This window comes from Paenibacillus timonensis (assembly GCF_022427145.1).
GTDB classification, from domain to species: Bacteria; Bacillota; Bacilli; order Paenibacillales; family Paenibacillaceae; genus Fontibacillus; species Fontibacillus timonensis.
In genome coordinates this window covers 57672-115342 of the sequence record NZ_JAKSXN010000003.1, presented here as the reverse complement: position 1 = coordinate 115342, position 57671 = coordinate 57672, and the positions used below count along the sequence as shown (strand labels likewise).

The window sequence follows — 57671 nt, the reverse complement described above, 5'->3', positions numbered from 1 at the left end:
GACAAGGACATTTTGCTTCCGCACTGCGAGGGCTTTGGCAAGTTTGATGGTCGTGACGGTTTTGCCGCTGTTCGGGCTGCCCCAAACAGCGATCAAGGGTTTATTGCTCATGAGCGCCCTCCTCTTGCTTAGCCGCTTTTGAGGCAAAGTAGGCGTCCTGTTGATCGGTAAATGCCTTTGCGGTGTTGGCATCTCCGCGATAGACCAGCGCCGCATGGAGCTTGCTCTTGTTCTCCAGATCGGCCAAAAGCTGGGCTTGCTCCGGCAGAACCAGCAGCGTTAATGTCGAGGGTAGCGCCTGTTCGTCCTGTTCTTTGTCTGATTGGCCACTTTGTTGTGCATCCTGGCCGCTACTCGTCGTTGCCGCCAATACCTCCACATATTGCAGTTCTGGCATGATCGTAGTGGTGCGCAGTTCACCATAATCCGAAGCGATCAAAGTTACAATATCGCCAGGTTCGAGTTTGCCGGACAATCCAGCAGCAAGGCTTTTTATCGTGATGGAGATGGCCTGCTTGCTACCGTTCAAGCGGCTCAGGTAAGCGTCCAGCGGGGTGCTGGATAATTTGGAGGGCAGCAAATAATCGTTCTTTTTCAGGTCTACAGCCGCGTACTGACCAATGACGGCTTCGGGTGAGTTCAATACTTCTTGCGGTAAATGGTAGGCTCCTACTTGAACAGACTCGATTTGGTCGGCAGTGATGGTAGAACCTTTGACAACATCTTTAACAAGACGGATGATGGTGGTTTGTTCGCTGCTTGTCCGGTTCAAGAGGGGAGTGATACCCAAGGTCAGAAGTAGTGAAAGGACAATACAAGTGATTCCCACAATAGCACGATTTCGAAACCATGATTTCAAAAGAAAAACCTCCTTGATTTTGGAGTGTAAACGGTGGCTTTAATGCGAAAGAATAAAGGCTACGATTCCACCGACAGCCAGAAAAGGAGCCAGCGGCAATGCTGTTTGTTTAGTATCCCGAAAGCCAAAGCGGAAGCTGATTCCTATGGCAAACAGCAACACTAGAGCCAAGCCAAGAATGCTTTGTAACGTGCCATAGAGGGGACCGAGTACAAAGCCGCAAGCAGCCATTAGTTTAATGTCACCGCCGCCGATTTTGCCTCTGGTGAAGATTGCCGCCAGTAAGTAGGGCAAGCCTGTAATCAGCAAGCCGGAAAGGGCGGCTGGGGGAGAAACATGCAATAGCCCTACGACAACAATAGCCAGCGGCAAGCTGTTCGGGATCTGCCGCGTTCTCAAGTCAAAGGCGCTCGTGATCAGAAGCAGGAGAATAAACAAACTTCCTTTGATTCCGATAATGCTCATAAAGGCAAACCGTCCCATTCCGGCAAAGCGCGATAGGGATAGTGCTTCTGACTTTTCGTGAACGCCATCATAAAGCGCAGTTGATCCAGCACCGATAGATTATGACGATCTTTCGTTGTCAGCATGACCGATGCCGCCACACCGCTCAAAAAGGTGACAACAGCGAAAGGAACGCTGCCTTTTAACAGCCAAATCAACAAGGCAAGCGCAACCGAAAGCATGGAACCGATGATGCTCTGCCCCAACTGCTGTTTGCCAAAACCGGAAAACCACTCTGCTTCCGGCTTGACGCCCATCGGGATATATAAGGTTTGCGGCTCTTGATTCATACAAGTGAGACTCCTTTCAGAAGAAGGAAATGGAAATTTTAGAAGCCTTCATGACGAAGCTTCTGCGGACTTGGTATAATAGAAGGAAGGAACCGAGAAACGGAGTGAACGGTATGGCCGAATCCTGGAATAAAACTTATACGCTCATGCACAAAAATGAACCCGTGGCTGAGATTGAGCTGGATGAAGCGACAGTCACCATTTCAGCGATTGGACAGGTCTATGCGAAGCAGCATGTGCCAGTAGGGATACCTGTCAAGCGAGGAAAAATAGACCGCGCGGCACTTAATGAATGGTGGAGAGGCCGTGCTATTCCGGCCAGTCGGGACGGGATTAAAGAAGCGCTCATTGAATTGAACCTGTCCACGACACAAAAACTGCTGGATAAAAGCTATGGATTGAGCTTGTCCGATCAGTATTGGATTCGTCCGTCTGCATCGGATTTGAGGTGGAACGCCATTAACTTTTTCGACAATCCCTTTTCTGAGGATGTTGGGAATGTATTGTTCGGAAAAGGTTCGTCAGATGTCATGAGCCTGATGTCGCCGGACAACACATCCGATGGCTGGCTGAAAAAGAAATGGGCGATTATGGATGGCAAACGCTGTCTGGTGAAAGGGGGAAGCGGGGCCACCCAGCAAGAACCGTACAATGAAGTGATTGCCAGCAAGATCATGGAGCGGCAGGGCATCCCCCATGTTCCGTATACGCTGATGGAGCAGGAAGATTACCCCTACAGTGTGTGTGAAAATTTCATTACCCCGCAGACGGAACTCATTACCGCCTGGTATGTGATGCATACCCAGCAAAAGCCAAACCATGTGTCGGTGTATCAGCATTACGTGAACTGCTGTGAGGCACTAGGCATTCCTGGCATTGTAGAGGCACTTGACCGGATGATTGTAGTGGATTATCTGATTGCCAATGAAGACCGGCATCAGAACAATTTCGGCGTGATTCGTAATGTGGAGACGATGGAATGGATTGGGCCAGCGCCGATTTACGATAGCGGCTCGTCGCTCTGGTTTTCCAAACCATTAGGCTTGATTCGTGCAGACGGCAAGTTGACCTGCAAGCCGTTCAAGCAGGATCACAACGAGCAGATCAAATTGGTGACTTCCTTCGATTGGCTGGACTTGCCTGCGTTGGACGGGATTGAAGAAGAGGTACGGGACATTTTCCGCGGTTCGCTTTTTGTGGACGAAGCTCGCAGTGATGCCATTTGTCTGGCTCTGCGCGGGCGAATTGAGCGTTTGCGGGAGATGGTTCATTCCCGAAATACGTTGGGATGGGTGGATGACCACAGCACCGATGTGAAAGAGAACATTGCGTACAGCGGTCTACAGGAGGAAGAAGATGAGTGGGAACGGTAGATACACCGTTTGATATTTACCCACTGACAGAAACGTCTCTACGAAGATGAAAAACGTGGAGACGTTTTTATGTTGTGCGACAATCGAATAACATCTGTTATATTGCTATCGGTAGTAAAACAGAATCAGCTCCTTCACCTGCCAAATGCTCTCCGCCAAAATATAGAACAGAACCACATTTCGGGCTCGCTTTTTGTATTTACCGGACTCCTCGTCAGCACCGGATAGGCGAATCATGGTATAGATGAATCGGAAGGCGCAGCCTATTCGAATAAGGAGAACAACAGCTTGGGCTAATTCCTCCAGGGTAACCATACTTTTTAACCCGCCTTGCTCAGCTTACGAGCCATACCAATCAGCTTGACGCTGTGATAGACGTTGTTCACCACGCCGCCCCCACCGCCTGTTGTAATGAGGAAGTCAGACAGAAAACGTGGTGTGCGAATCGCCAGCATCATACAGGCCATCCCCCAAAACACATGGTTTTGCAGCATCAGCCCTACGCCAAGTTTAGCCAAAGCGATTTGTATAACGAGAGCCAGCATGGATTGCGTGAATTTTTGAGCATAGGCACGGAAAACGCCTTTGTCATTGTCAAGCAGTCCCGCGCAGGCCAGCGGAATGCCTACCCGCAATATAAACATCTCCAGCCCCCGCATAAGAAACTGAAAGTAGAGAATAAAAAAACAGATGATAAAGATCAAACCAAACACAGAGGTAACGAGTCCAGCCGAATATAACGTATTTACTATTTTTTTTAATGATTCCGCTATGTTTAAACTGCTTTCCCCGGGAATAGAATACGTAGGCGTGAATATGACGAATCTCGAAATTTTTTTAGAGAAAATTTTGAGTGAATATAATTTTGAATTAGTTTCTAATCATAAGAAGCCAAATAATATCTCAGAAGATGTACCAAACCATGGAAACAAAGAAGAGGAAGAAGAATCAATTAAAGAATTTAACTATAATAATTTTCCATACTCTCAGCCTTCTGAGATTCAAGAATCTTTGGAGAGGGTAGCTGAAGGAAGTAATTTAGCACGAAATGTACTGCTAGAAAACAATTTGAGGTTAGTAGGATATATAGCAAAAAAATTTGAACATACGGATGAGGATTTTGACGATTTAGTTTCTATAGGAACGGTTGGTCTTATTAAAGCTCTTGAAAATTTTAATCCTATAAAAGGGGTGAAGTTTTCCACTTTTGCTTCGCGATGCATTGAAAATGAAATATTAATGTACCTACGTTCAAGAAAGAAGCAAAGTACCCAACCTAGCTATGACTTAGATTTGATAGAAGAAAGAAGCCCAAATACTTATATTGATGAGTCAGGGCATAGCTCAGAGGATACGGTTGATATATTTTATAAAAAAGAACTTTATAAATATATTGATATCTTGGATACTCATGAGAAGGAAATCATAATAAAAAGATTTGGACTTGAACCATCAGGAATAAAGCGGACATACCAAGATATTGCTACGGAACTTAAAATTAGCTTGACAGATGTGTCACAGACGGAAAAACGAGCCTTAGTGAAACTTCAAAAGGCGGTATATAGTAAGAAAAAATAAATTTTGACACATTTATAATTGAAGATTGGCGCAAGCAAGCCTACTAAATCCGTTCCTTTGGAGCGGTTTTTCTTTTTTATCATGGGTTAGTGTTCCATTACTTTCTATCTCCCAAGTCTTCCGGTTGTTGCTCATCTTCCGATTCATCCATTACTGCTTGCTCCTGCATTGCCCTATAGTGATGGGAGGAAACGAAAAAGAGCTGCATCAATGGTGTGAATGCGGCTCTTTGGGCTGTTAACGTTCGAGATCAGGCTCATCTTGCTCTTGAATCGGGTCAAACTGAATGCCGTCAATACAAAAATCATATACAAATTGTTTTATTTCTTCCATATCATTTGTTTCATAATAATGTACCAATAAGCCAGTAAAGGTACGTTGATGTTCAATAGGAATCGAAATAATCCCGCTACCTGATGCAATCATTACCTGATTGCCGGAGAGCATCGCAGTCCGTTTGTTTCCGTCCAAGAACATTTGTTTTCTCATCAGATACAGCATTAAGGTAATGGCTCGGTCTGTAGGACTTTCGATATCCAGTATCTTGGCAAGTTCATCTTTGATTTGGTCTTCATCAGGCATGTCGGGACGCCATGTTGTACCGCCAATAGAAACGGGAACTTTTCGTAAATAACCCGCTTGAACAATCAGGTTATCTCCTCCAACCAACTGGTTGATTTTGCAGATATAGGTCAAGTCAATTGGATAATCGAGATTCCCCAAGATGAATTGCCAAGCATGTTTCAAGTTGTTTACGCCAACAATTTCATTTACCTTGATGCCAGGAACGCTTAATCCATTAAAGATGGCTTCTGTATCAGGATAGGTAACGGCGAAGCCCTCCAGTTTGGCACTCTTCCAGATATAATCAATGATGTTTCGCTTGGCTACAAAAATGTTTTGTTCTGCCGTCATATGGTACTTTGCCTTCATGATTCCATTGCTCCTTTTGCCGCGTAACGTGCGGTTTGTACTTTTTATTATATCGGGTTGAACTAATAAATTGAAGATAAAGTGGAACAGGCAAGTTTGGTTCTAAGCTTAAACCACAACCTCTATTCTTTTTCATGATCCTCATTCCAGTTTAGACTTGATTCCGTTAATAATTCTTCATCGGATTCCTCGTTCAGTATTTCTTGCCCCTGTAACTCCTTAAACTCCAGCGCCGAGTTAATCTCAGACTGCCGCACTACAAATTGACTTAGCCGATCTTCAAATTCAAAGGGCTTCCCGATTTCTTTCTTCGCGGTCTCGATCTGGTGGAGGGTATCTTGTTGCTGCTGTTTGGTTGCCTCAATCTTGGCAGGAATTTTCTCCAGTAAATTTTCCAGCCTGCTGATATTGCCTAGAGCTGAATCTCCAAGCTCAACCGTGTAGGTCGCCGTTCCTCGAAGTTGTACATGCTCAAAACCGGAGCGGGACAGCAGAATGTCGAATCCTTTGAATTGTCCTACCTTTACAGCCTGATGCTCCAGTTGAGTGACTTTGGATAAGAGAAGCAGAACTTCTCCTGCTTGAGGACGCTCATCATAAACTGTGCCATCCAAGGTGATTGAAAAGTCCTGGAGTCGGTGCTGTTCAGCGAGCTTCCAATCTGCTTGATATTGCTCTAGCTTTTCCGCACAGGAAGCCAGCACTCGCGGATAATGCTGACTGAGCTGCCGTTCCAGCATGACTTGCTCGTTATGCCAGTTTGTTTTGAGCAGCTTGAGGCGGATGACTTCATTGTCCACTTCCATCTTCTCCGCCAGCATCGGGTTGCCCACAGCAACAGCCTTCACTTCAGCCGCAGACAGTACCGTTTCATCGGCATCCTGACAGGAGCGGGAAATGCTTCTGCCAGTCATGACTTGCGAGATGTAGCGCAGCTTTTGCTCCTGGATTTGCCACAAATAAGAGTCGAAGGTTCCTTTGGTCACGTAGCGGAAAATCCGCACCGTTTCATTTTGGTTGCCTTGCCGCAGAATGCGGCCATCCCGTTGAATGATGTCGGAAGGACGCCACGGACAGTCGATATGATGGGCAGCGATGAGCTTCGTCTGTATATTCGTCCCGGTTCCCATTTTTTGCGTGGAGCCTAGCAGGATTCGGATTTCGCCGCGGCGCACCTGTTCGAACAAAGCCTCCCGTGCAGCGTCCGTATTTACATCATGAATAAAGGCGATTTCCTGCTCCGGGATACCGCGAAGAACTAATTGGGATTTCATTTCATCATACACATTAAACTGCCCTGACTTTGGAGTGCCGCTGTCGCTGAATATAACCTGAGTAAGTCGATTCGCCTGTGTTTCCTGCCAAATATCAAATACGTTATTAATGCAAAGATTCAGCTTGGACATTGGATCAACGGGAGCATCTTCATGTACCAGGCGCGGGTCAATCGACATGAGCTTGGCTTCATGAGTCAGCTTGAGCATGTTGTCTTCTTTGGCATCGACTTCATTGTTCCGAATTTTTTCGGCTCGTTCAACGAACTCATCCATCATCTGCTCTTGATAGGGGGAGCGGTCACTGACGATGACGCTGGCTTTATCTCCCTCCAGCAGTGGAACCGGGAGCTTGAGCATATCGGCGGTTTGAATATCGGCAACGAGACGGAACATGCTCATCAGCTCCGGCAAATTGTGAAACTTGGCAAAACGGGATTTCATGCGATAGCCGCTGCCTTCGGGTGTAATCTCCAGGGAAGAAACAACCTCGCCAAACGTTGCAGCCCAATTATCGAAAAAGTTTAGTCCCAGCTTTTGCAGCAAGTGAGGTTGGAGAAAACGCTGCATGACGTACATCTCGGACATGCTGTTACTAATGGGTGTGCCGGTAGCAAAAACGACCCCACGTCCTTGGTTCATCTCCTGCAAGTATTGGCATTTGAGCAGCATATCGATAGCCCGTTGGCTGCTTGATTTGCCGATCCCAGCAACATTGCGCATTTTGGTAAAGGTGAAGCAGTTTTTGTAGGCATGGGCTTCATCGACAAATAACATATCCACGCCAAGTTGTTCAAAGGTGAGCAGGTCGTCTTTTTTACTTTCATTCATCAGGTGTTCCAAGCGGGATTTCAGGTTGTTTTCAAACACAACCATTTGCTTGATGCTCCAGTTGTCGCCTTTTTCTTTTTTCATCTGGTTAATCATGCGGGAGACGTTGCGGATTTCATCTTGCAGGAGCTGTTCCTGCCGCTCACGGGAGATGGGGATTTTCTCGAATTGCGAATGACCAATAATAACGGCATCGTAATTGCCCATGGCAATTTTGGAAACGAAGCGCTGACGGTTAGCCAAGCTAAAATCCTTTTTCGTGGTCACTAACACATTGGCAGAGGGGAAGAAGCGCAAAAATTCGTTGGCCCACTGCTCGGTCAAGTGATTGGGTACGCAGTATAGTGGCTTGTGAACCGCACCAATACGCCTTAAATACATGCCTGCAGCGATCATCGCCGCCGTTTTGCCGGCTCCGACTTCATGAGCCATAAGCGCTGTACCGGAATAAATAATACGGGCTGTCACATCCCGTTGATGCTTGCGCAGGCTCATTTCCTGATTCATTCCCTGAAACACCAGATGATCGCCGTCATACGTGCGGGGACGAATCGTATTGAATCTGTCGTTGTAAATGGAGAGCAGTGCATCGGCTCGTTCCTTGTCCTGAAAGAGCCAGGAGGCAAATGCTTCTTTCATCTGCTGCTGCTTGGCACGGGCAATCATCGTTTCTTTGGCATTGACCACATACTTGATCTGCTCATTGCCGTTCGCATCCAGATAAGTGAACGGATCACGCACGGTAATGCTTTGCAGATTCAGGCTGCTTTCAAAAATCTCATAAGCGTTGGCTCGCCCTGTGCCGAAGGTTTGGTTAACTTTAATCGAGCCTCTTTCCAGGGGTTTGCCGGATACGCGCCACGTATTGGTGTATTCGAGATAGTCTACATCAATGGTCTGCGAATCCTGCATGATTTGAGCCGTGCCAAACGTTTCATACATAAATGCCCGATATACTTTAACTGGAATCCAGGGACTGCCGATACGGAAGTCGATGTCTCCCGGCAGCAGTGGAGCAGGTTGGACACGAGTAAGTGCAGCGACATTGCGCTGAAATACATCCGGGTACTCCTGTGCTTTGAGCGTAGCATAGGCGAGCTTGTCTTTGACGTTGCCGGACAAGTATTCTTCGTCCAGCTCCCAGCCTTCATCTACATCTCCTGTATAGGCTTGCGGGTTTTGGAAAATGCGTTCACCAAGCGCCTCCCGCACTTCATCCGTTGTTTTACCGCAGAGATGGGCGATATACGGCAGTTCGATGCGCAGCCGGTGGTTCAGACAAATTTGCAATGCTTCCAGCGGATCATCCGTATGCTCCGGCAAGGCGTTGACTCGAATAGTCGGACGACTGAAAATAGCGGCTTTTGTCCAGGTTTTATCTTCTGTGAAATCTTCAATGGAGCGCAACAGCGGCAGTTGGTCATCGTCGGTAAAAGCAGAAGTATTGGCCCGTTCGTTAATAGCTCCATATTGATGAGCAAAGCGGTCATAGATGTGATTCAGCCTGGACTGGGCTTGCTTCAGTTCCTCTGCTTCATAACCGTATTCACGGGATTGGATTTCAATTACATCCAAAAGCGCCGCGCGTATGGCGCATAAGCCTTTGATACGCTCTGCCTTCCTGCCTTTGATGTCTTGGGGGAGAAGAATACCATTTTCACAGTAATAGATGCGTTCCTGTTCGACAATAAACGTAAAGTTTTTTGTGCCAGGCGGCGCTTTTCGAATTGGCTCCTCTTCCTCATCCAGCAGGAGGGGGGAGCGGGTGTTGCTTTCTTGAGTAACTTGCTCTGGCAAGTCAGGAAAGCGAGCTTGCAATGTACCAAGTGCTTTCTCCAAGGAGTGAAGCAGAGGCTGTTCCTCATGTGGAATACATGCGCTGGTTTTCTCTGCACCGTACATGCCACGATCCCATTTCATTTGTCCGAGCAGCATTTCAGGATGAGACAGGTAATAGCGATTGACAGGCACGCCGTCAGCCGTTTCACCAATTTCAATCCATTCCGGCATGTCTTCTTGAGTGAGGGGGAGCGAGGACTCCCGTTTTTGTAGAAATACAATATCTGTTGTGACTGTAGCTCCGGCCAGCGATTGAAAGGTAGTATTCGGCAAGCGAACCATCCCGATTAATTCCGCTTTCTGTGCCAGGATCTGCCGTACACTGGAGTCTTGTTTGTCCATAGTACCTTTGCTGACGATAAAAGCCAAGATGCCTCCAGGCTTGAGCAAGTCCAGCGAACGGATAAAAAAGTAATCGTGAATGTAGTGGCTGCTGCTGTAGCGGCGATCATGGATGCGAATGTTATGAAAGGGAATGTTGGAGAACATGGCATCAAAACGCTGTTCGCGCCAATCAATGGTTTCAAATCCTTGGATGTGGATGTTTGCCTTGGGATAGAGTTGTCGTGAAATGCGTCCCGTCAACGAATCCAGTTCCACGCCGTGAAGTTCAGCATTTTCCCATTCCGGTGGGATAACAGAAAAGAAGTTTCCGCTGCCCATAGAAGGCTCTAACAAGCGGCGTCCAGCACCGGAGGTTAAGCCAAAACGCTGTAATGTTGCATGGATGGTCTGAATTAAGGACTGCTCTGTGTAGAAGGCGGTAATGGTGGAGTTACGGGCTGCTGCATATTCGTCTTCACCCAGGAGCTGCTTTAATTCGGTATATTCGGTTTCCCAGCCATTCGCGTTAGGGTGGAACGCATTCGCTAATCCGCCCCAGCCCACATAACCGGCTAAAATATGTTGTTCCTCTGTAGTCGCTTGCCGCTGCTCTGATTCCAATTGCTTGAGTAGACGAATAGCCTCCACGTTCCGTTTATATTTGCTCTTTGCACCGGATACATAAGGCGATTGCTCGGCTTGAAAACGATAGTTTACCGCAGTAGGGAGATTGCGTTGAGAATCTGGAGAAAGAGTAGAGTTTTCACTAATGTTTTTGGTATCCAGTAGGGAACGAGTGTCTTGAAGCTGGTTATCGGTAAGTTCGGGCAAATTGTTCTGACCTTCGAGTTCTCCAGAGTCCTCTTCAACGTCTGCTTGTTCGTTGGCGTAATCAAATAACGTCCATTCCGGTTCTACAGGCGGAAAAGGAGCAAATTGTTCATCGTAATGCCCCTGGGAGATCAGTTGCAGTAATGTATCGCTGACTTTTTTCCATTTAAATTGCTCTTCATGTGACCCGGAAACATCCTGCCAGGAAAGCTGAACGCCTTTACTATCTGTCATGTAGCCGACCAATCCACTACCTAAATCTCTTCTGGCACCGCCGATGCCATATAGCGGCTTTAGAAAAGCGATCAGATCAGGCGCTTTCACGGGATGATGATCCAATACAAACTGATAAATACGCTGTTTACCGGACATAGCGCCTCTGCCGCTGATTAGCAGATAGGCCAGCATATCTTCTCCTGTTCGTGTTCCTGAAAGAACTGAGCCTTCATTGGGCATAAAAAAAGAACCGCTTATCGGCGGCTCGGATGATGGGGAAGAAGGGAGATTTGCTTCGGTTACCGTGGTTTCAGGATGATGTCGTTCATGACCAGTTCCTCGGCTGTCGATTTGATCTGATTCAGATGCTGTGCTCTTTTCAATGTGTCGTCCGTCTGTGGCATGGGATGAAGGCGAAGCAGTTGATCGGTCAATTGCTCCATCCGTTCCAGCGCCTCTTGTTCGACCTGCTGCATTTTCTTCATCAAGTTGCCTTCCATTTGAAGAATCTGAAAGCGTTGCGGGTGATGATTCCGTAGATGATTCAGCGCCAGTCGACCGAATTTTCCTAGGGGCTGCTGTTCGGTTGTCGCTTCGTTCGAGATGTGCAGGTTCGGATACAGCAGTCCGTCGATTTCGTGGTACGTCAACTTCGGTTTGTCGGGATGATTCATGAGCCAGGCTCCTTTCCTGTTCCATAATTTTTACATAACGAGCAATGTCGGTAAGCAAGCTGCGGGCGTGAGTGTTCACCTGATAGCCCAAACGTGCGGCAAGCGGTAAAGTATCAAAATGGGTGATCGTTGAAAAGTCGGTGTGATTCGGTTCAGGCAACTGACAGCGGCGATGGATGAGATAGCGAACGCTGTCTTCAATTAAGTCGCCCATATGTTGCTCTAGTCCAAGCAAGGGGATGTTACTTAGGAAATGATCGTGAATGTCATGCTCAATATCTTGCAGCCACTCTTCCCAGGATGAAAGGACAGTTTCATGCACAAGCTGCGAAATGGCTTTAGCGAGGTTTAGCGTATCGTAGGAAGTCAGCCGCCCAGCCAGTTCATCGGTATCAAGCTGTTCCAGGCTCCAGAGGACAGGGACTTGTCTGCCTGTCGTTTGGTTGACATCGAACAAACGACTTAGTATCGGAGTGCCTTGCTGGAAATCACAGACGGCAATGCTCTTTTCGCCCCTTTTCACATAACGGCCTAACTCATTCCATAGTGGGAGGGGAGCCAGCATGGTCGCGTCCGGGTGTTGGGCGTAAATGAGCAGGCTGTTGTCAAATGAGTATTTGTAGATGGATGCAGCAAAGTGCAGATAGTGTTGCCAGTCGTCCCCGCTGGATGTGATCTCCCTAATAGCAGATGCGTACAGGTGGCGCAAAGGCAAAATGCGGCTCATGTCAGGCTCTCCTTTCCAAATAGAATAATCAGGCTGGCGTTATATGTCTCAGGCTTCGTGTTCATATGAAGCATAGGGTTCTGTCTCTGTTGTTGGAAATGCAAAGTGTGGCAGCTCCAGAGAACGGGTATATTCCGCATAACGAAGCTTGATCGCTTCAAAGAAGTACGGCATCAGCCCGGTGTCGAATAGATGATACGGACTGTAATGGCGGGGATGATCCCGGCCTATTTCAGCATCCCCGGTATAGCCGTTGTACAGATTAAAGGCGAGGCGGGTCATTTTTACAGAAGTGCTGGTCTGCCAGCCTTGTTCTAAACCCTCCAAGCGAATTGCCTGTTCTTCGTAATCGTAGAGGTCGCGGATATGCTGGCGGGTTTGCGGCGTAAGGCCAAGGACATAGAAGAAAGCCTGACGATACGGATCATGTTGGCTGTGAGTCATTCGAAGATTGCCCTCATAGAATTGCTCATGCTCAATGTCTTTAAAGACCGGATTCATGGGTGTTGTCCTCCTTTTTTTCATTGGATTCAGGATTTTGTTGGTGTTGTTGGTAAAAATACATTTCCAATGCCTTGTCGATGATCTCCTCGACTTCGGCTGCTTTATGGGTTGAGGTAAAATATTTCGCATATAACTTATGTTTGAGCTTGAAGGGTGCTGGCGTTTTGTTGCACGGCTTGCGTGTGGCTTCGCCGGACAAGATTCTGGCTGCTTGCTCGTTTGTTAATTGGCCGGAGTATTCCCGCAGGAGTTCTGCCTTTTTCATATCTACCTTGTATTCGTTCTGTGACAGCACCTCATGGACAGCCTGCTGTTCTGTTTCATTTAGATAGGAAAGACTGACCGCAGGATATAGTCCGATCCTCGCATCGTCTACCAGCTTCTTGAGTGAAGGGGATAGTTTGTCGATGCGAAGCAGGCGGGCGACTGTATTTTTGGATAGGCCGTATTCTTGAGCGACAATATCTCGACTTTTCAACTTGTGCCCTAATAGGGCCGAAGTTTCGTTTTCCTTGTCATACTGCGGGTTTTCAAGCATTTTAAGTTCATGAATAATATCGTTTCGTTTGCCTTGGGAGAACATTTCCGAATAGCGCAGTGCAAGAACCTTGGCTTTTTCGGATGGCAACATATCCGAAAAGGAACGCTGCAAAACATTGGTTTCAACCACATACATGAGCGCTTCTACATCGGTTAGGCCTTCCTTCACAATAGCGGGCAGTTGTTCAAGCCCCAGCAATTGCGCCGCGTTCATCCGGTTATGTCCGGCCAGCATTTCGTGGTCACAGCCATTCTCATCGGCTTCGATTTTCCGCAGAATGACCGGGACAAGAATACCGTTGCTTTCAATGCTGCTCACCATATCCGCCAATCGCTCACCGTCATACAAGCGGAACGGATGGTTTTTATACATTCTGATTTTGCTGATGGGTATAGTTTGGATTCCGCCAGTTTGCTCAAGGGGAGTTTGAGTCTGCTCCGATAGCAATAACAACTCGTCGATGCTGGACAGTTTGGGAACAGGGCGTTTAGTTGCCATGAAGCGTCAGCTCCTTAGCCAATTCTTGATAAGCTGTTGCTACCTTTGATTTGGGTTCAAACTCCATAATGCTTTGGCTGTAAAAATTCGCTTCGCCCACTTTGACGGACAATGGAATTTGTACATCGAAGATACGGAAGGTTTCTCGGTAATAAACTTTGACCAGACGAAAAGCTTCCTTATATAAATTGGTGCGGGTGTTGCACATGGTCATCAGGATTCCTTCAATGCTGATGCGCGGATTGATGCGTTTTTTGACCTTTACAATGATTCTGAGCAATTGGGTTAATCCTGTTGCAGACCATAGTTGCGGATTGACGGGAATCAGCACGCTATCACTGGCTGCAAGAGCATTGATCGTTAGCAGACCAAGTGAGGGATTGGTATCGATGATGATGTAGTCATAGTTCGGCTTCATCGGTTCCAACAGAGACGCCAGCGTTTTTTCGCCGCCCATTTCATCCCGCAGATTGATTTCAGCAACTGACAATTCGATATTGCTCGGAATCAGGTCGATGTTGCCATGAGAATGGATGTATTCCTCAGCAGGTGGAAGAGGTTCGTCGCTCATAATAGCATTCATGACATTGAACATGGAGTATTTGAGTTGATCCGGTTGCTCGATACCAAAGCACATGGACAGATTGCCTTGCGGGTCGAAATCGACGAGCAGCACTTTTTTTCCTTCATTAGATAAGGCGTAGGCCAGATTGTAGGCGGTGGTCGTTTTCCCGGTACCGCCTTTTTGGTTTGCAATGGTGATTACTGTTGTGTTGGACATATTAAAACCCTCCCTGGAGCATTTGCTCCATTAATTTGTCAATGGCAGGGAGCGGGCTGGTTCTGCTGTAGTTCTTTCCGAGTTCTTCCCAACGTCCAAAAATGGCTTCATTTCAGGTTGTCGCCGGGAAGCCTTACGGGTACTGAAAAAAACACAAAAACCCGCAAAAAACCTTGATTTTACAAGGCTTTTCGCGGGTTTTATATTCCTCTTCTTTGACTTAACTTCTGCTATCTTCCGAATAGCATATGCGACTCAAAATCGAGTGGGGAGACCCGTGGAGGTTCGAGTCCTCTCACCGGTACCATATACTTAAAACAAAAACCCTGATCGTTGAATAATTCAATGATCAGGGTTTTCTTCGCATTTAAAGTAAATAATAAGCAGGGAGTACAACGCTTGTTCGCATATACCTAAGGAGCCGAAACTTATTCATTAAGACCCGATTTCTTGAAGCGATACAACCTTTACAGGTTTTATGCGGCACGGTTGCTTTCTCTATTTTTGGAATAATGATCATGTTGTTTTGCTGTCGTTACGGGAGCGGAGATTGGTGTTATTTCATTGGTCTCTGAGCGGATGGGGATTGGGACAAAAGTGATCGAGTGGTTAAAAAATTATACCCAAAACAAAGGTTTTGACCGAATTTGTATCGAAAATGCCAACACGGATGCGAGTATTGGATTGGCAAGGAAATTGGGCTTCACTAATGTCCCTAATAGTCCAATTATTCAAGAGGTTCTTAAAACAGAGGAGTCGCCTGACTATCATTTACTGATAGTAAGATCATAAGTTCCTTTTAGTTAGTCCAGACTCAAAAAGTACCCCCAACTTCTCGAAGTTGGGGGCTCTAGTGCTTACTTTGATTATTTTTGTAATCTTCCGATCTTTTAAACATCCTCAGCCTAAATATTGCGATACGCAATTCTTTCTTCAGTAAACTTGTAACTGTAGGCCAACTCAGAACTTGATTCCGGTCGATCTCTCCCGTTTGAGTTGTTTTACAACATTATTCTATGGTTAGATACCTAGTCCGTATCCGGCGAATGCCTATAGTCAAACGCCCTTTTTATGATTTATTTGATACATAATTCAGATTCGCTGACGCCTACAGGTCGGCGAATCAACCCAAGATATTGGGACTATTCGAAACTTGCGTACGGATGGCCTGTTACAGAAAAAACAAAGAGCCCCAAGCCAAAAGGGCGAGGGGTTAAAAAGCAGGTGACGTTCTTTGCTTCTAATTTATGTATGAACGTTTGCACATGTTACAAAAAACTAAAAGACACTGCTGTTCGATACCTATATTTCCAATTCGAATGAATGTGACCCAAAATGAAAATAAATAAGGAAAGTTTTAGCAACTATATTCTCGCAAAAGCTGGAATCTTCTAGTATAATATGTCTATAAAGCGAGGATTAGACAGGAATTTGGACCATATTTTTCGGCTCGGTTATTAGGACAAAGGTCCGTTTTTCGGTCGAAACTGTGCTTCTAGTACTTTTCTATAGAAAGACTGAAAAAGAGGAGGGATCTGATGTCAAATCTATGTAGGTAGTACCTGGTGGCTGTTAAATGACATTATGAGGTCAGGTGAGGGATTCGAACATCGCCATGGACGAATGGGTTATGAACTATTCTCCTATTGGTTGTCCAAATAAATATGAGCTGAAGGAAAAATGGCAAACCCGCTCGAAAGACGGGGACGCAAAGCCACGGGTCTGCGGCCGTAAGGCTATGATCGCCGGGTTACCCTAAAAGGCTGGCTTCCGGAGAAAAGGCACGTTTAGGGTACGTGTCTTTTTTGTCGTCTATGTCCGATTCCGAATAAGCCGAGGAACCTCATCGAGGGAGGGAACTGAAGTGGTGCTTGTACTGTCATTATTGCTGATGACCGCCATTCTGCTATTCGCCCATCCGACAAGAGAGCCAAATCGTTGGGCCGGTTCAGTCGCTTTTTTCTCTGTACTCGGAGAGTTGACTATCGCCATAGATGAGAAGATAATTCCCGTAATTGTCCCCTTGGCAAACGGTCCAATTATAGCCGGATTAGAGTGGGTAAAAGGTTTTTTTTACTTCTTAGCCTTATACTTGCCTCCCTATTCATTATTGATGTTCAGCTTGAGCTATGCGGGGTGGTTTCAACGGCGAAAGAGTTGGAAGCGCTCCATAATCGTCGGGGCACTGATACCGGTTCTGATCATGTTTCTTCTACCTTCAGAGGCTTCACGTGATACACGACCGATACCGTTCTGGGCAATGATTTATTACGCTACCGCAGCAGTGCCATGCTTGAGGTTGGCATACCGTGAAGTTGATAAGAGGATCAGGCAGCAACACCGTGTGGTCTGTTGGATTGTTGTACCGTCGATCGGTTTTGTACTGCTTTTCGATTATATTCTGCCTTTGCTCCAATTCCACCCGCCCTTTGATACCAAACGTGCTGGTTTAGCAGCCGTGTGCATTTTCTTTTTTGTATTTGTTGTACGTTACGGTGTATTGGGCGTCCGAATCCGATTGGAGAAGTATTCCACATCCCCAGAGCCATATGGGGAGACTCCGCTTACATTTCAATTCTATCATGCTTTAAAAAGTGAACTTGGAAAAATACAGATTGCAGCCAGACGTATATTTTATCTTGCCCAACGGACCAAGCAACAGGAATTGTATCGGGATACATCTCATTTGATCGATGCTACCGAGCGGATTATGGCAATAGCTTTCCGTTTTCGTAATTCATCACAACAGTTGGTATTGTACGAGCAGTCATGCATTATAAATGAACTCGTTGAGCAACTATTGAATAGCTTGACGGGAGAATTTTGCAGCAAGAATCTTATCGTCCGAAAAAAATTGGATGAATCGATTGTTTTGTGTTGTGATTCTGTTCACGTGCAGCAAGTCATGAAGAACCTCTTCTATAATGCCATTGAAGCGATGTCCGAAGGAGGGTGTCTGACAATAACGTCGAGTCTGTCGCAAGAAACGCTGGATATCTCTGTTCGTGATTCCGGTTGCGGCATCGCTCCGGAAGCAATGCCGTATATTTTTGAACCTCACTTTACAACCAAGTCGAACGAAGCGAATGATGGATTGGGATTATTCTACAGTCATGAAGTTATGCGCCGACATCAGGGATCCATTGAGATTCATAGCCAAATCGGAATCGGTACGACATGTATGCTTCATTTTCCCATCCAATGAGTCATTCGCCATTCATCGTCATGGAACCGATGGGAGGGAGACCATGAACAAGATCAAAGTACTGTTGGTGGAAGACGATCCGGTGTGGAACGAATATATATCCGAAACGGTGAATCGGGAACCGGATTTGTTTTTGGTCGGAACGGCTCAGACGAAAGTCAATGCAATTCGCATTGTGAGTATGTTGGACATTCATGTGGTGCTATTGGATGTGGTGCTGGGTGGGAAAAAGAAAGACGGGCTTGACGCGGCGCTCGAAATTGTCTGCATGAGCAAGGCGAAGGTCATCATGCTTACGGTATTAGACCAGGCAGAGATCATTTCCGAGGCGTTTGGCAACGGTGCGTTCAATTACATTGTCAAGACAGCGTTCGAGGATATTCCGGAGGCTGTTCGAGCCGCATATTCGGGCTTATCCTCCATTCATGCTTCCACCGCAGGCATGCTTCGGTCCGAATTTGTTCGAATGAAGCAACTAGAAATGCGACAAGCTTTAACCCGAACGGAAGTTGAAATCCTTCGTTTTATCCACAATGGTCACACCCGTTCCTCAATTGGGGAGCAGTTGCATATAACGGAAAGTACGGTCAAAAAACACGTGAACCGGGTGATTCGAAAGTTAAAGGTTCATTCAGGCAGGGAAGCTGCCAGAAAAGCAAACTTGAAAGGAATATTATAAAGTGTATGTGTATTGATATAAAAAGCCGTGAATAGCACCATTAACCAATACGGTAGGTGCTATTCTTTTTTGTTTGACATCTATTTGGTGTACGCACTCCCGTAGAAAATCATCACTCATTCCTCAGATAGTTAATTTTGTTCCGGTGATTGACAGTAATTTATAAACATGAATATAATAATTATATATATGAACATTTGTTCATGCGTCGATATTTTACTCAAAAGGATGGGGATATAACATGGAGGCTGTTGCCAGTACGGTAAAACGTAAATTTGTTTTGGAAGGCCTGGATTGCGCAAACTGCGCTTTAAAAATCGAGAACGGTGTCCAGAAGATTGACGGTGTTTCGGCTTGTTCGGTGAATTTTGTGAACAAAACGTTGACCATGGAGGTGGCGATGGACCGCTCGGAAGAGATACTTGAGCAGGCGAAGAAAAAAATTCGCACGCTGGAGCCCGACGTGAAAGTATTGGAGCACGGAGCGGCGGGATTGCAGGCGGCAAGTCCAAAAGGGAAATCCGCCAAACAGCATCACGGTCACAATCACAGCCATGATCATGTGCACGCTCACGGCGCCGAAGCGGCGGATGATGGACACGGTCATTCCCATGACCATGGGGCGCAAAACATCAAAATCATGGTCGCTCGTCTGATCGCGGGTCTTGCTATTGGTGCGGCAGCGTTCGCGTTGTCCCTGAGCCAGGAGCTTGAATTGATCCTGTTTCTGGCAGCCTATCTCATCGTGGGCGGGGATATCGTTTACAAGGCGCTGAAAAATATCGTAAGAGGCCAGGTGTTCGATGAAAACTTCCTGATGTCGATCGCGACCATCGGCGCATTTGTAATCGGGGAGTACCCCGAGGGCGTAGCCGTGATGCTCTTTTATCAAGTTGGCGAACTGTTCCAGAGTATTGCCGTCAACCGGTCGCGGAAATCGATCAGCGCGCTGATGGATATCAGACCGGATTTTGCCAATTTGAAAGCGGGTGACGAAACCAGACGCGTGAGTCCCGAGGAAGTGCGAATCGGAGATTTGATCGTTGTGCGGCCCGGCGAGAAAGTACCTCTAGACGGCAAAGTCATCGAGGGGAATTCGGCCATGGATACCTCGGCGTTGACAGGCGAATCCGTGCCGCGTGAAGTAGCCGCAGGCGATGAAGTGCTGAGCGGATTCATCAACAAAAACGGGGTTTTGACGATCGAGGTCACTAAGGTGTTCGGGGAGTCGACCGTGGCCAAAATTCTCGATCTAGTGGAGAACGCAAGCAGTAAAAAGGCGCCGACGGAAAACTTCATTACGAAGTTTGCACGTTACTACACGCCGTTTGTCGTCATTGTCGCCGCTTTACTGGCCGTTTTGCCTCCGCTGCTCTTCAGCGGCGCGACCTTCTCGGAGTGGGTTTACCGGGCACTGGTGTTCCTGGTGATTTCCTGTCCTTGCGCCCTGGTAGTTTCGATCCCGCTCGGCTTCTTCGGCGGCATCGGCGCTTCCTCCAAGAACGGTGTGCTGGTCAAGGGCAGTAATTACCTGGAAGCGCTGAATGACGTCAAATACGTCGTATTCGACAAAACGGGAACACTTACCAAAGGTGCGTTCAAAGTAAACGGCATTTATCCGCAAAACGGATGGACCGAACAGGAGCTGCTGCGCCAAGCCGCTTTTGCCGAAATGCATTCCACCCATCCGATTGCCCAATCCATCAGGGAAGCCTACGGGCAGGAGTTGAACGAAGAGCTGATTGCTGGTTACAACGAAATATCGGGCCACGGCATTCAAGTCGAGTTCGAAGGCAGGGAAGTTCTAGCAGGGAACGCGAAGCTCATGAAACGGGAAAATATCGAATTTGCCGCGCCAACCGAACTGGGCACCATCGTCCACATCGCGGTTGACAAACAATATGCCGGTTATTTGGTCATTGCCGACGAGGTTAAGGAAGACTCGGCGCGAGCGATCCGTTCCCTGAAAAATCTCGGCGTGAAGAAGATCGTCATGCTGACGGGCGACATCAAGGCGGTAGGCGAAGCAATCGGCAAAAAGCTGGGCGTGGACGAGGTGCGGACCGAACTGCTGCCGCAGCATAAGGTGGAAGAGTTGGAGAAGATCGACCGCCAAAAAGCGAGCAAAGAAAAGATCGTGTTCGTCGGCGACGGCATCAACGACACGCCGGTTCTGGCCAGAGCCGATGTCGGCGTGGCCATGGGCGGCCTCGGGTCGGACGCGGCGATTGAAGCGGCCGATATCGTCATCATGACCGACGAGCCTTCCAAACTATCCTCCGCGATTTATATTGCGAAGAACACCCGGCGGATCGTATGGCAAAACATTATTTTCGCCCTGCTCGTCAAAGCGGTCTTTCTGCTCCTGGGCGCCTTCGGGATTGCGACGATGTGGGAAGCGGTATTCTCGGATGTAGGCGTTACCCTTCTTGCCGTTTTGAACGCGATGCGTGTGCTGAAGATCAAACCCAATTTGACTTAAGGGATTTGGAAAGTAGACAGCCCGGCCATGTTTGGGGAAATGTATCGCAAAATCGTGCTTGAGCGTAAATGAAATAGCTTCCATTTTAGCCAAGATTGTGCCTTTTGAAGAGGTGCGGTCTTGGCTGTTTTTATGTCCGAATTTATCTAGTCAGCCACGTTCCACAAAGTATGAAAGCTGTGAGAATATTAGAATCTATTAAATAAATCACAATCAACAATAGTGAAGATGATTATTTTGTCTAATTCATGACGTTTGATCGACTTTTGTGTGAAAAGACTGTGACGAAACTATTTTTATACTACAATACGTAGTTTTTATTGTATACAATGAATTCGAATGAAGGCTTGGAGCCATCGTGATTCATATGCGCCATAGCATTCAAATCCCAAAGAAAGGTGTGCTTTGATGAAGCTCCGTTGGTCAATCATACTTGTTTTATTAAGTTGCGCAGCCCTCCTGGCGGGATGCCAGCCGCTCAAAGTTTTGGATCCCAAAGGGCCGCAGGCGCAAACGACAGCCGATGTGATATGGATTTCGATTGCAACCATGGCTGTAGTTGTCATTTCCGTGATCGTGTTGTACGCGTACATCGTAAGAAAATACCGCGCATCCAATCAGAGCGAGGATTATGAACCGCCGCACATCGAAGGCAGCTTGAAGCTCGAAATTGTTTGGACGGCCATTCCCGTGCTTATCGTAGCATTTTTATCGGTTGTAACGATCATATCAACCTTTAAGGTGGAGGCCGTTCCCAAAGGATACAATAAGGAGCCGCTGGTGATCTACGCATCGTCCTCCAACTGGAAGTGGCATTTCAGTTACCTGGAGGAAGGGATTGAAACGGTGAATTACTTGTATATTCCGACGGACCGGCCGATTCAATTTAAACTGTATTCCTACGGGCCGATCTCAAGCTTCTGGATTCCGCAATTGGGCGGGCAAAAATACGCGATGGCCGACATGGTCAACACGTTGAATTTGGCGGCCGACATTCCCGGGGAATACATGGGTCGGAACGCGAATTTCAGCGGAGAAGGCTTCGCCGAGCAAACCTTTAGCGTGAAGGCGGTAACGCCAAAAGAATACGACGAATGGGTGGAAGAGGTGAAGGCGACGGCCGAGCCGTTAACCGAAGCGAAATTTGCGGAGCTGCTGAAGCCCGGCCATCTCGGGCAATCCACCTATGCCGGAACGCATCTGGCATTTTCGCCGCCTCCGCAAACTCACCATACGAGCGGCAAAAAACCCGGCGAGAACGGGAACACAAGCGAGGACGAGCGCATGCCTGGCGACGATCCGGATCCGATGGACATGGATATGAACATGGAGGGAATGGATCATAGCGTTTTAGAGAGGAGCGGAAAAGATGGATTTTCTAAGTAAATTCGCCGTGCCCAACCCCACGGTGACCATTTATGCGTCAATGGTTGCCATCGGCCTCACTGTCATCGCCATCATTGCCGGATTGACATATTTCAAAAAATGGGGATACCTGTGGCGAGAATGGCTTACGACGGTCGATCATAAACGGATCGGCATTATGTACCTGATCTCTGCCTTGCTCATGCTGTTTCGCGGCGGCGTGGATGCGATCATGATGCGGACGCAGACGGCTATACCCGAGAATACATTGCTCGGCGCCAAAGAATATAATGAAGTTTTCACGACGCACGGCGTAGTCATGATCATCTTTATGGCGATGGCCTTTATCATGGCTTTGATGAACTTCGCCGTGCCGCTGCAAATCGGGGCCCGCGACGTGGCCTTTCCGCGGCTTAACGCCTTGAGCTATTGGCTGTATTTTGCCGGGGCCATGTTGTTTAACATCTCCTTCGTCATGGGAGGATCGCCGGATTCGGGTTGGACGAACTACTTCCCGCTCGCGGGCAATGAGTTCAGCCCTTCCGTAGGCACGAACTATTATTTGATGTCGCTGCAAATTTCCGGCCTGGGCACCTTGGTCACGGGGATCAACTTTATTACTACGATTCTGAAAATGAGAGCGCCCGGCATGACCTTGATGAAAATGCCGATGTTCACCTGGTCCGCCCTGATTACGAACCTGATCATCGTTTTTGCTTTTCCGGTCCTGACCGTGGTGCTGGCCATGGGGACCATGGACCGGCTGTTCGGGACCAACTTCTTCACGACGGAAAACGGCGGTATGGATATGCTGTGGGCCAACCTGTTTTGGGTTTGGGGCCACCCTGAGGTTTATATTCTCATTCTGCCCGCATTCGGGATTTACAGCGAAATCATTTCCACGTTTTCGCGGCGAAACCTGTACGGCTACAAATCGATGGTCATCTCGATCGTCGCCATCTCGCTGCTTTCGTTTTTGGTCTGGGTGCACCACTTCTTTACGATGGGCCAAGGGGCGCTGGTCAACAGCATATTCTCGGTGACGACGATGGCGATCGCGGTTCCGACCGGGATCAAAATTTTCAACTGGCTCTTTACGATGCGTAAAGGCAAAATCGTGTTTACCGTCCCGATGCTGTATGCGTTAGGCTTTATTCCGATCTTCACGATCGGCGGAGTCACGGGGGTTATGCTGGGTATGGCGAGCGCCGACTACCAGTACCATAACACCATGTTTTTGGTGGCCCACTTCCATCTGGTGATTATCCCCGGAGTCGTCTTCGCGATGATCGCCGGATTGACCTATTGGTGGCCGAAAATGTTCGGCTTCATGCTGAATGAACGAATCGGAAAATGGGCGTTTTGGTTTCTCGCCGTCAGCGTTTGCGCCACCTTCTTCCCGATGTTCATTTCCGGCTTAAACGGCCAAGCGCGCCGGATGTATACGTATTCCGAATCCACGGGCTTCGGCCTATGGAACATGATTTCCTTTATCGGAGCCATCGGGATGGCGATCGGTTTTATCCTCATCGTGTACAACATCTATTACAGCACGCGTTATGCTTCGCGGAACATTTCCGGTGATCCGTGGAATGCTCGTTCGCTGGAATGGGCGACGCACAATCCTGTGCCGGAATACAATTTTGCGGTTGTTCCCGCCGTGAATTCGCCGGAAGCGTTTTGGGACTACAAAAAAAGAGGGCATCGACTGTTCGACGGGGAGTTGAAAAAAATTCATATGCCCAACAACAGCGGCTGGCCGATCATTCTCGGCGGGATATTCTTTATCTGGGGTTTTGCTTTCGTCTTCAGCCTGTGGACGCTGGCGGTGGTTTCCACGGTCCTCATCCTGCTTGGCCTGGCTTACCGGTCTTTGGAGCAGGACCACGGGCGGTATATCCCTGTCGACCAAATTAAAGCGCTCGAAAGCAAACTGGGGGGAAGCAAGATATGAAAATAGATCAGACGGCCCCGCTTGAATACAGTACGGAGCAAAACCGCTTGAACATTACGGGGTTCTGGATTTTTCTGGGGGCGGAGATCGCCCTGTTCGGAACGCTGTTCGCCTCGTATTTTACTTTGGTTAACAGGACGGGAGGAGGGCCCTCCGGCGCCGATATTTTTGAAGTTGTGCCGGTGATGCTGGAAACCGCCCTGCTCTTGATCAGCAGTTTTACGATCGGCTTGGGGATTAACGCCATGCGTTTGGGCAGACAGAGGCCCATGATCGCCTTTTTTGCCGTTACTTTATTGCTTGGCTTGGTGTTTCTCGGCGTGGAAATCTACGATTTCATCGTGTATATCCATGAAGGGGCGACGCTGCAAACGAGCGGATTCACGGCGATTCTGTTTACCCTGCTGGGAACCCATGGCCTGCATGTGGCGTTTGGCCTGCTTTGGGGCGCATTAATCATTTATCAAATCGTGAAGCGCGGGTTAACGCCGGAAACAACCAATAAGGCCTTTATTTTTTCTCTCTATTGGCATTTTCTGGACGTGGTCTGGATTTTCATATTCAGCTTCGTCTTCTTGAAAGGAATGATGTAAGATGAGAGAGCTTTTTCCGCGGAAACAAATCATAGGTCTCGTATTTTCGCTCACGCTTACGGCGGCGGCCTTGACCGTTTATTTCTTCGAGCTTTCTTTTGAGGTCGGTTCGACGGTGCTGCTCGTTACGGCATTCCTGCAGGCGATCATTCAATTGAGCGTTTTTATGCATGCCGGAGAAGGAGAGGACAAAAAAACCGTTTATACCACCGTGTACTATGGCATATTCGTGGCGCTGGTCACGATCTTCGGCACACTGCTGACTTTAATTTGGGGATATTATTAAAGAAACCCGAGCGACCGCAGCCAAACAAGGACTGTCCCGCAGGCCATCGAAGATGGCGAGGGACAGTCCTTGTCATTTGCGGCTCGGCCCGCATCATCCGTGGTTGGTGTGCTGGAGCGTTTGCAGAAAAATCTGCTCGATGTGAGCATCGTCGAGCGAATAATAGACCGTTTTTCCGACTTTGCGCCGTTTAACGATGCGCAGGTTGCGCAAATATCGCAACTGGTGGGAAACGGCCGATTGCCCCATTTCCAGGAGCACCGTCAAGTCATGTACGCACAATTCCCTTCTTAGCAGGGCGCCGATGATTTTGACGCGCGTCGGATCGCTGAAGGCCTTAAACCAGTCGGCAAATTGAACCGCTGCCTGGTCATCGATTAACTCCGCTTTGATCGCATCCAAATCCACCGGTGCTCCCGAACAGTTCGAATCGCATTCTTCTGCTGCATTTATAGAACGTGTCATTGACTTATCACCTTTCTGTTAGGCGTTTAAATTATTATAACAAAAAGGAGGGCTTAAACGAAATCATTACTATTAGACGACTACTGACATCACAGCAATATATAAGACCATCACGAGCAGGATGCCGAGTGATACGGTAAGATAGGGGCTTTTGTTTTTCCGGAACAAATAAATCATGGCGGCGATGCATCCCAAGGCCATGGCGAAATTAAGCAGGACCAGCGGATCCCAGCGAAGCTGGAGGTCCGTATTTTCATAACCCGGATGAAACCACACAAACAGCTTCGACGCCGGGGTTTCACGCAAGGTTTCGGACACATCGTGCGGAGCGGATTGCTGGTTCATGAATCCCGTTACGGTGTAGATCATGAGTATCAACAATGATTCGGCCTTTGCCCATGGCTTCGGGTTAAAGGAGGGATTCTTTTGCAGCTTTCTTTTCACCAAAAAACCGTTCAGCAAAGCGAATACGAATAACGGGATCAGGAGCAAATGTTTAAGCAATAAGGCTTGCCCATACGGGAGCGCTAAACCGTTCAGGTATTCGGGCACCACCGCGTTCGTCAGGTACAGACCGGATAGAACGATGACCAGCATCGCGAGCATCGCCGCGGGATGGAACCACGACAGGAAGCGGGACCAGGAGTGTGTCGGCTTAAACCAGCCTGCCGCCAGCAATGCGCCGGACCAGACCGCAACCGCCAGAAAATGAAGCACGTACGAAATAAGCCCGGCATTGCCGTACAAGGCGGTAAGGTGGCTGGACCATCCAAGGCTCATCATTAATCCGAGCAGGAGAACACAGCACAGGATCCAGGACTTTTGGTTCCGTACCGGGTCGCCAAAGCCGATGGCCACAAACAGCAGACCGATGAATAAAAGCGTCCACCAATACGCTTTGCCTTCCGTAAACGTAAACAAAACGCTTTCGAAAGTGAGTCTAAAGCCCACATCATCTGCAAAAAACATTATGATTCTGAGAACCGGCAGAAAGGAAAATACGGCAACGCCCAACAAGGCCGCCATGACCAAGGGCATGGGAATTCGGGCCAGCGCCTCCGATTCTTTCGCGCCGATCATCACCAGCCAGCCGGCGACAAACGCAAAGCTTAAATATAGAAAAGGTTCTCCCAGCCAGTACATCATGACCGTCTTCTCCTCATTACGATGAGGGTGAGAATAACTGCGATTCCGGCTATGGCCGCGTAGATGAGCCCGGTTTTAGGCGCAGAAGCGGCTGCCTGCTCTTGTACAGGGAGATTTCCTTGGTCGTTTGCCCCCTTGTCTTCGATGGCTTCCCGAGTGGTTTGGGAAGAGGGATTTTCCTGCGGCTGCAGTTCCTGATTATCGGTTGAATCTTCCGCCGGAACGCTTACCGAAAAAGAATAAGCGCCTTTAATAGGATGTCCGTCTTTCCCTACGATCTTCCATTGAACTTCATAAGTTCCATTCTTGAGCCCGTCGCTCAATGAGCCCGTCATGGTTTGTCCATCGATCCGCAAATCCTTGATGTCGATCGTTCCGGCGTCTCCGGTGAGCTTGAAGGAGCTTAACGGTTCGATCATGGTATTGAATTCCAATTGGATTTGGTCAATCGGGGTGTTCACCGCTTCATCCTGTTTGGGCGAAGAAGAAGTCAGCTTGGTATGTGCCGAGGCGATGGTTGGAAAAATAAGGGCAATCATAGTGAGAAGGAAAACAAAAGAAATTGCTTTTTTCATAAAAGTACCACTCCGATCAGGTGTTATAAGAATCAAATGTCATTGACATATACCAAGGAATGTGGCGTATGCACTCCATATGATTATATATGAATAAACGTTCATGTGTAAAATAAGAGAAGTAAATGATACAATAAATAGGATTGGAGGCTGGTTTGCAGTGAAAGTAAAGAAAATGAATTTGAATGGGGAGGGCCTGCATCGTTTTTTTGGCACGCTGGAGGCCAAGATTATGGAGATCCTCTGGAGCCGTGGGAAGCTTACCATCAAACAGGTTCATGAAATAATCGATCGTGATAACCCGATATCGTTAAATGCGGTCATGACCGTGATGGTCCGTCTGGCGGACAAAGGCCATTTGCTTAAGGAGTCCAGCGGACAAGGAAGAACGAAGATCACCTATTTTTCGCCTACCCAGGATAAAGAACAATTTATTATCGAGCAGACGAAAATCGTCACGGACGGTCTGGTCGAAGATTTCGGTTCCCTTATGGTTAGCCACCTTGTCGATAATTTGGACAAAGCGGATCCGGAGCTGATTGCCAAGCTGTCCCGGAAATTGGAAGAGATGAAAAATAACCGATGAACAATCTGACATTGAGATTACCCCGACAAACCAAACTTGCGCTGCTTGCACTAGGGATCACCGGTTTGGCCGTTGCGGTTTTGCTTGGAGTAAATATATTTCATCAATTGCAGGACGTGCCCCTGGAACCAAATCCCTTCGCCATGATTTTTGCGGTAATTGCCGATACTTTTACCAACCATGTTCTTTGGGAACTTGTTTTAAATATTTTAATTTTATTTTCTTTAACGATGTTTTTGAAAAATATGCTTGAGCAGTTGAGACGATACAAATTGTGGAGACAATATATAAAGGCTAACAGCGGTACCTCGCGGCAGGATTTCTTAGATTCAAGATTCGAGAATGAGCGGGTAGCCTTCGTTATTATAAAAAAGCCGGAGATTATAGCGATGACGGCGGGTTTCTTCAAACCGAAGATTGTGCTCTCGTCCGGCGCCCTGGAACGATTCGGTGAAGAAGAGCTGGCGGCTATCGTTTATCACGAATTATTTCACTATAAGTCGAGGCACCCCTTACAGTTGTTCATCCTGAAACTGCTGGCGGACTGTCTGGCGTTCCTGCCTGTCGTCGAGGAATTGGCCCGGCATTACAAGGTTTGGATGGAACTTCTGGCGGACCGGTATTCCATGAAGCGTATGGGCAGCGAAGCTCCGATGGCTCAGGTTCTGCTCAGCCTGTTACAGAAAGAACGGTTTGTTGAAGGTTCCTTTGGGGTGGGCTTTGCCAATGAAGCCATAAACTATCGGCTGATGCAGTTGATCGAACCGGGCCGGAAGATCAAGATACCGCTGTTTAACTGGGGGAAAATGGCGTTGTCTCTGTTCGTGCTGCTTACGATCGTTATGATTTTTCTGATTGGCTGCGTCAAATTTCGACTCCATTAAACGCAGCCTATGTTGTCAATTAAACTACCTATTGTAGTGTATTTTGGGGACAGGGGAAACGAGATGAAGAAATGGATCGTTCGGGCTACGCTTGCGGCTTTGGCCGCTTTTTTGACCCAGCCGGCTCTTATCGGTAATGCCAATAGCATCAGCCAGCTTGACAAGGAGCTGCAACAGCTGCAGGAGCGGGCTAGACAAGCCGAGCAGAAGCGGGAAAGTGCGGAGCAGCAGAAGCAGGAAGCCCAGCATTATGTGAACAAAAACCAGCAATATTTGCAGCAGGTCATGAACGAGATGAAAGCGGTGAGTACGGAGCTGACCCGGATCACAGCCGATATCGATAAAACGGAGGAAGCTCTGCGACAAACCTCGGAAAATTTGAATGAAACGATGGCCCGGATTGAAGAGCGCCAAGATTGGCTTGACTCCCGGGTTCGTTTGATGTACACGGACGGAACGGTTTCTTACTTGGACGTGCTGCTGTCATCGACCAGCTTCGCGGACTTTTTGGAGCGCGCCAGCATGCTGCAGGCTCTTGTCAACCAGGACCGCGTTTTGTTGGCGGAGCACAAAAAGAATAAAGCGTCAATCGAAAAACAGCAGAAGCAATTGGGAGCGGACTATGCCAAAATAAAGGTGCTCTACGCCGACGCCGAATCTCGCAAAAGTATTTTGGAACGAAAAGAGAAGGAAAAGCAGGAACTGATCGCAAAATATAATTCCGACCTCGATGAATCGGAGGTTATTTCGGAAGAGCAGGATGCTCTGCTGGTGGAGCTTGCCACGAAACGGGCCGCACTGCAGAAGGAGAAGAATAAGCTGGCAGCGCAGCAAGTATATTCGTACAAGCGTTCAAGCAACGGCAGTTTTCAAAGCAGCGGCGGGGCCATGGCATTCCCGGTTTCGGGCGCGCGCATATCGTCGAATTACGGTACCCGGGTGCATCCGATAACGGGGAAAATCAAGAAACACAACGGCGTGGACATGGCGGCCAAGGAAGGTACTGAAATTCGGGCTGCCGACGATGGCGTCGTGATTGTCGCCGAATGGTGGAGCGGGTACGGGAATACGGTCGTTATAGATCACGGCGATAACCTTTGGACCCTCTACCCCCATATCCGCAATAACGGCATCAAGGTGGAGAAGGGACAAGCGGTGAAGCGCGGACAAAAAATCGCAGAGGTCGGCAGTACCGGCAACTCTACCGGGCCCCATCTGCATTTTGAGGTGCGTATTGACGGCAAACCGGTAGATCCGATGCGGTATCTATAGTATTGAATAGATTGAATATTCTGCAAAATTCAGTACTTGAGAAATATTTCAGAAAAATGCTGCTTTGAATTTGTGAACCGCTTGTTAGAATAAGAACTCGTTAAAATCGACCGTTCCCTGGTGAAATTGGTCGATTTTTTTCTTACTTAGGGCTTGTAAAACTCCCATATGAATGGCCCGTCGGATTGTCGGACATACTTTTCTTAAACATAAGAGATCTTGCTTTGTTTTTACTTTAGGAGGCCAATTTATGGAGACCGCAACTCATGATAATTCATCGTCTGAAAATAAGAGCGAGCATTTCAACCAAGGTATTTTTGGTGCCAATACGGAATTGATTTTCTCAATATTATGCGGCGTGCTTCTGGGCATTGGATTCTTATTGGGCTTCATCGAGCATATTTCGGGCTGGATTAGCTTGGTCCTTTATTTGGGAGCTTATTTTTTCGGAGGTTTTTTTACGGCAAAAGAAGCTTTGGAATCATTAAGGAAGGGCGGTTTTGAGATCGACTTTTTGATGCTCTTGGCTGCAATCGGTGCGGGATTCCTGGGCGAGTGGGCAGAAGGAGCACTACTATTATTTTTATTCAGCTTAGGACATGCGTTGGAGCATTTTGCCATAAACAAGGCTCGAAAATCCATTAAGGCGCTGGCGGATCTTGCGCCTAAAACAGGTATCGTGAGAAGAGGGGAACAGCAGGCGGAAGTACCCATTGAGGAGCTGCGTGTGGGCGACATCATCATCGTCAAACCCAACAGTAAAATTTCCGCGGATGGCGTCGTGATCAAGGGAAGCAGCAGTGTTAATCAAGCGCCCATTACCGGTGAGAGTGTTCCGGTTGATAAACGGCCCTTTGAGGGACCTCCTTTCGATTTCAAGGATGTTGCTAAAATACCTCCTGAGCACAAGGTGTTTTCCGGTACAATAAATGGTTCGAACGTACTTGAAGTGAGAGTGATCAAAGAAGCCAATGATTCTACCTTGGCGCGGGTAATCAAACTCGTAAGTGATTCGGAGGCCCAAAAGTCCCCGACTCAACAATTTACTGATAAGTTTGAGAAATATTTTGTACCCAGTGTATTAATTTTAGTTGGACTGTTGCTCTTGGCTTTTCTGGTCGTGGAGGAGCGTTTTTCGGACAGTTTTTACAGGGCTATGGCGGTGCTTGTTGCGGCGAGTCCTTGCGCTTTGGCTATTTCAACGCCTAGCGCTGTACTTAGCGGCATCGCAAGGGCCGCCCGGGAAGGCGTGCTGGTCAAAGGCGGAGGACCGCTTGAAGACCTGGGTGAGCTTACAGCTCTCGCTTTCGATAAGACAGGTACTTTAACAGAAGGGAAACCAAAACTGACGGAAGTGATTCCTTATGGAAATATTGACCCGGAAGAACTTCTCTTAACTGCTGCAGCCGTGGAGAAGTTGAGCGATCATCCGCTTGCTATGGCGGTCGTAAGGGGGGTTCAAGAAAAGCTTGGCGAGAGTAAAGTGCAAGGAGTGGCGGAGGCCGCAAATCTGCAGTCCGTGACCGGCAAAGGCGTAAAAGCGGAATGGAAAGGAGAAACTGTGTTTATTGGCAACAAAAGTCTGTTTGAAACAGAACTTTCCGCTTCACTTCCCGATGAATTGGTTGCAAATCTGAAAAAACTCGAAGAAGGCGGCAATACATCGATGATCGTAAAGAAAGGAAATTCTTTCTTGGGTATCATTGGATTGATGGATATCCCGAAGAAAGAGGCCAAGCACGTGATCTCGCGGCTAAAAGAAATCGGGATTAAGCGTATGATTATGATCACTGGCGACAATCAGCAGGTAGCGGATGCGGTGGCCCAAAATATTGGGTTAACGGATGCTTGGGGTGGTTTGCTTCCGGAGGATAAAGTGGAATCTATAAACAGGCTCAAGCAGCAGGAGAGCAAGGTAGCTATGGTGGGAGATGGGGTGAATGACGCCCCGGCGATGGCCAAAAGTACGGTGGGGATTGCCATGGGCGCTGTCGGCTCCGATGTCGCCTTGGAAACGGCGGATATTGCACTAATGGCCGATAATTTGGGCGATCTTCCCTTTGCCATTGGACTGAGTCGAAAAAGCAAAAAAATTATTAAGCAAAACCTGTGGGCGAGTCTTGGAGTTACTTCACTTCTTATTCCGGCTACGATTTTCGGGTTTGCGGGCATTGGATTAGCTGTGCTTATTCATGAAGGTTCGACGCTATTAGTTGTATTTAATGCCCTGCGATTATTAGCTTACAAGAGGTAAACACCTCGGAGGCTCTCGGTTTAAAGTTGCATCTGTCATGGTGGAATAGTGATGATATGCGGTGTTGCATCGGAAGCGTACTTGTATAATCAGCAGAAAAAGGTAACTGATATCTGAAGATTCGATCAAAATATTGAAAAAAAGTAAAAAAAATGAAAACTGTGGTTAATCAATTTTAATGTAATTCGAAGCACGAGCCAGCAAGATGATGCCTCGCTGGCTTGTTATGCTATTTCAATACACTTCCCCCAAAAAGAAAGCGCTTTTCCCATTGCGTGCCCTCAATATTATCGATGCGAACGCCGCCCGATTCCTTGGAATAAGTTTGTAGGATTTTCCCGTTTCCAAGATAAATCCCGTTATGAGTGATGCGGGCAGTACTTTTATTAACCCCTTTGTAGTCAGAAGCTTTGCTGCCTCTGTAAGACATGAAGAACATAATGTCTCCTCGCTTGAGGTTTTTCCAGTTCGTTGTATAGGTGCCGTTTTTCTTGATATAAGCTCCCTGAGTTCTTGAGTTGGACGGCAGCTTGATTCCTGCTCCTTCCAGATAGGCTTGTCTTACAAAGTCGGAACAGTCGAACGTTTTCGTGTTGCTTCGGCTGGACCCGAACTCGTAAGGGGTTCCTAAATATTTCATCCCTTTTGCGATGACATTTTCCCGCACACTGCTTACTGTTGCTTTAGCTTGTGCAGGAATGTCGCTTGATGCATGAGTCGTTGGAGCGCCAAACGGACTAAATACCAGAGAAGCAGATACCATTAAAATTGCTAAAGATTTCTTCATGCTGAATTTCCTCCTGATGTTTTTTTGTGAAACTGTCGTCATCCTAACACAGGATTTTAGGGTTTGTTTAGGCGTAATATTTGGAAGCGAAAAAGTGAATAATTAAACGGGGTCTCCATAAAAACCACATACTTTCCACAAGTTTTTTGTTTAAAATAGGTATCACTTAGTAACTATAATTAGAAAATAATGAGAATTCTCAGGAGGAGCTTATGAAGAAATCAATGCAAATCGGAGTAGCTGTTTTAGCTACGGTGTTCGTTTTATCGGCTTGCACGAATCCAGGAAACAACAATGCGGCCAAAACGGAAAATCCCACTCAAGCATCAAGCAATACAACAGTTACCGAAGTAAAAGTCGTGACTCCATGGATTTCCTCAAAGAATACGACGCGGATTAACGCGGATGATCCCGTGGAAGCGGCTGTTTCGGTATCACGAACGCTATGGATGGCAACCAGTGAGGATAACCGCCCGGGCAGTATTATCCTTACATCTGCCGATGACTGGCAAAATGCCCTCGTTAGTGCCGATTTGATCCACCATCCAAGCAATGGCCCCATTTTGTTCGGCAATCGGGAGGGTATTCCCGAGGCCACCGCAAATGAGATGAAAAGATTAAAGCCGAAAGGCGTGGAGAGTAACGGAGGAGTTCAGGTAATTTTGGTTGGCAACTTCGATCAACAAGTTGAGGATCAGGTAAAGGAACTTGGGTTCAAAACGGACAAACTTACAGCCGATAACCCTGCGGCTCTTGCCAAAGCAATTGATGCCTATTACGCAAAAGTAGCGGGAGAAAATCCTTCTTCCGTCATCATTGGATCGATGGATAGCCAAGAGTATTCGATGCCGGCAATCAACTGGATCGCTCATATGCCTGAGCCTCTCTTGTATGTTCAGAAAGACCAGATCCCTCAGGAAACAATCGATGCCTTAAAAACCCGTAATGGGAAAGCTAACATTTACATTTTGGGACCTGAATCTGTCATTTCGCAGAATGTAGCCACCAGGCTTAAGCAATATGGCAAAGTTGTACGTATTGCTGGCGGTGATCCGTATGCAAACGCTGTTGCCTTTGCTCAATATAAGGATAAAGCGACCGGATTTGGTTGGGGAATTACAACACCCGGACATAACTTTTCGTTTGTAAATCTGGATACTCCAAAGCTTGCCATTGCGGGTGCCCCTTTTTCTCACTTGGGCAAGCATGCACCGCTTCTATGGACAACCAAGGACAGTATGCCGGATTCGGTGATGTCTTACGTGATGTCTGTTCAGCCCAAATATAAGAAATCTCCAACAGAGGGACCCTATAACCATGCCTGGCTGATTGGCGCTCAAGCATCCATTTCTGCCGAAGCCCAGGGGCAAATTGATACCATGCTGGAGATTGTATCGGCATCAGGGATGGATCATGGAAGTATGGGCGGAATGAACGGTACTACGAGTGATATGCCCGGGATGAATCACTAACCTGAAGTAAACGTGAAAGGCTGCATAGGATCGTTTCATTTGATCCATACAGCCTTTTTGCATAATGCGGAAAAAATAACGTAAGTATTGGGAGCGAGTCTGGCAATGTTGCAAGCAGAAAATGTTGCGGAATGGTTGGCAAGGTGGGGGATTGGAGCGTACCTCCTTAGCATCATCCTTAATGTGGTCATCAGCATTCTGGGGGTAATCCCGTCCGTTTTTCTCACGATGGCTAATGTCTTAGTTTTTGGGGGGATTCCAGGTTTTTTCGTATCTTGGATCGGTGAAATGGCCGGTGCGATTGTTTCCTATTTGTTATACCGAAAAGGGGCACTCAAACTAGAGGAGAAGTATCTTTCAATGAAAGTTGTGGTTCCTCCGTATACAGCGAATGCGCCCTCTCAGGCAGTTTCTAACGGTTTTGATTGCCAGAATTATTCCATATATGCCTTCCGCCCTGGTTACAGTCATGAGTGTAATATCAGAAGTACGTATCCCTATCTATCTTCTCGGTACAGGCATCGGAAAAGCTCCGTCCATACTTCTAGAGTCTATGGCTGGCTATGGATTTAAGATGATTGAAGATCCACATGTTAAAACAGTTGTTACAATACTGTTACTATTTTCTTTCTTTTTCGTTCTTTTAGTGCCCGGAAAATTCAGGTCTAGGGATTCGGATATATTAAGCATTGACCGAAGAAATGATGGAAGTGAGGAAAATCGTAACATGGCAGAGCAGTGAAGAAGTAAAAAAGACAAAATTTTATCTTTATTTTTAAATAGCGTTGACAATATATGCTCTGATCGACTACATTATTTATGGTTACAAAATTTTAACTAATTTTGCCGAATTTCGTTCTGAAAACGGGGGAACCATCTTTGGGTGAATTATTCTTGAATGAAAAGAATATAGGGGAACCTTAACCCGAACCCTAAAGCTAACTTCGTAGGCATCTAAGGGGGAACAAGTTTCTGAAGAAAGTCATTTTGTCGCTGCTCGGAGCAATGGTGTTGTCTACTACTACGGCAACGGGTGCCTTTGCTAATCAGGTACAACTTAATGCGGAAATCGATGAAGTCGTTGGAACACCTTACCTTTATGGCGGAACAACAGTGGATGGATTTGATTGCTCAGGATTTATTTTGTATGTGTTTAATAAGTTTAATCTGGATTTGCCGCGTACCTCAGCATCGCAAGCCAAGCAGGGCGAGGCTGTAGCTAAAGAGGATTTGCGCCCAGGAGATCTGGTATTTTTCAATACCAGCGGTCGCGGAATATCCCACGCAGGCATTTATGTAGGTAATAATCAATTTGCCCATTCTTCCAGCAGTAAGGGCGTCCGGATCAGCAACCTATCCGAGAAGTATTACAAAACTAAATATGTGACAGCTCGTCGAGTAGTTAGCAAGCAGAGTTATCTTGAAATGATTGACGATAATCACTAAAAAATAGACAAGCCCGTATGTGATTACGGGCTTGTCTATTTTTTAGAACAATATCGCAATCAGCAATTTTTATCTACATGCTTCCTTCGATGTGACTGTTTTTTACGCCACCTTAGTAGATGCTCTTATGGATGTATCGCTTTATACTCTTGTCAGTTGCATCTTAGGCTGGAGTATCGCATACCCAATCCTTCCTTATGTCCCCTCCATACCAACTAGTTTTTATTACACGGAGGAGATGATCATGTTGATTCGCGATTTTAATAGTACATTGAAATTGCACTCTTTCCACACGGTTTCTACACAATCCCTTTATACAATGTACTTATCAAATGATTGAAATTACAAAGGAGGAACAAAAATGGATTGGACTTGGCTATTATTGTTGGCTTGTCCGTTAATGATGGTATTTATGATGTTTGGCATGAAAGGTCACGGTCACGGCTCTCATTCGAACCATTCATCAAATGACCAGGCGATTCAAGCACAGCTTAACGAACTAAAAGCGCAAAACGAGAAAATGAAGCAAGAAATTCAAAATATATCCAAATAAACTGATTCGAGTATCAAATATAAGTAAGGAGGGACGAACATGAATTGCTGTGCTAATCACAACCATGATGAGAATGATCGTGTTGGCAGGGAGCATTCCAACCATTCCAAAAAACGAAATTGGATGATGTTATTATGTTGTGTTCTGCCCATTGTCTTATTCGTAGTAGTCTTGCTTATTAATCGAGCGAATGGCTCAACGGATAATATTATTCCATTCTTACTCCTGCTGATTTGCCCATTGTCGCACCTGCTTTTGATGCCGATGATGGGAAAGAAGCGACATTAACAAATATAACAATACATGGAGTGAAAGAATTTTGAAGAAAAAATACCGATGGGGGGGAATAGCGCTCTTCCTCTTCCTATTTATTGTTATTGGTACGTGGCTTTTTGTAAAACAGCCGGAAGGAAAAGCAGATTCTACTTCTGTTTTTTATGTGCCAAACGCCGGAGATGGAACCATTTCCGTTGTTGATTATGAACAAGGAAAAACAGTGGACACCATTAAATTGGGAACAGATCAAGCTTCCCATGGTATTGCACTAAGCCTGGACCAAAAAGTACTCTACGCTGGCACTGGCTTTGAAGGTAAAACGTTGATAGCTATCGATACCAAAACCAAAAAGAAAATAAAGGAACTTTCTTTTGATGAAGGCGTTCATGGCATCGATATAAATCCGGACGGTCAAAATTTATACGTATCGCTTAATCCGGGGCTTGGTAAAACGGGTGGGAAGTTGGCCATTGTGGATACGGCTAATTTTGAGCTTAAATCTCTGGTTGAGACGGGAGAAGGTCCGGCGCATGTTGCAGTGACTGCGGATGGCTCAGAGGTATGGACAGCTAATGTGAACGATGACACGATTTCCATCGTAGACGCAACAACGGCAAAAGTCGTCAAAACCATCGCTGTCGGGAAAGTACCTAACGAGGTGGCGGTTATGCCGGATTCGCGATATGCTTTTGCTGCCAATGTAGAGTCGAATACGGTGTCTGTCATCGATATGAAAACCATGCAAGTGATCAAGGATATTGAAGCGGGAGAGGCTCCTCATGGGGTAACTGTCTCCCCAGACGGAAAAGAATTGTGGGTCAGCAATAACAAATCGAACGATGTCACAGTGATCAATACGGACAACTTTCGTGTTTTAGCGACGATTTCAACGGGTTCCTATGCAAATCACGTAGGCTTTTCACCTGATGGGGTATGGGCTTTTGTCTCAAATCGGCAATCGAACGATATCGTAAAGATCAACCGAGAAGACAGAAAGGTCGTAGCCATAATTCCGGTAGGTTCCGAACCGCATGAAATATCGCTGGAAGATATCATTGTTCCTGTCCAAGCTTCGAACGTAACCGCCCCTGACATTAGTCCGGATCCATCCGTTCAGGAGGGAACGCTTGGCTCGGCTCAAATCACGGTGCAAAGGTTAAAGGCAACTGACCTTGGGAATGATCCGAATTTTACGGATATCAAAGCGGAGGATTTTCAACAAAATGATATCTATGGAATTTCATTAGCTGCTCATTCTGGCGATATTTCTGATTTGTTAAATGAGCAGAGGATTAGCCTGCAAGGCTTAAATGGTAAATATGTGTCTCCTTCTCGGTTGGTTTCCGTAAGCAACGACTCACACCATCCTTTTTATTTGGCCTGGTTTCCAAAAACAGAGCAAGCCTCTCAGGTCGAAATGAAAATTGACGGACCCAATGGAGAAACGGTTTCTTTATCCTGGAGTGAGTAACTGAATCGAGAAATATAGTGAGCACGCTCACTATATTTTTTGGGGATAAATATAAAAATGAGAATAAATAAATTTAGGGGGATAAATAACATGAAAAGAAACTGGATGATAACGCTCTCTGTAGCGGTTTTAGCCATTGGTATTACTGCCTGTGGTACTGCACAACAGAATAACAATGCTGCACAACAGAATAACAATGCTGCACAACCAAATCAAACCACGAATAACTCTGAAAACAAAGCTGAAGCCCCAATTTCACAAAATGTTGCGCCGGCGTTTTTTTACACTGCCGATGAAGGGGGAAGTGTTACTAAGATAGATGCAACTTCAAATCAAGTCCTGCAGACCATTAAGGTTGAAGGGGCCGTTCATAATGTCCAGGTCTCTCCCGACGGGAAATTGGTAGGAGCTACGGTTGTTCCATCAATGTCGGACATGGAAGGAATGTCGGAGGCGGAAGATCAAGAGGGCGGACATGGCGAAGATGGCGATCATGAAATGAGCGGTTATGCCTATTTTTATGACACGGTTTCAGACGAACTCGTCAAGAAAGTCGAAGTAGGTATCCACCCGGCTCATCTCGTTTTTACGATGGATGGGAAAAATGTTCTGGTTACCAATAATGAAGGAAATAATGTAACGGTACTGGATGCCAAGACGTTTCAAACGGTGGGAACGATTCCAGCAGGAAAAGGCCCTCATGGTTTTAGAGTGTCGGCGGACAGTAAATTTGCCTATGTGGCAAATATGAGCGAAGACACCGTTAGTGTGTTGAACTTGCAGACCATGGTTGAGGAGAAAAAGATCAAGGTCGGTAGCACGCCTGTAACGACTGGCGTAACGAGTGACGGTAAAACCCTGGTCGTTCCTTTAAACGCAGAGAATGCAGCCGCAATTGTGGACTTAGCTACCGAGAAATGATCAAAGTACCTGTCGGTAACGGTCCTGCGCAGGTGTATATTCCATCCGACAACAAGTATGCGATTATTGCGAATCAAGGTACCGAACAAAATCCATCAAATAGTATCTCGAAAATTGACCTGGCTACAAATCAGGTCATTGCCACGATCGAGACGGGCAAAGGGGCGCATGGCGTGGTAGTGAGCCCGGATAACAGTAAAATATATGTGACAAACTTGTTCGATAACACTGTAACCGTGATCGACAATGAAACCAATAAAGTGATTACAACGATTAAAGTAGGCACAACGCCAAATGGAATTAGTGTTACTCCATAATAATAAGGGGATAGTGACGTGAGAGTAATTTTATTTGAAATCGGGGGATTCTCCCTTAGATCCTATGGCGTCGTAGTGGGTTTGGCTGTATTGCTTGCCGTGGGCATGGCGTATTATTTAGCTAGAGGGACGCAATATCAAAAACATATCTTTAATCTGGTGTTCTATGTACTTCTTGGTGCCATTCTAGGAGCCAGAATATGGCATGTGTTCTTTTTTCAATGGGGATACTACTCGAACCATTTATCTGAGATTTTTGCCATCTGGAATGGCGGAATCGCCATACAGGGAGCATTGGTTGGCGGATTCCTGACAACGGCTGTTTATACCTGGAAAAATAAAATTTCGTTTTGGGAACTCGCCGATATTGTGGCTCCTGCCATCATATTAGGTCAGGCCGTAGGCCGGATTGCCTGCTTCCTAAATGGTGATGCGTTTGGAGCTCCGACTGGGACAGGCTTTGGGGTTGTTTACCCTGAAGGTACCATCGCTTTTGAACGGTATGGTTCCGTTCCGCTATGGCCGGCCGAAGTTTGGGAGGGTCAGCTCGATTTGATCGTATTTGGAGTTCTCATAGCCATGAAGAATATCAAGCTTCCCGTAGGGGTGCTGTTTTTAAGTTATAATATGATGTATGCACTGGTCCGGTTTTCTTTGGAATTCCTTCGTGGGGATTCACCACGGTACGCCTTGGATTGGACTGCCGGACAATGGACCAGTATGAGTATCTTCCTGATCTCTATGGCCTTGATGGTGTATTTCTTCTTTAAGCGCAACCAAGAGACAAAGGTAATCACTATGTAAAAATGAGTCAATCGGTAAAGGCGGGTGGCGGCGTGCCAAAACTACAGGTTCTTGTTGTAGATGATGAATGGAATATGCGCAATCTCTTGCGGATTTATTTAACGCGAGAAGGGTTCGAGGTCAAGGAAGCTACAAACGGCAATGAAGCCTTGGAAATGGCGGCTAACCATCATTTCGACATTATTCTGCTGGACCTTATGCTGCCGGATATGGACGGGTGGCAAGTATGCAAAAAGATCCGGGAGAAGGATCATGTAGCTATTTTGATGCTCACCGCGCGTTCGGAGACGAAAGATAAAGTGTACGGGCTTGGCATCGGCGCGGACGATTATTTGACCAAGCCATTTGAACCTGAGGAATTGCTTGCCCGGGTCTATTCCTTAATCCGCCGTTCGGCGATTACACAATCCATCAGGCGGCAAGAGGCTGCGTTAGAGTTTCCCCATCTGAGAATATTACCGGAAGGTAGAGAAGTTATTATCCATGACCATTCCGTTGAATTCACACAGAAAGAGTTTGATTTATTCATCTCGCTCGCGAAAAGCGAACAACGTGCGTTCAGCCGCGAAGAGTTGGTGAATCTAATCTGGGGAGACGAATACGAGGGAGAAGTTCGCGTCGTAGATACTCATATCAAAAATATTCGGGAAAAGACTCAAAAGGCAGGGCTTGGCTATAATCCGATTCAAACGGTGTGGGGAGTAGGGTATAAGTTCAACGGAGCGGGTACTTCCAATGAGAAGGAATAAAATTGGCTTCAGGCTTGGTTTGATGATTCTCGTCGCTTTTGTTGTCGTGATTCTCTCTTTAGGATTGACGATTGATCGAATGTTCACGAATTTCTATAACTCGGAAATGAGAACAGAGGTAAATGAACTCACGACTCACTTCACAGCGATGAGCCAATCGCCTGAGATGTTGTCCGAAGAGACGCTGCTCAAGTTTGCCGATTTTTCAAACGTCAGTATTTTATTTGTTTCTGAACAAGGAGACATATTGGCAAATTCCGGAACCTATGAAATATCGGACCGAACATTCATTAAACCCAAGGACCTGAAGCTTCTTTTTACCGGGAAAGCCGTAAAGCTTGAACATACCGATGCTAATGGAGAACGTTACTTCGTGGCGGCCAGACCCGTATTGGATGCCACGGGGGTAAATATTAAAGCCGCGGTTTATGTCCTTTCTTCAACCGGGCATATGGATGAATCCATCACGGCCGTTCGTAGCGTATTGGTACTGTCAGGCCTAGGGGCATTTCTACTGGCACTGGGAATCACCTGGATCATCGCCAAAATCCTATCCCGACCCATGCTGCAAATGCAAGCGGCAACCCGGAAAATTGCCGCGGGTGAGCTGGAAACTCGATTAACGATTCAGCGAGATGATGAAATTGGTGTTTTGGCGGATTCCATCAATCATCTGGCCATCGAGCTACAGCGATATAGGGATACCCGGCAGGAATTTTTTGCGAATATATCTCATGAGCTGCGAACTCCGATCACGTACTTGGAAGGATATGCACAAGTCCTCAAGAAGCGTCTATATGAAACAGAGGAGGAGAAGGATAAATATTTAGATATTATTCATGAAGAGGCCATGCGTTTACAGCACCTCGTTGATGATCTATTCGATTTGGCTAAGATGGAAGAAGGAAAAGTCAGCCTGTCGCTGGAGTGGATTGACTTAGCGGAAATTACGGATAACGCGGTTCAAAAAATTAAGCTTAAAGCCGGCGAGAAGAACTTATCTCTCCAAACGAAGATCAACAGCAACATTCCATTGATTTACGGTGACGGTTTGAGAACGGAGCAGGTTCTTCTTAACTTGTTGGAAAATGCTGTACGCTATACGGAGAAGGGCAGCATCGTCGTTGAACTGGACCAAAACCGCTCCTTTATTTATATAGCAGTGGAAGATACCGGTATGGGTATCCCTGAGGATGAGATTCCGTACATCTTTGACCGTTTTTATCGTGTGGAGAAGTCCCGCTCACGGCAATATGGTGGTACAGGGCTCGGTTTGCCAATCGCTAAAAAGTTGGTGGAGCTGCAAGGCGGGGAACTCAAGGTCTTTAGTAAGTTAGGCCACGGAACTAGGTTTGAGATCCGCTTTGTGCCTGAACACCAGGAGGAACGAATATGAAGAAGGCGGATTGGGTTATAGTCATTGTTCTCATAACTATGGGGCTGGCATGTTTAATCGTATCGGCTTTCTCATTTCGTGGCATGTCATTTACTCAGATGGGGCTTTCCATCGGGCAGGCTTGCTTATCGATGATTGTGATAGCGACGATCATTGGTATCGTATATTGGTTCACGCAAAGAAACAAACCTTAACTCCTATCGGTTCCCTAAGTTCAAATCCGAGGTGAAAAAATTGAATAAGGTCCAAACCGAAAAAATAAAAAGGCGATACAATCGCGTAGCCCCTCTGTTCCACAAAATGGACAGTAAAATGATGAAAACTTGGAGAAGCAGCTTATTATCAGGATTAAGCGGCAATATTCTGGAGGTTGGCATTGGTACGGGAGCTAATCTTCCCTACTATCCTTCTTCCGTTTCATTAACGGGAATAGATTTTAGTCCCAGTATGCTGAATTACGCCAAGCTAAGCGCTGAAGAACTCGGCATGAAGGTAGATTTGATTGAAATGGATGCAGAGCACATGGATTTTGCGGACCATACCTTTGATTATGTAATAGCTACCTGCGTGTTTTGCTCTGTTCCAGACCCTATACAAGGGATGAAAGAAATGGCTCGTGTATGTAAGCCGGAAGGACAAATTCGTTTATTGGAGCATATGCGTAGCGATAACCCGGTTGTGGGAAAAATCATGGATCTGCTTAATCCAATCACTGTGAGGTTGTCTGGGGCGAACATCAATCGAAGAACGATGGAAAATGTGGAAAAAGCGGGACTCGCTATTGAACAAAACGAGCAGTTGTTTTCTACAATCGTCAGAAGTCTAACCTTAAATACAATGGTTTGATCTTTATAACTTCTTCACAATGTATAAATTAGTTCTTCATATTTATCGTTTATATTATATTCAAAAGGAGGAGATACTAATGAAAAAACTATGGATTGGAATCGCAACGATGGCTTTGGTTATGGGAATTGGAACGGCAGGTGCCTACGCGGCTACAGCCGAAAACGGTACCGAAGACAGTGGTAAAGTAAATAACCAAAGCACCTTTGAACAAATGTTGCCGCATGCAAAACAAATGCACCCGGATCTTTCCGAGGAACAAATTCGGGAGATGTATAATAGCTGCCATGGTGGCAGTGGCTCAGGTGCGAAAGGTATGATGAACAATACTCAGATGGGCAGCAATATGATGAACTTCTAATCACGAATTTAGACAGGCCTCGCGAGTTACGTGAGGTCTTGTCTTATTTAATGAAAGGATTTGTATGGAACGGACAAAAATTTTAATTATCGATGATGAGCCAAGCCTTCTACACGTCATTAAAGCCTACCTGGAGAAACAGGATTATCTGGTTTACGAAACAGATTCGGGGTATGGGGCGCTTCGGCTTTTTGAAAATCTCCAGCCTGACTTAGTCATCTTGGACTTAATGCTTCCGGACCTTTCGGGTGAGGATGTCTGCAAAACGATTCGAAAGAAATCGGATATACCTATCCTCATGTTGACCGCAAAAAGCAGTGAAGATGACCTTGTTCACGGTCTATTGATAGGAGCTGATGACTATCTTGTCAAGCCGTTCAGCCCTCGGGAACTGATGGCCAGAGTGATCAGCTTGCTAAGAAGATCGAAGTCCGCCGGATATACGACTCAGGAAAAAAAGATTTCTTTCGGTGGGAACCGCCTCTCCATCGATTCAGAACGGCATGAAGTAATAGTTAAAGGCGAAACCGTCCAGCTTACCCCCATTGAATTCAAATTGCTTGAAACTTTAGCCAAACATCCTAAAAGAGCATTTACCCGTTTCGAACTGGTTAATCTGATCCAAGGTGATGATTTTGAAGGCATGGAACGCACGATCGATGTCCATATCAAGAACATCCGCCAAAAAATCGGTGATGATCCGAAAAATCCATCGTTTATTATTACGGTCTATGGGGTGGGTTATAAATTTCAGGGGGTACCCGATGAATAGCGGAGGACTGCGTAAAAGACTGTTAATTTCGCATCTAGGCGTAAGCCTCGGTTCACTGCTGCTCATCATGGTCATCGTTTATCTCGTCATGTCTTTCTCATTTGGAAGGTATACGCAAACCCAGCAGCAGGCAGAGGCAGATACGATTGTTGAAGATTTGGAAGGATCCTATGATGAAAGTTCAAGGGGATGGTCTGAGGATTCTTTAATGTCTATCTCCCATCAAGCTATGCTCCGGAACTATAACGTGAGCATTTATAACGCCGGAGGCAATTTGATCTGGGATACGAAATCCATGGGGAGAATGATGCATGCCTCTACACTGACTGAAAAAGGTACTATAAATACGAAAGTAATAACGCGAGAGATTACAAAGAATCATGTGAAGATTGGCAGGATCGAAATTGAGGGACTTGCAAGCAATTTTGAAATACAAAACCGACAGTTTTTGAACCTGTTTAACACGTTACTTTGGGTGGCGTTTATTTTAGCCATTGCCGGTGTAACGATATTTAGCGTAATTATGTCAAATAGCCTAAGCAGGCCTTTATTACGCATTAAACAAATAGCTACTCAAATGAAGGAAGGGAACTTGTCTTCCCGTGTTGTACTGGCGCATCGTCAAACGGAAATCGAGGAGGTGGGACTCGCTTTAAACCATCTAGCGGATGCACTGGAGCAACAAGATCAGTTGCGCAAAAATTTAACGGCCGATATCGCCCATGAATTACGCACACCGCTGGCCACGATCCAAAGCCATATTGAAGCTTTTCAAGATGGTGTATGGGAAGCAACGCCCGATAAATTGGAGGTTTGTCATGGGCAAGTTATCCGGTTAGTAAAGCTTATTCATGATTTGGAGAACTTGTCAGCGGTCGAAAATCCGATGCTCAAGCTAAAACAAGAACCGGTTAGACTGCTTGAGGTAATCAGAGAATCCGAAAAAACGGTAAAAGCTCAGTTCAGCGAGAAACCGATCGATCTCATCATTCAGGAAGAAACTCCTGTTGTTATCACCGGCGATGCTGGACGACTGATTCAAGTTTTTGTGAACCTGTTGAATAACGCTTATAAATTTACTGGCGAAGGTTCAATTTATGTTAGAATTTTTGAAGCTGCAGATCAAGTGAACGTAACCGTTTCGGATACGGGTTCGGGCATAGCGTCCGATGAGCTGCCACATATTTTCGAGCGTTTCTATCGTGGAGATAAATCGCGGAATCGCAAAACAGGCGGTGCCGGAATCGGTTTGGCTATCGTAAAGGCCATCGTAGAAGCGCACGGCGGCAGTATTCATGTCGAGAGTAAAATCAATCAAGGCACCAGGTTTACATTACACTTTCCAAAAAAGTTAAAATAAAAGATGAATTGTCTCTTAAAAGAGAAACTCATCTTTAAATTCCACTTTTTTCATAAGAATTGTTGCTAATGAGAAGACAAGAGATTAGCTTTTGTCAAGACTTCGAATAAACGTCGTGACATTGCCTAAACAACAAGAACCTTGAGGATTATTAACCTCACATCCACAACGATTTGCCTGAACTTGTTCCCGTATACGGTCAATTGGTTGCTGGTTTTCTTTAACCGCTTGTACTATACGTTCTCTTGTCCACCCAAAACAGTAGCAAACAGGAACAGCCATTGAATCGTCTTTTTGATATACCGAAACTTTTAGCATATCTCTTTCAAAGGTCTGCAATTCGCAAAAATATATAACTTCACAAGATGAATTAATACAAAAAAAGTAATCACATTCTGGATGGATGATTTCTAATGCAATTGGTTGAAGCATAGCCTTGAGTGTAATCAATTGAATACCCTTCCCCTTTTGATGACATACGGGGCATTGAGTAGGTATTGTCGACTGGTCAGTGGATGATTGACAACAACTATCCATTTTTTTTATCACTCCTTATGTAAATTTGATGGGGTGTTCAGGTAGGACCCTTTTAATTCATTTTAATTTGTCGAATCATGAACGCTGGCACCTTTTGTTTTTAAGGTTGTCACCCATCCCACGGTTAATGGTTGAATTTCAACCTCATCACCAGGGGAGAAACAGGCGAAGTTTTGCATATTATGGATGTTAACAACCGTTACTGTTTTTTTATTCTCCAATTCGATTTGATTATGGCATCTGCTAATTCCAGTTTCGTCTGCTTCGCAATCCGTATCTGTTTTAACGGTGCCCTTCAATAAAGTATCCACATTACCCTCGAGTAATTGAGTAATGTACCGTTTTTCTTTACCGTTATTTTGCCAATCATAAGTTTTTTCATCAAAGGAAAAGGAATTTGAATTATTAGAAGATCTATTCGTAAAAATGCTGCCAACTCCTAAAACAACAATAATGATGAATAACGATCCTACTGCCCAAACCGTCTTTTTTCTCAATATCTAGCACTCCCCGTTTATAGATCAGCTTATTTTACATAAGCATCGATCTCGTTTTCGGCATTATTTTTTTCTGATCCATCGACCTCTATAAACATTCGTAATGGCAAACAAATGATGGCTTCTTTGGGTTTGGAAATCAGTCCGAAAGTGAAGCAAATCTTCTGCGGACAATCGGATTCGATGACTTCAATGCCTTTGTCATGGATCTTCAGGATATCATAACCTCTTTCTGTTTTCACTTCGATAATTTGGGGTTCATCAGTAAGCTTCACCGTCTTGAAGATCTTATTATCCACTCTAATCGTCGCGTAATAATCCTCGTTCATGTTCGTTACGGCATCATTTGTAAGCCATCTGGCTCCCAATATAAATGTGGCCAGTAGTATAATGCAAACAATTAAGATTAAATCACCCTTTTTAAGCTTATGGTTCATCAGCTTATGGTTCATCTGTTGGTCATCCCCAAAATAATATCTCTTTAAATTGTATCTGAAAAATATGTGTTTTCTTTGTAGAAATGATGTGATATCCTGAACAATTTCTAATCATCGAATTTCTGAATAAAAAAACTACACTGGAGCATAATACCTCATGTATTTCAACTAATTGGAATGGAAGGTGAAAAGTTACAAATGTCTCACGAACAGTTTCAACATTGCATCGATGAGTGTCTGCGCTGCATGGTGGCATGTAACCATTGTTACACATCCTGTTTAGAAGAAGACAATATCGGGATGATGAAAGAATGTATACGATTGGATCGGGAGTGTGCTGATATTTGCGCCTTCTCTGCGCAAGCGATGTCCATGAACAGTTCTTATGCGAAACAGATCTGTAAGATCTGTGCGGATGTTTGTGAAGCATGCGGAAACGAATGCAAAAAGCATGGTCCAGAACATTGCCAACAATGTGCCGAAGCATGTTTTAGATGTGCCGAAGCATGCCGTAAAATGGCCGCATAATCATCAAACCCTAAAACCCGTTTCTGTCGGGCTTTAGGGTTTTATTCGTCTGGAATGTTATTGAATTTACATGATAAAAAAATCTACAGCCAGAAAAAAACAAATCGTCGTAAACATCCAAGCGGGATTGGATAGAAGGAACGATTTCTTGTAAAGATCTTCGGGGGCGATTTCACCTTGTAACAAAATAAAGACCAGGAACAGGATTGCGATCGTAAACAAAGAAATAATATTCAACATGGTATGGGTTGAAGATGGAGGGATCATAACCAAAAGCATTGTTCCCATCATTCCGCCCATGACTCCGGATAGTAATCCGTCTATTACCGCCATAAGACCTTTTGGCCATCCAATAAGCGTACCGGTAAGGCCACCTGCTAACATACTAAACAAAGTTGTTATGAAGAAGTCGTCTGAAATTATTACTGCCAGAAGACTGCCCATTCCTAAACCGACAGACATTCCCACTGCCATCGCTGTCATCATGCCGGTCATACTACTTAACCGTGTACGAAAAGAAATGATAAACAAATAAACCCATGCCGTTAGAAGAAAAAACAATGCAATTATTGGGAAGAAGATCAATGCTTATACCCCCTAGGTCTATATTATACTTCATGAATATGGCTTGTTCCGTTAGAATATGCGCTTCACTTATATAATTGCAATAAATAGGGGGAGGGAGTATATTATTTATAATAATGTGGAGGTGGGCAATATGAATTCGGCGACAAATATTATGAATCAAGCAACGGAGAATGACAATAAAGATTGTTGCTCAAATACAGATCGAAAAAGTCATCATTCAGAGGGTACAAAAAACGATTTAACCAACCGTTTGAATCGGATCGAAGGTCAGATTAGAGGAATAAAAGGAATGATTGATCGGGATACCTATTGTGATGATGTACTAAACCAAATTGCTTCGGTACAATCTGCTCTAAACGGTGTTGCAAAATTGTTATTAGAGCATCATATGAAGAGTTGTGTTATTGAGCGGATCCAGGAGGGAGATACTAATGTAGTGAAGGAACTTATGGTGACAGTGAACAAATTAATGAAGTGATGAGTTGGTTGAAGAATAAATCTAACTGAATAAAATAATGGCAATTGATCACACTGTAATCGTATCTATTTCACGAGGAGTATTGATCGATGTATCGATTACAACCACGAACAATTGTCCAAGATATGACGGTAGTTTTTTTCTCTTCCTTAGCAATGATTATCTTCGAGATATTTCTTTCCCGATTCTTTTCTGTCATTTTGGATTATAATTATGTTTTTTTAATTATTTCTTTAGCTACATTAGGGATAGGCGTTGGTGGTTACCTGGCTTATAAATGGAATGAACGATTTCTTGAAATGAACACTTCGATTTTGGGGATATTTTCAGTTTCAATGATACTCGTGGTTTTGGCCATGTATGCATTACCATATCAGGGCATTGTTTTTTATGCATTATGCGCCATACTGCCTTTTATTTTAGGTGGGCTTATTCTGGCTGGCACTATGCAATCCAGCAAGAATCAGGTCCATATTTTATATTTTGTTGATTTAGTTGCTGCAGGAATAGGATCTGCGGGAGCCATATTCTTGATGAATGCAATTAACCCTATTCAAACTATAGTTCTAATAACATTTGTATTGATTCTTGTTTATTTAGTTGTAAGCTATCGTAAAACAGGAAGATGGTCAAAGCTCATTTACACTATCGTTTTGATGGGGCTCGGCCTTAATTTGGTGTATCCCCTTTTGGACCTCATCGAATTTAAAGCATATCGAACCAGTCCATTTACCGTTTTTTCAAAGAGACCGGATGCAGAAATTGTTTATACACATTGGGATGCGTTTTCCAGAACGGATGTTTACGACACTAAAGATGAACTGCTTTATATGACGATTGATGGAAGTGCGTTGTCACCAATTTCTAAGTATTCCAAAGAACTCAAAGAAGTGGACTACTTACTAACTACAACCGGTGCACTTGCATTTCAGCATGGTCCTAAGAGAAGTGTATTGATTATCGGGGCAGGAGGAGGTCAGGAAGTATTGACTGCTCAAATGTCCGGCTTTCAAGAAATCGATGCAGTCGATATTAATAAGGGGAGTTTTGATGCGGTTCATGCTCTAGCAGGGCTTTCAGGTGATATTTTTCGTCAAAACGGCGTTAAGGAGATTATTTCTGATGGGCGAAGCTACATAAAAGAAACCACCAAAAAATATGACCTCATTTATTTATCTCTGGTTAAAAAGCAATCCGAAAATGGGCTTGGACTGGCTTTAACTGAAAACTTCATCTATACGCATGAAGCATTAAAGGATTACATGAATAGACTGAATAGCGATGGCAGGCTTGCCTTCTTGCTACATGATGACACGGAATTGAATAAAATGATGTATGCTGCGAAGAAATATTATCAGGGACAGGGTATGGATGAAAAATCTATAAAAAACTATATCGCTGTGGTGGGAACTTACCAGCATTTAGGCCATGTTCTTGTTGGTATGAAAGGGCCCATCTTAAATCGGCCGTTACTTATACTCCAGAAACAGCCTATGGACAAAGAAATGGCTCAGTTGCTAATGGATTCAACTTTACATATTCAACAAATTCCGATTCATATCCCTTATATAAACGATCAATACGGAACACTACAAGCATTATTTAACACACAACATGTCAACGTGAATTCTAATCGGGACGACAGGCCATTCTTTTATAATAAAACGAACCAATTCCCTATGGGACTTGTCGTCGCGATTATGATTGCTATATTAGCGGCTATGTTTTTACTACGTAGGAGGGTGTTATCTTCAGGACAAGCCGTTTATTTTTCCGGTATCGCTATTGGATTTATGTTAATTGAAGTTACATTTATCCAAAAGCTGAGCTTGCCATTAGGCCATCCAACTCGATCTTTTGTCACTGTTCTGGGAGTTCTTTTGGTAGCCGGCGGAATAGGAAGTTATTGCTCAAAGCAAGGGAAAACCATTTATGGCCGGTATTCCCCGTTAGTGATAATTGGATTTTTAGCTTTATTGGCAAACACGCTGGTTGGTTTATTCGATCATTCTTTGGAAATCCCGGAAACTTACCGCATGTTCATAATTGTCGTGCTGCTTTTCCCGCTAGGGTTCTTTATGGGGATGCCTTTTCCCCATGGACTTGCTCATTTGCAACGTGAACAAGTTGCTATGAGTTGGGGAATTAATGGAGTTATGACCGTAGTCGGCTCATTACTTGCCGCAGCGATATCACTAACCTTTGGGTTTACAGTCACCCTATGGATAGGAGCAGCCATATATATCCTTTTGTTCATATTCCAGCCTACAGTAAAGTCGGTATAACAACTTTACACAGTCTTGGCGATTTTTCCTAATACACTCAAATCTGAGCCGAACATGCACATTGCATCACAATTCTGACGTAGTTCAGAAAAAAGGATATAAGAAATCGGGAAATGCACGCCTTGTTGGAAAGATGGTCTTAATAGTTGGGCCTTTATTTCCTTTTCCCTTTTTTCAGGGGCAACAAGATATAGGCGGCTTTCATGACTTGTTATAGATATGGAGAGGTCATGTAGTCTAAGAATTCCGGAATAAATTGATGTACTTTTCTCCACTTCAAACGCACTTACTATTTGATTTCTTGCATTTATCCATAAGACATCGATAAGGGAGATCGTTTGTGCCGTTTGTTTTGGTATAGCTGGCAGATCCAATGAAGGGATCGAAAACTCACCAAGCTTTATACCATTCCACTCCCTTTTATGATCATTTTGAGCAATCCAAACTTTATAACCCAACGCGAAACCAACCTTAGCTAAATGTGCTTGCATTTCAGAATGTTCATTTTCTTCTACGATGTTCTGAACTACTTCTTGGTGTCTTTTAGTCCAATTATCGTTTTGGGCATTCTCCAAAGATGCAACAAATTTTACGGCATCCTGCTCAAAAATGTAACGACCAGAGCCAATTTCAAACAAAAGACCACTAATAGCTCCCAAATCCTTAGAAAAATGTATTCGGTATTTCTCATTTATTGAGATAATAGTCTCCCTCATTTGCAAATAAGCACTCCAGGATCCTAACTTTATTTTCATGTCAAAAAGAGTGTTAAACCCATTAACAATGGCAGTATTAAATGGAGGGAAGAGAGCGGGGTGCAAGAAATAAAGGATATTAGCTACAGCAGGACCAAGTCCTTTAATTTGAAGTTGATCAAGTTTCACAATCTCCTGAAGAATTTGTCTTTCATTGGTGGCTGAAATGCAAGCTTTCAAAAAACGCCCGAATGCTAACTGATTATTTTCATTTTCATAAATGTCGGGTATACGAAGTTTAGGTTTCCAATAAAAAGCATGGGCTGCTCCAGTAAATACTTGTTTTTGCTCAGAAATTGCTGTAATAACTGTTTCTAAAAGCGAGCCTTTAAAATCATTTCCGAAAGTTCTATTCTCTATGGCGTTAATCACTTCGAATAACCCATTTCTAATCGTGCGAAATGCTTTTAATCTTTCTTCATTATTCAGAAACCATATTTGGTAAACGGATTCTTTATCTTGCTTATATTCATTAGCTAATTTTGTAATCAATTCTTTCATAACACCCTCCGATGGTAATACAAACTTCTCCCATTATACTTCTCCTCTTCAAAAGTGGGCAATACTAAGGAATGTTGATAAAAGGAACACCAACAAAATCAAAATAATGCATTGACATAGGGTACCCCTGTAGGGTATATTTTGATTAAGCAAGTTACTTGAATAAAACGAGGTGGGTCGGACATGGCAAGCAAACAGGTTTCTTTGCAGATCTCAGGTATGACATGTGCTGCTTGTGCTACAAGGATTGAAAAAGGATTAAACAAAGTGAACGGTGTCGAATCGGCTAATGTCAATTTAGCATTAGAGAAAGCAACGATACATTTTGATTCGGATAAAACCGACGTTGAGGCTTTTGAAAAAAAAATTTCTGATCTTGGATATGGCACTGTGAAGTCTGCGGCTGATTTCCAAATTGGGGGAATGACATGCGCTGCATGTGCTACACGAATCGAAAAGGGGCTTAATAAGCTACCGGGAGTAACGAAGGCTAACGTAAATTTGGCCATGGAATCGGCTCACGTGGAATACACACCATCCGAGGTTACAGTGGAGGATATGATCCAACGGGTACAGAAGTTGGGTTATCAGGCCACGCCGAAAAGCGAATCAAAGCAAGAGGACCATAGGGCCAAGGCGATCCGGAAACAAAAAGTGAAACTAATTATCTCCGCAGCACTTTCCTTGCCTTTGCTATGGGCAATGATCGCGCATTTCCAATGGACTTCCTCTATGTGGATTCCAGGGTTTCTGTTAAACCCTTGGGTTCAATTGGTATTAGCCGCTCCTGTGCAATTTTGGATCGGGAAAGAGTTTTATACGGGAGCGTATAAAGCGCTTAGAAATAAAAGTGCTAACATGGATGTTCTAATTGCCCTTGGCACATCAGCGGCTTATTTCTATAGCGTATATAAGACCTTTGAATGGCAGTTTATGGGGGGGCATCATGGAACGGCTGAGCTTTATTTTGAAACAAGTTCCGTCCTCATCACTTTGGTCATCCTGGGTAAATTGTTTGAAATGCTTGCCAAGGGGCGTACTTCTGAAGCGATAAAAACTCTAATGGGATTACAGGCCAAGACGGCTTTGGTTATACGTGACGGTCAAGAAGTATCTCTTCCCGTAGAGCAGGTCATCGTAGGCGACTTGATCGTTGTCAAACCGGGGGAGAAGGTGCCGGTTGATGGAGTAGTTGTTGAAGGCACTTCGTCGGTTGACGAGTCCATGATCACGGGTGAAAGCATACCGGTTGAGAAAAATCCCGGTGAAGGCGTCATTGGAGCCACAATCAATAAAAATGGTTCTTTGAAGATTAAGGCCACCAAGGTTGGCAAAGAAACTGCCCTGGCTCAAATTATTAAGGTGGTTGAAGAAGCCCAAGGCTCGAAGGCGCCTATTCAAAGAGTGGCCGACCGGATTTCAGGCGTGTTCGTGCCAATCGTTGTAGCTATTGCTGTAGTAACGTTTCTAGTATGGTATTTCTTTGTAGCGCCAGGCAATTTTGCGGAGGCGCTGGAAAAATTGATTGCCGTTCTTGTCATCGCCTGCCCTTGCGCCCTCGGGTTGGCGACGCCAACCTCGATTATGGCCGGCTCCGGACGCGCCGCTGAGGCGGGGATATTATTCAAAGGGGGTGAACATTTAGAATCGACGCATAAAATTAATGCCATTATTCTGGATAAAACAGGAACGGTTACAAAAGGGAAACCTGAGCTTACGGATGTTATAACAGACGCATTAAACGAAGATGAGTTCTTGCGTTTGGTTGCGGCTGCCGAGAAAAAGTCGGAGCATCCGCTGGCCGAAGCTATCGTAAACGGTGCAGTTTCCAAAGGAATCAACATTCCGGAAACAGAGCAATTTGAAGCGATACCCGGACATGGAATTCGTGCCATTGTAGATGGCCGCGAGCTGCTGGTTGGAACCCGAAAACTTCTAGCTTCTCGGAATATCGCTTATGCTGAGGCGATTTCCAATATGGAGGACCTGGAGACGGGAGGAAAGACGGCAATGCTGGTTGCTATAGATGGTGCCTATGCTGGGCTGGTTGCGGTTGCCGATACAATTAAAGAAACCTCAAAAGCAGCTGTCTCGAGATTAAAACAACTGGGTATTGAAGTTGTCATGATTACAGGGGATAACCAAAGAACGGCTAACGCCATCGCCAAAGAAGTAGGTATTGAACACGTATTAGCGGAGGTTTTGCCTGAAGGTAAGGCAGAAGAAGTCAAGAAGCTGCAAGCTCAAGGCAAAAAAGTGGCGATGGTAGGTGACGGCATTAATGATGCCCCTGCTCTTGCTACTGCGGACATAGGTATGGCTATTGGTACAGGTACCGATGTGGCCATGGAAGCAGCGGATGTTACCTTAATGCGGGGAGATCTAAACAGCATTCCGGATGCGATCTATATGAGTCGTAAAACCATGAGCAATATTAGACAAAACTTCTTTTGGGCCTTGGCTTATAACTCGTTGGGAATTCCGATTGCGGCTCTGGGGTTCTTAGCCCCATGGCTTGCGGGGGCAGCGATGGCCTTTAGTTCTGTATCCGTCGTGCTTAATTCGCTTCGTCTGCAAAGAGTAAAATTATAAAAAGTGAATTCAAAAACGAAATCAAAATATGGAGGTAACAAACATGAAAGCAAATTTAATCGTTGAAGGTATGCACTGTGGAGGCTGCGCTAAAAAGGTGGAAACATCAGTAGAGAATGTTGGTGCATCGTGTGAAGTTGATTTAGCTTCCAAATCCGTTGCAGTTGAGTTCGACGATAATAAAGTTTCTTTGGATGAGATTAAAGAAGCCATTAACAAGACAGGCTATAAAGTAAATTAAATGATTAGTTCAATATTTCTTTGAATGCCAGTTACGAACAAGCACTCGATTGAGTGCTTGTTTTTTGCGGTAGTGATATCATGGTAGGTTGGCTTGAGCCGAAATTACTTCTTATTTATTTCTCAGGTTAATCTCATAACAAACTTATCTTTGTTGATTATAATAACTGGCATAAAGATGAAATTTTTGAAAGCGGGGAACTCCATGAGCATTTATCAATGGGGAGGTACTTTATTAATTCTACTGTTTATTGTCGGGAGTATCGGTTTCTTATTTAGGAAAAAAAAGAAACACCACATTATTCTCAGCCCATCAGGTTATCAAGAAGTAAAGATCCGCGTGAATGGAAAGTACATGCCGAATACGATTGTTGTACAACGTGGTAAACCTGTCCGTATGGAATTTATCAGGGAGGAAAAGACGGCTTATTCAGAATTGGTCATGTTCCCCCATTATCATAAAAGTATCGTGCTGCCGTACGGACAAAAGGCTATAGTTGAGCTGTTTCCTAATGAAGCAGGGAGCTACCGGTTTACTAGCCAAATGGGAAGGTACCAAGGGACAATGGTTGTTCGAGACACAACAGAAAAGTATAAATAAAAACCTTCGGCCTACAATAAATAATGCAGGCAGTCATGGGGGCAGTGGAGAGGTGAAAAGTTAGTGAGTGCCAAAATTCTTATAATAGATGACGATAAGACGATATCGACCATGATTCGAAGGGGATTAACATATGAAGGATACGAGGTCACTGTTGCGAACGGAGGGAAAGAAGGCCTTAATCTGGTGCTGGAAGATGAGCCGGATTTAATCATTCTGGATATCATGATGCCTGATCTTGATGGGTTGGAAGTTTGCAAAAGGTTACGGAAAGATGCGGGCATTCCAATTCTTATGGTTACCGGTATGGATTCCATTGCAGATCGGGTCCATGGCCTTGAGACAGGCGCTGACGATTATTTGGTTAAACCTTTTGCGTTTGAAGAGTTAGTTGCAAGGGTTAAAGCTTTGTTACGGCGACTTGATCATCAGAAGAAGGAAGACGAAAAACTGATCTTTTCTGATCTGGTACTCGATCTTTCAACGCGTCAGGCATTTCGAGGATCGCGTACGATTGAATTTTCCACAACCGAGTTTAATCTCCTCTGTTTTTTCATGAAACATCCTCAGCAAGTTTTGACCCGGGAGCTGCTTATGGAAAGAGTATGGGGATTCGATTTTCGAGGGGAGTCAAACGTTTTGGAGGTATATGTAGGCTATTTGCGGAGTAAGCTGGAAGCGCAGAATGAACCTCGCCTTATTCATACTGTCAGAGGCGCCGGTTATGTATTGAGGGAATAATGCGATGCCGATAAGAATGCGCTTAACCCTCTGGAGTACCCTTATTTTTGGAATATTGTTGATCGGAATTACATCATCCATCTTTTTTATGCATCACGCTTCATATTATAGAGACCAGGATCGTTTGCTTACCAGTGTGTCCTTGCATATTCGGGAGGAACTGGAGAAAGGATTAGTTGAAGGAACCCCTTTAACCGAAGCGAATTTTTCCTTCGAGGAGTTTTCTTTAAATGGCGTTTATGTCATCGTTAGGGACCGAACAGGAAAAAATATTGCGAAGAGCGCCAATCCTTATCGAGCTCCAGATACTCCATTCACGGATTTCAACAAGACGCAAGATCGTTTGCTAACTTATACAGATCAAGAAAATAATCGTTTCCGTGTGATGGTGACGCCGATACGCTATCGGCAAAATATTGTCGGCTATATACAAGCTGAGGTTTCTCTACAGCAAGTTGATGCCTCCTTGGTACGTTTGGGGTGGTCAATCTTTGGCGTAACGTTTACAGGATTACTTCTGGCAGCCATCGCCAGTTGGTTCATGGCCCGCAAATCATTAAGTGGAGTAGAGATCATTAGCCAAACGGCGCAGGCTATAACGGAATCACAAAGTTTTAACCAAAGGGTTGTATATTCGGGGGCCAAAGATGAGTTAGGCCACCTGGCGGAAACTTTTAATGAAATGTTAGATAGTTTGGAAAAAGCGTTTGTCGGCCAACGTAGATTTATTTCTTACGCATCGCATGAGCTTAGGGCTCCTTTGACAGCGATACGCGGAAATTTGGATATTCTGCAGAAGAATGCGAATATTCCTTCAGAAGAAAAAGCCGATATTTTGAGCGACGTATCTAGAGAAGCTAAACGGATGTCAAAGCTTGTAGGCGATTTGCTATCTCTGGCTCGGGCGGATGCCGGACATGAGATTCAAAAAGGAATCGTTGATGTATCCAATATTTTAAAGGAATTGGAATCACGAATTCTATCCTCCAATCCTAAAGTGGAAATCACTTTTAAATATCAACCCTCAGTAATGACTT

56 protein-coding genes, 1 pseudogene and 2 riboswitches (2 of these 59 cut by a window edge) are annotated in these 57671 nt (G+C 45.4%); of the genes and pseudogenes, 37 read left to right on the top strand and 20 right to left on the bottom strand.

Annotated elements, in window-relative coordinates:
• The 4 genes in view from MJ257_RS02105 to MJ257_RS02090 are tightly spaced (at most 39 nt apart) and all read right to left on the bottom strand, a layout consistent with a single transcriptional unit that may run on beyond the window.
• On the bottom strand, positions 1–111 hold the start of the coding sequence (locus MJ257_RS02105; protein WP_240267678.1) for a ParA family protein. The gene continues 741 nt to the left of window position 1, outside the view; only the first 111 of its 852 coding nucleotides appear in the window; the start codon lies at positions 109–111; its stop codon lies off the left edge, out of view.
• A complete protein-coding gene (gene cpaB / locus MJ257_RS02100; RefSeq protein WP_240267677.1) occupies positions 101–859 on the bottom strand; it encodes a Flp pilus assembly protein CpaB in 759 nt (252 codons plus the stop codon). Before cpaB ends, MJ257_RS02105 begins: the two co-directional genes overlap by 11 nt.
• 39 nt (positions 860–898) lie before the next feature.
• Entirely contained in the window at positions 899–1324 is a 426-nt protein-coding gene (locus MJ257_RS02095; RefSeq protein ID WP_240267676.1) for a prepilin peptidase, read from the bottom strand.
• Positions 1321–1653, bottom strand: coding sequence for a hypothetical protein (locus tag MJ257_RS02090; RefSeq protein WP_240267675.1), 333 nt, complete (start codon positions 1651–1653; stop codon positions 1321–1323). Before MJ257_RS02090 ends, MJ257_RS02095 begins: the two co-directional genes overlap by 4 nt.
• Before the next feature lie 113 nt (positions 1654–1766).
• On the opposite strand from MJ257_RS02090, the gene MJ257_RS02085 reads away from it, so the two are divergent.
• Complete coding sequence (locus tag MJ257_RS02085; protein WP_240267674.1) at positions 1767–3026, top strand: HipA domain-containing protein; 1260 nt, start codon at positions 1767–1769, stop codon at positions 3024–3026.
• 105 nt (positions 3027–3131) lie between these two features.
• Here MJ257_RS02085 and MJ257_RS24770 read toward each other — a convergent pair whose 3' ends face one another.
• Both MJ257_RS24770 and MJ257_RS02080 read right to left on the bottom strand, forming a co-directional pair.
• Positions 3132–3263: a hypothetical protein gene (locus tag MJ257_RS24770; protein WP_270405769.1), complete on the bottom strand. Its 132-nt coding sequence runs from the start codon at positions 3261–3263 to the stop codon at positions 3132–3134.
• Between the two features lie 83 nt (positions 3264–3346).
• Positions 3347–3778 carry a conjugal transfer protein TrbL family protein gene (locus MJ257_RS02080; protein ID WP_270405844.1) on the bottom strand — a complete coding sequence of 144 codons (432 nt, stop codon included), beginning with the start codon at positions 3776–3778 and terminating at the stop codon, positions 3347–3349.
• A gap of 19 nt (positions 3779–3797) precedes the next feature.
• Between MJ257_RS02080 and MJ257_RS02075 the strand changes: the two genes are divergently transcribed.
• Positions 3798–4604, top strand: a complete 807-nt coding sequence (locus MJ257_RS02075; protein WP_240267672.1) for a sigma-70 family RNA polymerase sigma factor — start codon at positions 3798–3800, stop codon at positions 4602–4604.
• 237 nt (positions 4605–4841) lie between these two features.
• On the opposite strand, the gene MJ257_RS02070 is transcribed toward MJ257_RS02075, so the two are convergent.
• The 5 genes from MJ257_RS02070 to MJ257_RS02045 form a co-directional block, all read right to left on the bottom strand.
• Complete coding sequence (locus tag MJ257_RS02070; protein WP_212978222.1) at positions 4842–5537, bottom strand: Fic family protein; 696 nt, start codon at positions 5535–5537, stop codon at positions 4842–4844.
• A 122-nt stretch (positions 5538–5659) separates the two neighbouring features.
• The gene (locus MJ257_RS25055) at positions 5660–12253 is read right to left on the bottom strand and encodes a helicase-like domain-containing protein (RefSeq protein WP_443689910.1); all 6594 of its coding nucleotides are present in this window, start codon (positions 12251–12253) and stop codon (positions 5660–5662) included.
• Positions 12254–12301: 48 nt separating this feature from the next.
• Positions 12302–12754, bottom strand: coding sequence for a DUF6075 family protein (locus tag MJ257_RS02055; protein ID WP_212978219.1), 453 nt, complete (start codon positions 12752–12754; stop codon positions 12302–12304).
• Positions 12738–13796, bottom strand: a complete 1059-nt coding sequence (locus MJ257_RS02050) for a ParB N-terminal domain-containing protein (RefSeq protein ID WP_240267671.1) — start codon at positions 13794–13796, stop codon at positions 12738–12740. Before MJ257_RS02050 ends, MJ257_RS02055 begins: the two co-directional genes overlap by 17 nt.
• Positions 13786–14577 (bottom strand): ParA family protein, encoded by a 792-nt coding sequence (locus MJ257_RS02045; protein ID WP_212978217.1) that lies wholly within the window; start codon positions 14575–14577, stop codon positions 13786–13788. The genes MJ257_RS02050 and MJ257_RS02045 overlap by 11 nt, the downstream gene beginning before the upstream one ends.
• A 579-nt stretch (positions 14578–15156) precedes the next feature.
• Between MJ257_RS02045 and MJ257_RS02040 the strand changes: the two genes are divergently transcribed.
• The 8 genes from MJ257_RS02040 to qoxD all read left to right on the top strand — a co-directional run bounded on the left by MJ257_RS02040 (position 15157) and on the right by qoxD (position 25141).
• A complete protein-coding gene (locus tag MJ257_RS02040) occupies positions 15157–15369 on the top strand; it encodes a GNAT family N-acetyltransferase (RefSeq protein ID WP_009224836.1) in 213 nt (70 codons plus the stop codon).
• Between the two features lie 880 nt (positions 15370–16249).
• A riboswitch (cyclic di-GMP riboswitch) is annotated at positions 16250–16335 on the top strand.
• A gap of 106 nt (positions 16336–16441) precedes the next feature.
• The gene (locus MJ257_RS24885) at positions 16442–17782 is read left to right on the top strand and encodes a sensor histidine kinase (RefSeq protein WP_240267670.1); all 1341 of its coding nucleotides are present in this window, start codon (positions 16442–16444) and stop codon (positions 17780–17782) included.
• Positions 17783–17825: 43 nt separating this feature from the next.
• Positions 17826–18461, top strand: coding sequence for a LuxR C-terminal-related transcriptional regulator (locus tag MJ257_RS02030; protein ID WP_240267669.1), 636 nt, complete (start codon positions 17826–17828; stop codon positions 18459–18461).
• A gap of 241 nt (positions 18462–18702) precedes the next feature.
• Positions 18703–20943: a heavy metal translocating P-type ATPase gene (locus MJ257_RS02025; protein WP_240267668.1), complete on the top strand. Its 2241-nt coding sequence runs from the start codon at positions 18703–18705 to the stop codon at positions 20941–20943.
• A gap of 408 nt (positions 20944–21351) precedes the next feature.
• On the top strand, positions 21352–22329 hold the full coding sequence (gene qoxA / locus MJ257_RS02020) for a cytochrome aa3 quinol oxidase subunit II (protein WP_240267667.1): 978 nt from the start codon (positions 21352–21354) through the stop codon (positions 22327–22329).
• Positions 22313–24262, top strand: coding sequence for a cytochrome aa3 quinol oxidase subunit I (qoxB, locus tag MJ257_RS02015; RefSeq protein WP_240267666.1), 1950 nt, complete (start codon positions 22313–22315; stop codon positions 24260–24262). The genes qoxA and qoxB overlap by 17 nt, the downstream gene beginning before the upstream one ends.
• Positions 24259–24855, top strand: coding sequence for a cytochrome c oxidase subunit 3 (locus tag MJ257_RS02010; protein WP_240267665.1), 597 nt, complete (start codon positions 24259–24261; stop codon positions 24853–24855). Before qoxB ends, MJ257_RS02010 begins: the two co-directional genes overlap by 4 nt.
• 1 nt (position 24856) lies before the next feature.
• Entirely contained in the window at positions 24857–25141 is a 285-nt protein-coding gene (qoxD, locus tag MJ257_RS02005) for a cytochrome aa3 quinol oxidase subunit IV (RefSeq protein WP_240267664.1), read from the top strand.
• Between the two features lie 93 nt (positions 25142–25234).
• On the opposite strand, the gene MJ257_RS02000 is transcribed toward qoxD, so the two are convergent.
• The 3 genes from MJ257_RS02000 to MJ257_RS01990 all read right to left on the bottom strand — a co-directional run bounded on the left by MJ257_RS02000 (position 25235) and on the right by MJ257_RS01990 (position 27327).
• Entirely contained in the window at positions 25235–25606 is a 372-nt protein-coding gene (locus tag MJ257_RS02000; RefSeq protein ID WP_240267663.1) for an ArsR/SmtB family transcription factor, read from the bottom strand.
• 72 nt (positions 25607–25678) lie between these two features.
• Positions 25679–26752: a CopD family protein gene (locus tag MJ257_RS01995; protein WP_240267662.1), complete on the bottom strand. Its 1074-nt coding sequence runs from the start codon at positions 26750–26752 to the stop codon at positions 25679–25681.
• Positions 26749–27327, bottom strand: a complete 579-nt coding sequence (locus MJ257_RS01990) for a copper resistance CopC family protein (RefSeq protein WP_240267661.1) — start codon at positions 27325–27327, stop codon at positions 26749–26751. Before MJ257_RS01990 ends, MJ257_RS01995 begins: the two co-directional genes overlap by 4 nt.
• Before the next feature lie 160 nt (positions 27328–27487).
• On the opposite strand from MJ257_RS01990, the gene MJ257_RS01985 reads away from it, so the two are divergent.
• From MJ257_RS01985 to MJ257_RS01970, 4 genes are all read left to right on the top strand, one after another.
• Complete coding sequence (locus MJ257_RS01985) at positions 27488–27913, top strand: BlaI/MecI/CopY family transcriptional regulator (RefSeq protein ID WP_240267660.1); 426 nt, start codon at positions 27488–27490, stop codon at positions 27911–27913.
• Positions 27910–28797: a M56 family metallopeptidase gene (locus MJ257_RS01980; RefSeq protein WP_240267659.1), complete on the top strand. Its 888-nt coding sequence runs from the start codon at positions 27910–27912 to the stop codon at positions 28795–28797. The genes MJ257_RS01985 and MJ257_RS01980 overlap by 4 nt, the downstream gene beginning before the upstream one ends.
• Positions 28798–28860: 63 nt before the next feature.
• Positions 28861–30069 (top strand): murein hydrolase activator EnvC family protein, encoded by a 1209-nt coding sequence (locus tag MJ257_RS01975; protein ID WP_240267658.1) that lies wholly within the window; start codon positions 28861–28863, stop codon positions 30067–30069.
• Between the two features lie 250 nt (positions 30070–30319).
• Complete coding sequence (locus MJ257_RS01970; protein ID WP_240267657.1) at positions 30320–32323, top strand: heavy metal translocating P-type ATPase; 2004 nt, start codon at positions 30320–30322, stop codon at positions 32321–32323.
• 229 nt (positions 32324–32552) lie between these two features.
• Here the strand turns inward: MJ257_RS01970 and MJ257_RS01965 are convergent, their stop codons facing one another.
• Positions 32553–33110: a C40 family peptidase gene (locus MJ257_RS01965; protein WP_308193142.1), complete on the bottom strand. Its 558-nt coding sequence runs from the start codon at positions 33108–33110 to the stop codon at positions 32553–32555.
• A 212-nt stretch (positions 33111–33322) separates the two neighbouring features.
• On the opposite strand from MJ257_RS01965, the gene MJ257_RS01960 reads away from it, so the two are divergent.
• The 15 genes and pseudogenes from MJ257_RS01960 (at position 33323) to MJ257_RS01890 (ending at position 45854) form a co-directional block, all read left to right on the top strand.
• Entirely contained in the window at positions 33323–34582 is a 1260-nt protein-coding gene (locus MJ257_RS01960; protein WP_240267656.1) for a cell wall-binding repeat-containing protein, read from the top strand.
• A gap of 105 nt (positions 34583–34687) precedes the next feature.
• The gene (locus MJ257_RS01955) at positions 34688–35155 is read left to right on the top strand and encodes a TVP38/TMEM64 family protein (protein WP_240267655.1); all 468 of its coding nucleotides are present in this window, start codon (positions 34688–34690) and stop codon (positions 35153–35155) included.
• Positions 35156–35416: 261 nt separating this feature from the next.
• Positions 35417–35550: riboswitch (cyclic di-AMP (ydaO/yuaA leader) on the top strand.
• 4 nt (positions 35551–35554) lie between these two features.
• Positions 35555–36028 carry a C40 family peptidase gene (locus MJ257_RS01950; protein ID WP_240267705.1) on the top strand — a complete coding sequence of 158 codons (474 nt, stop codon included), beginning with the start codon at positions 35555–35557 and terminating at the stop codon, positions 36026–36028.
• Positions 36029–36389: 361 nt separating this feature from the next.
• Positions 36390–36581 carry a DUF2933 domain-containing protein gene (locus tag MJ257_RS01945; protein ID WP_240267654.1) on the top strand — a complete coding sequence of 64 codons (192 nt, stop codon included), beginning with the start codon at positions 36390–36392 and terminating at the stop codon, positions 36579–36581.
• A gap of 39 nt (positions 36582–36620) precedes the next feature.
• Positions 36621–36869, top strand: coding sequence for a DUF2933 domain-containing protein (locus tag MJ257_RS24940; protein ID WP_372489730.1), 249 nt, complete (start codon positions 36621–36623; stop codon positions 36867–36869).
• Positions 36870–36900: 31 nt separating this feature from the next.
• On the top strand, positions 36901–38328 hold the full coding sequence (locus MJ257_RS01940) for a YncE family protein (protein ID WP_240267653.1): 1428 nt from the start codon (positions 36901–36903) through the stop codon (positions 38326–38328).
• Between the two features lie 105 nt (positions 38329–38433).
• Positions 38434–39566: pseudogene (locus MJ257_RS01935) on the top strand (YncE family protein).
• An 18-nt stretch (positions 39567–39584) separates the two neighbouring features.
• The gene (gene lgt, locus MJ257_RS01925; protein WP_009224859.1) at positions 39585–40370 is read left to right on the top strand and encodes a prolipoprotein diacylglyceryl transferase; all 786 of its coding nucleotides are present in this window, start codon (positions 39585–39587) and stop codon (positions 40368–40370) included.
• Between the two features lie 2 nt (positions 40371–40372).
• Entirely contained in the window at positions 40373–41119 is a 747-nt protein-coding gene (locus MJ257_RS01920; protein WP_009224860.1) for a response regulator transcription factor, read from the top strand.
• The gene (locus tag MJ257_RS01915) at positions 41106–42515 is read left to right on the top strand and encodes a sensor histidine kinase (RefSeq protein ID WP_009224861.1); all 1410 of its coding nucleotides are present in this window, start codon (positions 41106–41108) and stop codon (positions 42513–42515) included. The genes MJ257_RS01920 and MJ257_RS01915 overlap by 14 nt, the downstream gene beginning before the upstream one ends.
• The gene (locus tag MJ257_RS01910; protein ID WP_164744112.1) at positions 42512–42709 is read left to right on the top strand and encodes a hypothetical protein; all 198 of its coding nucleotides are present in this window, start codon (positions 42512–42514) and stop codon (positions 42707–42709) included. Before MJ257_RS01915 ends, MJ257_RS01910 begins: the two co-directional genes overlap by 4 nt.
• Before the next feature lie 106 nt (positions 42710–42815).
• Positions 42816–43361: a class I SAM-dependent methyltransferase gene (locus MJ257_RS01905; RefSeq protein WP_308193141.1), complete on the top strand. Its 546-nt coding sequence runs from the start codon at positions 42816–42818 to the stop codon at positions 43359–43361.
• Between the two features lie 79 nt (positions 43362–43440).
• The gene (locus tag MJ257_RS01900; RefSeq protein ID WP_240267650.1) at positions 43441–43722 is read left to right on the top strand and encodes an FAD/FMN-containing dehydrogenase; all 282 of its coding nucleotides are present in this window, start codon (positions 43441–43443) and stop codon (positions 43720–43722) included.
• Positions 43723–43786: 64 nt separating this feature from the next.
• Positions 43787–44494, top strand: coding sequence for a response regulator transcription factor (locus tag MJ257_RS01895; RefSeq protein WP_127575661.1), 708 nt, complete (start codon positions 43787–43789; stop codon positions 44492–44494).
• Positions 44487–45854, top strand: coding sequence for a sensor histidine kinase (locus MJ257_RS01890; protein WP_127575660.1), 1368 nt, complete (start codon positions 44487–44489; stop codon positions 45852–45854). Before MJ257_RS01895 ends, MJ257_RS01890 begins: the two co-directional genes overlap by 8 nt.
• A gap of 84 nt (positions 45855–45938) precedes the next feature.
• On the opposite strand, the gene MJ257_RS01885 is transcribed toward MJ257_RS01890, so the two are convergent.
• The 3 genes from MJ257_RS01885 to MJ257_RS01875 all read right to left on the bottom strand — a co-directional run bounded on the left by MJ257_RS01885 (position 45939) and on the right by MJ257_RS01875 (position 47340).
• Positions 45939–46391: a putative iron-sulfur cluster-binding metallochaperone gene (locus MJ257_RS01885; protein ID WP_127575659.1), complete on the bottom strand. Its 453-nt coding sequence runs from the start codon at positions 46389–46391 to the stop codon at positions 45939–45941.
• A gap of 62 nt (positions 46392–46453) precedes the next feature.
• Positions 46454–46888: a hypothetical protein gene (locus MJ257_RS01880; RefSeq protein WP_172200683.1), complete on the bottom strand. Its 435-nt coding sequence runs from the start codon at positions 46886–46888 to the stop codon at positions 46454–46456.
• A gap of 29 nt (positions 46889–46917) precedes the next feature.
• Positions 46918–47340 (bottom strand): NusG domain II-containing protein, encoded by a 423-nt coding sequence (locus MJ257_RS01875; protein WP_127575657.1) that lies wholly within the window; start codon positions 47338–47340, stop codon positions 46918–46920.
• 183 nt (positions 47341–47523) lie between these two features.
• On the opposite strand from MJ257_RS01875, the gene MJ257_RS01870 reads away from it, so the two are divergent.
• Positions 47524–47853 carry a four-helix bundle copper-binding protein gene (locus tag MJ257_RS01870; protein WP_127575656.1) on the top strand — a complete coding sequence of 110 codons (330 nt, stop codon included), beginning with the start codon at positions 47524–47526 and terminating at the stop codon, positions 47851–47853.
• Positions 47854–47919: 66 nt separating this feature from the next.
• Here MJ257_RS01870 and MJ257_RS01865 read toward each other — a convergent pair whose 3' ends face one another.
• Positions 47920–48438, bottom strand: a complete 519-nt coding sequence (locus MJ257_RS01865; RefSeq protein ID WP_127575655.1) for a hypothetical protein — start codon at positions 48436–48438, stop codon at positions 47920–47922.
• Positions 48439–48592: 154 nt separating this feature from the next.
• Between MJ257_RS01865 and MJ257_RS01860 the strand changes: the two genes are divergently transcribed.
• Both MJ257_RS01860 and MJ257_RS01855 read left to right on the top strand, forming a co-directional pair.
• Positions 48593–48919, top strand: coding sequence for a metal-sensitive transcriptional regulator (locus tag MJ257_RS01860; protein WP_127575697.1), 327 nt, complete (start codon positions 48593–48595; stop codon positions 48917–48919).
• Positions 48920–49008: 89 nt separating this feature from the next.
• Entirely contained in the window at positions 49009–51204 is a 2196-nt protein-coding gene (locus MJ257_RS01855; protein ID WP_240267648.1) for a spermine synthase, read from the top strand.
• A 5-nt stretch (positions 51205–51209) separates the two neighbouring features.
• Here MJ257_RS01855 and MJ257_RS01850 read toward each other — a convergent pair whose 3' ends face one another.
• On the bottom strand, positions 51210–52460 hold the full coding sequence (locus MJ257_RS01850; RefSeq protein WP_240267647.1) for a type II restriction enzyme NmeDI-related protein: 1251 nt from the start codon (positions 52458–52460) through the stop codon (positions 51210–51212).
• A gap of 183 nt (positions 52461–52643) precedes the next feature.
• Between MJ257_RS01850 and MJ257_RS01845 the strand changes: the two genes are divergently transcribed.
• From MJ257_RS01845 to MJ257_RS01825, 5 genes are all read left to right on the top strand, one after another.
• Entirely contained in the window at positions 52644–55052 is a 2409-nt protein-coding gene (locus MJ257_RS01845) for a heavy metal translocating P-type ATPase (RefSeq protein WP_240267646.1), read from the top strand.
• Positions 55053–55095: 43 nt separating this feature from the next.
• Positions 55096–55293: a heavy-metal-associated domain-containing protein gene (locus MJ257_RS01840; protein ID WP_036644998.1), complete on the top strand. Its 198-nt coding sequence runs from the start codon at positions 55096–55098 to the stop codon at positions 55291–55293.
• 204 nt (positions 55294–55497) lie between these two features.
• Positions 55498–55893: a cupredoxin domain-containing protein gene (locus MJ257_RS01835; RefSeq protein WP_240267645.1), complete on the top strand. Its 396-nt coding sequence runs from the start codon at positions 55498–55500 to the stop codon at positions 55891–55893.
• Positions 55894–55956: 63 nt separating this feature from the next.
• Complete coding sequence (locus tag MJ257_RS01830) at positions 55957–56634, top strand: response regulator transcription factor (protein WP_240267644.1); 678 nt, start codon at positions 55957–55959, stop codon at positions 56632–56634.
• Between the two features lie 4 nt (positions 56635–56638).
• Positions 56639–57671: the 5' portion of a sensor histidine kinase gene (locus MJ257_RS01825; RefSeq protein ID WP_240267643.1), read on the top strand. Its footprint extends 347 nt past the window's final position; the window shows 1033 of its 1380 coding nt (coding positions 1–1033); it begins with the start codon at positions 56639–56641; its stop codon lies off the right edge, out of view.

Bases quoted from the DNA above. Each gene is read 5' to 3' on its own strand.
- MJ257_RS02095 (WP_240267676.1), bottom strand. From the start codon at position 1,324: ATGAGCATTATCGGAATCAAAGGAAGTTTGTTTATTCTCCTGCTTCTG.
- MJ257_RS02090 (WP_240267675.1), bottom strand. From the start codon at position 1,653: ATGAATCAAGAGCCGCAAACCTTATATATCCCGATGGGCGTCAAGCCG.
- MJ257_RS02085 (WP_240267674.1), top strand. From the start codon at position 1,767: ATGGCCGAATCCTGGAATAAAACTTATACGCTCATGCACAAAAATGAA.
- MJ257_RS24770 (WP_270405769.1), bottom strand. From the start codon at position 3,263: ATGATTCGCCTATCCGGTGCTGACGAGGAGTCCGGTAAATACAAAAAG.
- MJ257_RS02075 (WP_240267672.1), top strand. From the start codon at position 3,798: ATGTTTAAACTGCTTTCCCCGGGAATAGAATACGTAGGCGTGAATATG.
- MJ257_RS02070 (WP_212978222.1), bottom strand. From the start codon at position 5,537: ATGAAGGCAAAGTACCATATGACGGCAGAACAAAACATTTTTGTAGCC.
- MJ257_RS25055 (WP_443689910.1), bottom strand. From the start codon at position 12,253: ATGAGCCGCATTTTGCCTTTGCGCCACCTGTACGCATCTGCTATTAGG.
- MJ257_RS02055 (WP_212978219.1), bottom strand. From the start codon at position 12,754: ATGAATCCGGTCTTTAAAGACATTGAGCATGAGCAATTCTATGAGGGC.
- MJ257_RS02050 (WP_240267671.1), bottom strand. From the start codon at position 13,796: ATGGCAACTAAACGCCCTGTTCCCAAACTGTCCAGCATCGACGAGTTG.
- MJ257_RS02045 (WP_212978217.1), bottom strand. From the start codon at position 14,577: ATGTCCAACACAACAGTAATCACCATTGCAAACCAAAAAGGCGGTACC.
- MJ257_RS02040 (WP_009224836.1), top strand. From the start codon at position 15,157: ATGGGGATTGGGACAAAAGTGATCGAGTGGTTAAAAAATTATACCCAA.
- MJ257_RS02030 (WP_240267669.1), top strand. From the start codon at position 17,826: ATGAACAAGATCAAAGTACTGTTGGTGGAAGACGATCCGGTGTGGAAC.
- MJ257_RS02025 (WP_240267668.1), top strand. From the start codon at position 18,703: ATGGAGGCTGTTGCCAGTACGGTAAAACGTAAATTTGTTTTGGAAGGC.
- qoxA (WP_240267667.1), top strand. From the start codon at position 21,352: ATGAAGCTCCGTTGGTCAATCATACTTGTTTTATTAAGTTGCGCAGCC.
- qoxB (WP_240267666.1), top strand. From the start codon at position 22,313: ATGGATTTTCTAAGTAAATTCGCCGTGCCCAACCCCACGGTGACCATT.
- MJ257_RS02010 (WP_240267665.1), top strand. From the start codon at position 24,259: ATGAAAATAGATCAGACGGCCCCGCTTGAATACAGTACGGAGCAAAAC.
- qoxD (WP_240267664.1), top strand. From the start codon at position 24,857: ATGAGAGAGCTTTTTCCGCGGAAACAAATCATAGGTCTCGTATTTTCG.
- MJ257_RS02000 (WP_240267663.1), bottom strand. From the start codon at position 25,606: ATGACACGTTCTATAAATGCAGCAGAAGAATGCGATTCGAACTGTTCG.
- MJ257_RS01995 (WP_240267662.1), bottom strand. From the start codon at position 26,752: ATGATGTACTGGCTGGGAGAACCTTTTCTATATTTAAGCTTTGCGTTT.
- MJ257_RS01990 (WP_240267661.1), bottom strand. From the start codon at position 27,327: ATGAAAAAAGCAATTTCTTTTGTTTTCCTTCTCACTATGATTGCCCTT.
- MJ257_RS01980 (WP_240267659.1), top strand. From the start codon at position 27,910: ATGAACAATCTGACATTGAGATTACCCCGACAAACCAAACTTGCGCTG.
- MJ257_RS01975 (WP_240267658.1), top strand. From the start codon at position 28,861: ATGAAGAAATGGATCGTTCGGGCTACGCTTGCGGCTTTGGCCGCTTTT.
- MJ257_RS01970 (WP_240267657.1), top strand. From the start codon at position 30,320: ATGGAGACCGCAACTCATGATAATTCATCGTCTGAAAATAAGAGCGAG.
- MJ257_RS01965 (WP_308193142.1), bottom strand. From the start codon at position 33,110: ATGAAGAAATCTTTAGCAATTTTAATGGTATCTGCTTCTCTGGTATTT.
- MJ257_RS01960 (WP_240267656.1), top strand. From the start codon at position 33,323: ATGAAGAAATCAATGCAAATCGGAGTAGCTGTTTTAGCTACGGTGTTC.
- MJ257_RS01955 (WP_240267655.1), top strand. From the start codon at position 34,688: ATGTTGCAAGCAGAAAATGTTGCGGAATGGTTGGCAAGGTGGGGGATT.
- MJ257_RS01945 (WP_240267654.1), top strand. From the start codon at position 36,390: ATGGATTGGACTTGGCTATTATTGTTGGCTTGTCCGTTAATGATGGTA.
- MJ257_RS24940 (WP_372489730.1), top strand. From the start codon at position 36,621: ATGAATTGCTGTGCTAATCACAACCATGATGAGAATGATCGTGTTGGC.
- MJ257_RS01920 (WP_009224860.1), top strand. From the start codon at position 40,373: ATGAGTCAATCGGTAAAGGCGGGTGGCGGCGTGCCAAAACTACAGGTT.
- MJ257_RS01915 (WP_009224861.1), top strand. From the start codon at position 41,106: ATGAGAAGGAATAAAATTGGCTTCAGGCTTGGTTTGATGATTCTCGTC.
- MJ257_RS01910 (WP_164744112.1), top strand. From the start codon at position 42,512: ATGAAGAAGGCGGATTGGGTTATAGTCATTGTTCTCATAACTATGGGG.
- MJ257_RS01905 (WP_308193141.1), top strand. From the start codon at position 42,816: ATGGACAGTAAAATGATGAAAACTTGGAGAAGCAGCTTATTATCAGGA.
- MJ257_RS01900 (WP_240267650.1), top strand. From the start codon at position 43,441: ATGAAAAAACTATGGATTGGAATCGCAACGATGGCTTTGGTTATGGGA.
- MJ257_RS01895 (WP_127575661.1), top strand. From the start codon at position 43,787: ATGGAACGGACAAAAATTTTAATTATCGATGATGAGCCAAGCCTTCTA.
- MJ257_RS01890 (WP_127575660.1), top strand. From the start codon at position 44,487: ATGAATAGCGGAGGACTGCGTAAAAGACTGTTAATTTCGCATCTAGGC.
- MJ257_RS01885 (WP_127575659.1), bottom strand. From the start codon at position 46,391: ATGGATAGTTGTTGTCAATCATCCACTGACCAGTCGACAATACCTACT.
- MJ257_RS01875 (WP_127575657.1), bottom strand. From the start codon at position 47,340: ATGAACCATAAGCTGATGAACCATAAGCTTAAAAAGGGTGATTTAATC.
- MJ257_RS01870 (WP_127575656.1), top strand. From the start codon at position 47,524: ATGTCTCACGAACAGTTTCAACATTGCATCGATGAGTGTCTGCGCTGC.
- MJ257_RS01860 (WP_127575697.1), top strand. From the start codon at position 48,593: ATGAATCAAGCAACGGAGAATGACAATAAAGATTGTTGCTCAAATACA.
- MJ257_RS01855 (WP_240267648.1), top strand. From the start codon at position 49,009: ATGTATCGATTACAACCACGAACAATTGTCCAAGATATGACGGTAGTT.
- MJ257_RS01850 (WP_240267647.1), bottom strand. From the start codon at position 52,460: ATGAAAGAATTGATTACAAAATTAGCTAATGAATATAAGCAAGATAAA.
- MJ257_RS01845 (WP_240267646.1), top strand. From the start codon at position 52,644: ATGGCAAGCAAACAGGTTTCTTTGCAGATCTCAGGTATGACATGTGCT.
- MJ257_RS01840 (WP_036644998.1), top strand. From the start codon at position 55,096: ATGAAAGCAAATTTAATCGTTGAAGGTATGCACTGTGGAGGCTGCGCT.
- MJ257_RS01835 (WP_240267645.1), top strand. From the start codon at position 55,498: ATGAGCATTTATCAATGGGGAGGTACTTTATTAATTCTACTGTTTATT.